This is a genomic window from Psychroserpens sp. NJDZ02, from assembly GCF_004843725.1.
In the GTDB taxonomy this organism is placed as follows: domain Bacteria; phylum Bacteroidota; class Bacteroidia; order Flavobacteriales; family Flavobacteriaceae; genus Olleya.
Genome location: NZ_CP039451.1, coordinates 1,275,932 through 1,333,602, shown reverse-complemented (window position 1 = coordinate 1,333,602; position 57,671 = coordinate 1,275,932). Strand labels below are relative to the sequence as shown.

General features: G+C 32.3%; 48 protein-coding genes (1 of these 48 cut by a window edge). 17 read left to right on the top strand and 31 right to left on the bottom strand.

Annotated features, from left to right (window positions below):
* Window positions 1-426 precede the first annotated feature (426 nt).
* Window positions 427-1,245 carry a hypothetical protein gene (locus E9099_RS05890; RefSeq protein ID WP_136582766.1) on the top strand — a complete coding sequence of 273 codons (819 nt, stop codon included), beginning with the start codon at window positions 427-429 and terminating at the stop codon, window positions 1,243-1,245.
* Window positions 1,246-1,922: 677 nt separating this feature from the next.
* On the opposite strand, the gene E9099_RS05885 is transcribed toward E9099_RS05890, so the two are convergent.
* The 25 genes from E9099_RS05885 to E9099_RS05770 all read right to left on the bottom strand — a co-directional run bounded on the left by E9099_RS05885 (window position 1,923) and on the right by E9099_RS05770 (window position 28,136).
* Entirely contained in the window at window positions 1,923-3,707 is a 1,785-nt protein-coding gene (locus E9099_RS05885; RefSeq protein WP_136582765.1) for a T6SS phospholipase effector Tle1-like catalytic domain-containing protein, read from the bottom strand.
* A gap of 3 nt (window positions 3,708-3,710) precedes the next feature.
* Window positions 3,711-4,742, bottom strand: a complete 1,032-nt coding sequence (locus tag E9099_RS05880) for a DUF2931 family protein (RefSeq protein WP_136582764.1) — start codon at window positions 4,740-4,742, stop codon at window positions 3,711-3,713.
* Window positions 4,743-5,233: 491 nt separating this feature from the next.
* On the bottom strand, window positions 5,234-6,076 hold the full coding sequence (locus tag E9099_RS05875) for an SH3 domain-containing protein (RefSeq protein WP_136582763.1): 843 nt from the start codon (window positions 6,074-6,076) through the stop codon (window positions 5,234-5,236).
* A gap of 123 nt (window positions 6,077-6,199) precedes the next feature.
* Window positions 6,200-7,282, bottom strand: coding sequence for a DUF2931 family protein (locus E9099_RS05870; protein ID WP_136582762.1), 1,083 nt, complete (start codon window positions 7,280-7,282; stop codon window positions 6,200-6,202).
* 360 nt (window positions 7,283-7,642) lie between these two features.
* The gene (locus E9099_RS05865; RefSeq protein ID WP_136582761.1) at window positions 7,643-9,145 is read right to left on the bottom strand and encodes a serine hydrolase; all 1,503 of its coding nucleotides are present in this window, start codon (window positions 9,143-9,145) and stop codon (window positions 7,643-7,645) included.
* A gap of 235 nt (window positions 9,146-9,380) precedes the next feature.
* Window positions 9,381-9,617 (bottom strand): tetratricopeptide repeat protein, encoded by a 237-nt coding sequence (locus tag E9099_RS19365; protein WP_205961024.1) that lies wholly within the window; start codon window positions 9,615-9,617, stop codon window positions 9,381-9,383.
* Window positions 9,581-10,567, bottom strand: coding sequence for a hypothetical protein (locus E9099_RS05860; protein WP_205961023.1), 987 nt, complete (start codon window positions 10,565-10,567; stop codon window positions 9,581-9,583). The genes E9099_RS19365 and E9099_RS05860 overlap by 37 nt, the downstream gene beginning before the upstream one ends.
* A 533-nt stretch (window positions 10,568-11,100) precedes the next feature.
* Window positions 11,101-11,784 (bottom strand): hypothetical protein, encoded by a 684-nt coding sequence (locus tag E9099_RS05855; protein ID WP_136582760.1) that lies wholly within the window; start codon window positions 11,782-11,784, stop codon window positions 11,101-11,103.
* Entirely contained in the window at window positions 11,759-13,216 is a 1,458-nt protein-coding gene (locus E9099_RS05850) for a hypothetical protein (protein WP_136582759.1), read from the bottom strand. Before E9099_RS05850 ends, E9099_RS05855 begins: the two co-directional genes overlap by 26 nt.
* A 2-nt stretch (window positions 13,217-13,218) precedes the next feature.
* Entirely contained in the window at window positions 13,219-13,902 is a 684-nt protein-coding gene (tssD, locus tag E9099_RS05845; RefSeq protein WP_136582758.1) for a type VI secretion system tube protein TssD, read from the bottom strand.
* 518 nt (window positions 13,903-14,420) lie between these two features.
* Entirely contained in the window at window positions 14,421-15,059 is a 639-nt protein-coding gene (locus E9099_RS05840) for a DUF6705 family protein (RefSeq protein ID WP_136582757.1), read from the bottom strand.
* 380 nt (window positions 15,060-15,439) lie between these two features.
* Window positions 15,440-16,303: a hypothetical protein gene (locus E9099_RS05835; protein ID WP_136582756.1), complete on the bottom strand. Its 864-nt coding sequence runs from the start codon at window positions 16,301-16,303 to the stop codon at window positions 15,440-15,442.
* 279 nt (window positions 16,304-16,582) lie between these two features.
* Window positions 16,583-16,846, bottom strand: a complete 264-nt coding sequence (locus E9099_RS05830; protein ID WP_136582755.1) for a DUF1871 family protein — start codon at window positions 16,844-16,846, stop codon at window positions 16,583-16,585.
* The gene (locus tag E9099_RS05825; RefSeq protein WP_136582754.1) at window positions 16,843-17,100 is read right to left on the bottom strand and encodes a hypothetical protein; all 258 of its coding nucleotides are present in this window, start codon (window positions 17,098-17,100) and stop codon (window positions 16,843-16,845) included. The genes E9099_RS05830 and E9099_RS05825 overlap by 4 nt, the downstream gene beginning before the upstream one ends.
* A 359-nt stretch (window positions 17,101-17,459) precedes the next feature.
* Complete coding sequence (locus E9099_RS05820; RefSeq protein ID WP_240788960.1) at window positions 17,460-18,992, bottom strand: serine hydrolase domain-containing protein; 1,533 nt, start codon at window positions 18,990-18,992, stop codon at window positions 17,460-17,462.
* A gap of 154 nt (window positions 18,993-19,146) precedes the next feature.
* Window positions 19,147-19,947 carry a helix-turn-helix domain-containing protein gene (locus E9099_RS05815; RefSeq protein WP_136582752.1) on the bottom strand — a complete coding sequence of 267 codons (801 nt, stop codon included), beginning with the start codon at window positions 19,945-19,947 and terminating at the stop codon, window positions 19,147-19,149.
* 121 nt (window positions 19,948-20,068) lie between these two features.
* Window positions 20,069-20,524 (bottom strand): hypothetical protein, encoded by a 456-nt coding sequence (locus E9099_RS05810; protein WP_136582751.1) that lies wholly within the window; start codon window positions 20,522-20,524, stop codon window positions 20,069-20,071.
* A gap of 134 nt (window positions 20,525-20,658) precedes the next feature.
* A complete protein-coding gene (locus tag E9099_RS05805; protein WP_136582750.1) occupies window positions 20,659-21,468 on the bottom strand; it encodes a hypothetical protein in 810 nt (269 codons plus the stop codon).
* Window positions 21,468-21,959 (bottom strand): glycine-rich domain-containing protein, encoded by a 492-nt coding sequence (locus tag E9099_RS05800; RefSeq protein WP_136582749.1) that lies wholly within the window; start codon window positions 21,957-21,959, stop codon window positions 21,468-21,470. The genes E9099_RS05805 and E9099_RS05800 overlap by 1 nt, the downstream gene beginning before the upstream one ends.
* Before the next feature lie 423 nt (window positions 21,960-22,382).
* Window positions 22,383-23,837, bottom strand: coding sequence for a P-loop NTPase fold protein (locus E9099_RS05795; protein ID WP_136582748.1), 1,455 nt, complete (start codon window positions 23,835-23,837; stop codon window positions 22,383-22,385).
* Window positions 23,838-24,004: 167 nt separating this feature from the next.
* Entirely contained in the window at window positions 24,005-24,427 is a 423-nt protein-coding gene (locus E9099_RS05790; RefSeq protein ID WP_136582747.1) for a hypothetical protein, read from the bottom strand.
* Window positions 24,428-24,445: 18 nt separating this feature from the next.
* On the bottom strand, window positions 24,446-25,387 hold the full coding sequence (locus E9099_RS05785; RefSeq protein WP_136582746.1) for a 5'-nucleotidase: 942 nt from the start codon (window positions 25,385-25,387) through the stop codon (window positions 24,446-24,448).
* A gap of 176 nt (window positions 25,388-25,563) precedes the next feature.
* Window positions 25,564-26,028: a hypothetical protein gene (locus E9099_RS05780; RefSeq protein ID WP_136582745.1), complete on the bottom strand. Its 465-nt coding sequence runs from the start codon at window positions 26,026-26,028 to the stop codon at window positions 25,564-25,566.
* A 295-nt stretch (window positions 26,029-26,323) separates the two neighbouring features.
* On the bottom strand, window positions 26,324-27,238 hold the full coding sequence (locus E9099_RS05775) for a hypothetical protein (RefSeq protein WP_136582744.1): 915 nt from the start codon (window positions 27,236-27,238) through the stop codon (window positions 26,324-26,326).
* A 91-nt stretch (window positions 27,239-27,329) separates the two neighbouring features.
* Entirely contained in the window at window positions 27,330-28,136 is an 807-nt protein-coding gene (locus E9099_RS05770) for an AraC family transcriptional regulator (protein ID WP_136582743.1), read from the bottom strand.
* 178 nt (window positions 28,137-28,314) lie between these two features.
* Between E9099_RS05770 and E9099_RS05765 the strand changes: the two genes are divergently transcribed.
* On the top strand, window positions 28,315-29,823 hold the full coding sequence (locus tag E9099_RS05765) for a succinate CoA transferase (RefSeq protein WP_136582742.1): 1,509 nt from the start codon (window positions 28,315-28,317) through the stop codon (window positions 29,821-29,823).
* 92 nt (window positions 29,824-29,915) lie between these two features.
* On the opposite strand, the gene E9099_RS05760 is transcribed toward E9099_RS05765, so the two are convergent.
* The 4 genes from E9099_RS05760 to E9099_RS05745 form a co-directional block, all read right to left on the bottom strand.
* Window positions 29,916-30,665, bottom strand: coding sequence for a hypothetical protein (locus E9099_RS05760; protein ID WP_136582741.1), 750 nt, complete (start codon window positions 30,663-30,665; stop codon window positions 29,916-29,918).
* 105 nt (window positions 30,666-30,770) lie between these two features.
* Complete coding sequence (locus E9099_RS05755; protein ID WP_240788959.1) at window positions 30,771-30,995, bottom strand: hypothetical protein; 225 nt, start codon at window positions 30,993-30,995, stop codon at window positions 30,771-30,773.
* A 130-nt stretch (window positions 30,996-31,125) separates the two neighbouring features.
* A complete protein-coding gene (locus E9099_RS05750; RefSeq protein WP_136582740.1) occupies window positions 31,126-32,328 on the bottom strand; it encodes a retropepsin-like aspartic protease in 1,203 nt (400 codons plus the stop codon).
* A gap of 179 nt (window positions 32,329-32,507) precedes the next feature.
* Window positions 32,508-33,800, bottom strand: a complete 1,293-nt coding sequence (locus tag E9099_RS05745) for an aminopeptidase P family protein (RefSeq protein WP_136582739.1) — start codon at window positions 33,798-33,800, stop codon at window positions 32,508-32,510.
* A 197-nt stretch (window positions 33,801-33,997) separates the two neighbouring features.
* Here E9099_RS05745 and E9099_RS05740 point away from each other — a divergent pair, with 197 nt between their 5' ends.
* The 12 genes from E9099_RS05740 (at window position 33,998) to E9099_RS05685 (ending at window position 53,375) form a co-directional block, all read left to right on the top strand.
* Window positions 33,998-36,817 (top strand): glycosyl hydrolase, encoded by a 2,820-nt coding sequence (locus E9099_RS05740; RefSeq protein ID WP_410523972.1) that lies wholly within the window; start codon window positions 33,998-34,000, stop codon window positions 36,815-36,817.
* Window positions 36,818-36,872: 55 nt separating this feature from the next.
* Complete coding sequence (locus E9099_RS05735; protein ID WP_136582737.1) at window positions 36,873-38,567, top strand: alpha/beta hydrolase-fold protein; 1,695 nt, start codon at window positions 36,873-36,875, stop codon at window positions 38,565-38,567.
* A gap of 107 nt (window positions 38,568-38,674) precedes the next feature.
* Entirely contained in the window at window positions 38,675-39,361 is a 687-nt protein-coding gene (locus E9099_RS05730) for a succinate dehydrogenase cytochrome b subunit (protein WP_101016260.1), read from the top strand.
* A gap of 14 nt (window positions 39,362-39,375) precedes the next feature.
* Complete coding sequence (locus E9099_RS05725; RefSeq protein ID WP_136582736.1) at window positions 39,376-41,388, top strand: fumarate reductase/succinate dehydrogenase flavoprotein subunit; 2,013 nt, start codon at window positions 39,376-39,378, stop codon at window positions 41,386-41,388.
* Between the two features lie 11 nt (window positions 41,389-41,399).
* Entirely contained in the window at window positions 41,400-42,146 is a 747-nt protein-coding gene (locus tag E9099_RS05720) for a succinate dehydrogenase/fumarate reductase iron-sulfur subunit (protein ID WP_101016265.1), read from the top strand.
* A gap of 264 nt (window positions 42,147-42,410) precedes the next feature.
* Window positions 42,411-43,190, top strand: a complete 780-nt coding sequence (locus E9099_RS05715) for a hypothetical protein (RefSeq protein WP_136582735.1) — start codon at window positions 42,411-42,413, stop codon at window positions 43,188-43,190.
* 58 nt (window positions 43,191-43,248) lie between these two features.
* Window positions 43,249-46,620, top strand: coding sequence for a WGR domain-containing protein (locus E9099_RS05710; RefSeq protein WP_136582734.1), 3,372 nt, complete (start codon window positions 43,249-43,251; stop codon window positions 46,618-46,620).
* 2 nt (window positions 46,621-46,622) lie between these two features.
* Window positions 46,623-48,182, top strand: coding sequence for a hypothetical protein (locus E9099_RS05705; protein ID WP_136582733.1), 1,560 nt, complete (start codon window positions 46,623-46,625; stop codon window positions 48,180-48,182).
* A 6-nt stretch (window positions 48,183-48,188) separates the two neighbouring features.
* Window positions 48,189-49,292 (top strand): AAA family ATPase, encoded by a 1,104-nt coding sequence (locus tag E9099_RS05700; RefSeq protein ID WP_205961022.1) that lies wholly within the window; start codon window positions 48,189-48,191, stop codon window positions 49,290-49,292.
* Window positions 49,293-50,477: a VWA-like domain-containing protein gene (locus tag E9099_RS05695; protein WP_136582731.1), complete on the top strand. Its 1,185-nt coding sequence runs from the start codon at window positions 49,293-49,295 to the stop codon at window positions 50,475-50,477. It abuts the gene before it with no gap.
* Window positions 50,478-50,655: 178 nt separating this feature from the next.
* A complete protein-coding gene (locus E9099_RS05690) occupies window positions 50,656-51,600 on the top strand; it encodes a M28 family peptidase (RefSeq protein WP_136582730.1) in 945 nt (314 codons plus the stop codon).
* A gap of 5 nt (window positions 51,601-51,605) precedes the next feature.
* Window positions 51,606-53,375 (top strand): MutS-related protein, encoded by a 1,770-nt coding sequence (locus E9099_RS05685; RefSeq protein WP_136582729.1) that lies wholly within the window; start codon window positions 51,606-51,608, stop codon window positions 53,373-53,375.
* Between the two features lie 114 nt (window positions 53,376-53,489).
* On the opposite strand, the gene E9099_RS05680 is transcribed toward E9099_RS05685, so the two are convergent.
* Together E9099_RS05680 and E9099_RS05675 are read right to left on the bottom strand one after the other, a co-directional pair.
* Window positions 53,490-54,254 carry a hypothetical protein gene (locus E9099_RS05680; protein WP_136582728.1) on the bottom strand — a complete coding sequence of 255 codons (765 nt, stop codon included), beginning with the start codon at window positions 54,252-54,254 and terminating at the stop codon, window positions 53,490-53,492.
* Between the two features lie 205 nt (window positions 54,255-54,459).
* Window positions 54,460-55,356: a thioredoxin family protein gene (locus tag E9099_RS05675; RefSeq protein WP_136582727.1), complete on the bottom strand. Its 897-nt coding sequence runs from the start codon at window positions 55,354-55,356 to the stop codon at window positions 54,460-54,462.
* 183 nt (window positions 55,357-55,539) lie between these two features.
* Between E9099_RS05675 and E9099_RS05670 the strand changes: the two genes are divergently transcribed.
* The 3 genes in view from E9099_RS05670 to E9099_RS05660 are tightly spaced (at most 58 nt apart) and all read left to right on the top strand, a layout consistent with a single transcriptional unit that may run on beyond the window.
* Window positions 55,540-56,511 (top strand): sensor histidine kinase, encoded by a 972-nt coding sequence (locus E9099_RS05670; RefSeq protein WP_240788958.1) that lies wholly within the window; start codon window positions 55,540-55,542, stop codon window positions 56,509-56,511.
* Entirely contained in the window at window positions 56,508-57,203 is a 696-nt protein-coding gene (locus E9099_RS05665) for a LytR/AlgR family response regulator transcription factor (protein ID WP_136582726.1), read from the top strand. The genes E9099_RS05670 and E9099_RS05665 overlap by 4 nt, the downstream gene beginning before the upstream one ends.
* Window positions 57,204-57,261: 58 nt before the next feature.
* Window positions 57,262-57,671: the 5' portion of a hypothetical protein gene (locus E9099_RS05660; protein WP_136582725.1), read on the top strand. Its footprint extends 316 nt past the window's final position; the window shows 410 of its 726 coding nt (coding positions 1-410); its start codon is at window positions 57,262-57,264; its stop codon lies off the right edge, out of view.

Here is a 57,671-nt window from a genome sequence, read left to right as displayed (position 1 = left end):
GATTTAGCAATATCAAAAAAAACTAGCCATAATAACTTATTACATTAGGATATAAACTTTAACTCCTATTACCACACACTCAACACGTAATTAAGTTGCTTTTAAAAAATCTTAGACGACTAAAATTACAACTATTTTCCATCGCCGTGCTTAAAAGAGAAGACTAACACATTTTTAAAAACCTACTCATAAATTAAACACCAATAGACGCCAATCAAAGCGACATTAGATAATACAACTAAATCAAAGGACACATGACAGCAACTCAGTCGTCAAATTTAAATCGTTGGACTAAAACACAAAGTAATATGGAGCAATGGGCACTAAAGAACAACTGCAATCAGCACCTTTTTTCACTGAATATAGCCTATTAAAAACAAGTTTACTGTATTATTTTTGTGCCATCCTTTAATCTAAATAATAATAATGCACACTATTAAAATAAGCATCACAATAAATGGCACTGATGCCCCATCAAAAGAGACCATATTAAATAAAAGCTCAAACACTGCTTTTTTAGAAGCACCAGATACACAGTCTATCCTCTCCACGCTTATCAATACTGTTACAGCTGTCAAAAAGGAACAAAAAGTCTACGAGTTTAATTATACCATAACACATCTAGATGCCGATCAAAATATTATAAATACAATTGAGTGTTACGATTTTTTTGACGAAGTAATCAAACACGACGGATTAGCACCACAAATAATAGCATACACCAAAGCTACAGATCACGGAGAATATGATAGCAGAATTTGGTTGGATGATGAGACTCCTGCAGGCACATGCGCTATTTTAGCATTGGTTACTAACGATATTAAATGGATCCCAGAATACATTACTTTTTTAAGAACCTGTGATCTGGACCATGAGGTCGATCAGTCAGGAGATATTAGTACTATTGTCGAACAATATGGTTGGTGCGAAGCGACATTAAGCTTAGCAATTTCTAGACTGTTTAGTTGTCATGGGCAACATGGTACAGAAGATATTGAACAAATGCTTAGCAACGGATTATCCGATTTTGTCCAAGAAAACAATCCACTATTCGCACAAAAACTAAAAGAAGAACTACACTATACCTCAAAATCTTTATCGGCAACAAACCAATCTAAACAAAGTTACATCGATGAGATATTTAAGGACGACATCGTACTTTTCTTAGACTATCTTCAAGACAAAACCATTACTAACATTACAAACGACTTGACCTACATCTGGGAGACCATCAATAATAAATAAACACTATTTATGGCGAGTAAAAAAAACACAAACTTAGGTTTGTGTTTTTTTTTGCATTATTTCTACTAAACGGAGTTTCCGTTATATAAGCAATACCCGCAAACGTTACCCTTCCATCACTAGTCTTATCTAAAACAAACCGTTTTACATAGTATCAATACTAGCGTGCCCATCGTTCCGAATTACGCAACCTTAACATTGCCTTTCCATAATAGCAAAAATAGATCTGTAGACATTAATCTAAAAGGGATGCCAAATGCCAATAGCTCTAAAATTACGGCAGACACAATCACTGGACGTAACCACATAACACACACAACATATTAAATCGTATATTACTATAAAACAACAAGTAAAATCTTTTTTTTAAATATTCAGTCAATCCAATGAAAATTAAATTAAGCAGAGGCGTTATATTCCATATTAGGTGTTTTATAATCTAAAGATAAATGTAATCTAACGTCGTTGTATAAGTTAATTACAGTTTTTTAGCACTATTAAGACGGTTTGCGCTATTGTTTTTGGTATGACTGGAAGATGCTAAAACGTAAGCGTAAAAATAGGTTGTTATCTTTGTTTTTATGAAAAATCATTGATTTATCTAGAATCTTGGACTTGTAAAATAGTAACCAGTGTTGCAAATAGTATTTTCGCATCAATTATATTATTATCGATTTTTATCCTTTTCGGTATTTTCGATTGTAATCAAAACAGGGAGCAAGAGGTTCAAATACTAATCCGCTGTTTTCATAAGTATGAGAAATATGGAGATACTTATTTCTAAGTTTTTTAATTTTATCAATATCTTTTTTATAGGCAATGACTATAACTTCATTTAGTATAACATTTCCTATTGGAGTATCAGATATATTAAATCCTTGATTTTCTTTTTCAATCTCAACTTCTTCATGGACGAGAGTGTACTCTTCGAATGTGTTTTTTAAAGATTTCATGCTTTCCCAATTTTTATTGATTAACTCTTTTAATTCTTTAGGGCTATCAATAAAAATAGTACATTCTTCAAGAAGATAGTTTTTATCTCTTCTAAAATTCCTATAATGACTTCTAAACTCTTTTTTTGTAATTTTTCTAGCTTGATATTTATGACCTATTTCATGATATTCTTGTACCATTTTATCCCATAAATTCTTTATGTTTTCAGAACGATCAAAAGGTAATAACTCTACATAATTACTTTGTTCTTTTTTTGTTTCTAATTGTTGCTCTAACTTCTTTTGTATGTTTTTTAAAAAGATGTCATCATTAGTATTGAAATCATCAACTAAATCTTCTTTTTTAATTAACGCTTTATTATCATCAGATAATTTTCCCATAATTTGTAATGGGATAACACTGTAAGTATTTGTTAAGTTTTTACGTTCTCCATAAACTTCATTTCTTAAAAGCCAAGTAAACCTTTTATCTATAGTTTCTTTATCAAACCAGCCTTCTAAAAGGAAATGGTACATCACATTGTTTGTGTTTAAAAAGTCAACAGTATTACGAGTTCTACTTCCATCCCAAAGTAGTACTTTTTCTTGTTTTATATTTTCTTCATAACCACCACCAATATCTGAATGTACGCCAGGCATTGTAATAGTTAATCCTTTTTGGTATGCGCTTGTTATATCAATTAAGCTAAAGTTTTCTCTAATTTCGTCTTGAGCGGTTATATGCACTACTTTTTCAGCATGATTTAGTTTGTCTAGTTTTAATTGAAGCACATCATTCCAGTGAATGACACCATAAGAAGCCACGGTTTCATATAGCCCAACAAAACGAATTTTTACTTTATAGACACTTACTTTATTGTGCAAATACTGTCCCAAATAGCCGCGTTTTGGATGTTTGTCTATTGTAAATCCTGTAATAATATCTTGCTCTAGTGTAAATGTATCTGTACGCATTACTTGATAGATAAAGTGGCGTGCTGCTGCTGCACCTCTACTAAAACCATACACATCAAATTGTAAGGTGTCTATACTTTTATCTTCGAAATCATATTCTAATTTTTCTAATTTATCGACAATAGTTTTACAGGCTTTATTTACTTTGTCGCCAATACCTCTGCTAAAAGCACCCATAGTTTTACTTAAAAAGGCATCTCCTTCAAAATTATCGGTACCAATACCTTCTACATATACTTTTAGCGCTTCGGTGTCGTCTGTTTTGTAAAACCTTTCTAAACGAGACACATTAGATTCATCATTAAGATAACTTACATCTTCTTCTTTATTAAAAGCTGTAATACCTTGTTCTCTTTCACTAATGCCTTCATTATTTATAGATGATGCATTTAAGGTTGGATTATTAGCTGTTTCTTGGCCTTTTGCAGCTTTACGAGCACGGGTGTTTTTACGGTTATTCAATGTGCCATCAAAAAAAACACCTACGGTTACTGTTTTACCTTTTTCTGTTTTTTCTCTATTAGGCTCATAGGTACCAAAAGCAATGTTTCCCATTCTCTATTTTTTTATTAGTTTACGTTTTACCTCATATGGCAATACTTCTATTTCTATTTTTTCGGTATCACTTTTTAAAAATAGACGGATTTCTCTCACATTTACAGGTATATAGGGCTCTATGTAAAATGCTGCTTTATTACTATTATTTTTAAAAAAGGTAGACATTTTAGTATATTCACTTTCTTTTAATTTTAAAACAACACCATATATATACTCATCATTATCTTCTTCAAGCCAATTAAGTGTAATTTTTTTAGGAATTGGCAAACTGTTATAAGTTTCGTTTATATGATAGGCTCTATTTTCTCCATAAAAACGCTCGCCATTAAAACAGTTATAAGCTAAATAGGCTACTTTATAGTCTACGGGCATAATTGTTTTAAAATTAAAATATTCTCTATAGTTTCCCCAACGTTTAAAAGGGATGCCGTTTGTTTTATAATAGGCTAGAGAGTCTTTGTTCATATTTCTTTCAAGTCTTCCTTTTACATATTTCTCTCTATCTTGAAGTCCCATTGGTACAAAGTCTTTCCATTTTATATCTGTTTTTTCGGCTTTAAAAAAACCTACTTCTAGTTGAAAGTTACCTAATCCTTTCATAAACAAAGCTACTGTACCGCCAGGAGCTACATTGATAACAAAACTAAAATCGTGATAGGTAACAATGTCTTCTCCATAATTGTCTTTGAAACCTTCATCAAAAATGGCTTTTATTTTTTCTTGGTCTAGTTCAAAATTACCTTTATAAAATTGATTTTCTATATACGATAACCATATTATATCTAAAGTTTTTGGGAGTGTTTTTACCCCATCGCTAGAAGAACCAGATGTTCCCCATCCACTATTTATTGTGCCATCTCGTCTAACGTCTACACCGCCTAAAGCGGCGTAATATATAGTGGCAGGAAAGTTTTTTGGCGCATTGACGGAAACTCTCCATTCGTATTCGTTATCCATAGTATTAGATTTTGTGTTGTTACAACTAAAGAATAAAGTTAATAATAAGCCGAATATGATTGTTTTATTCTTCATTTTTTACATGTCTTATCCTAAAATATGGCTGCAGGTTAAAATTGAATTAAGCGGAGACTTTATTTGCCATATTTGGTATTTAATAGTCTAAAGATAAATATAATCTTACTTCGTTGTATAGATTAATTACATTTTTTGCAGCGCTCTTAGGATGGTTTTCCCTGTTGTTTTTGGTATGACTGGAAGATGCTAAAACGTAAGCGTAAAAACAGGATTCCATTAGGGGTAGAGAATGGGCACGTTCATGCTTGGAGTAAAACCAGAATGGGAGGCAAGGTAGTTGCTTAAGGTTCTATTTTAAAGACTGCTATTGCAGTTTCTAGGCTAAACGAAAAAGGTATAAACGGTTGTTGTATTATAGTAATATTCGAAAATTTCAATTTGGTGAACCAGCATATACGTTTCTGAGTTCTACTGTTAGTCACAATAAAAACGAAAGGATTAATGTCGTTACGCAGGTGTGCTGATGTGAGAGGTGTATTCTGACTATTTTAGTTGGAACGGTCTGCTTGATTAATAAACGTTTTTGGTTCAGGTTTAAGTTCATTATTGTTCCATTCTAATTCTATCTTAATTTTTGAGGATTTTTCCCAAGTAGTTTTGTTTTCTTTTGATTCGCTTTCGGAGTCTTCTCCTTTTTCTTTTATATAAATAATTTTATTTTTCACTCCTAACGAATCTTTGGGGAAGTGTAAGTTTTCAGACTCCCAAAATCCTATATCTCCTCTTGAAACTACATCTATTACTTTGTGAAGTTTTTTATTATCGAAAAAAAGATAATAACCACCTGAGTTTGCTCCACACGATTCAGGAAGATAATTTATAAAAACAATATTATTAATTCCTTCTAGTCCTTTATTATCGAATACTTTCAAACAAAAACCATTATTATCTCCAAATGATTCAGATTTGTTTTCATAATATGGCATTTTCGAATCCGAAATTACTCTTGTTAAAATATATAATTTTGATTCAATTCTTTCAAGACTCACATAACATCTAATATTGTTATTTTTAACTTCAGTCAGGGAAATCAATCCACCAAGTATATAACCAGTTTTTGCTCCATATTTTATTTTGTACCAAGGGAATTCAATTCCGTTGTAATTGTTTTTTATATTAGTTTTTTCAACAATATCAACCTGTTGTCCAATTTTTAATAAACTAATTGTTTCTGAATCAGAAGTCGGTTCAGTTCTTAATCTTACATTGTCTCCAAACATATATGCTAAATCACCAGTCTCAAATTCTTTGTCGATTCCAAGGTATTCACATTCTTGAGCAAATAAAAAATTTGAAAATAAAATTAGTAATAAGAATAGGTTTTTCTTCATAATGTTTTTTAACGTGATTGTGTATGCTTAGTGGTGTGATTTAATCAACTAAGTTACCAAATAAATCATAGATAGAATATTAAGCAGGAGTGTTTGTAAATAGGCTAAAAGTAGCAGTTGTTTTTACACGGTGTAACTGTTGCTCAACTCAAAAAGAGGGTTAAAATAGGTTGTTATCTTTTTCTTTATTAGTTTACGTTTTACCTCGTATGGTAATACTTCTATTTCTATTTTTTCAGTATCACTTTTTAAAAGTAGACGGATTTCTCTAATATTTATAGGTACATAGGGCTCTATATAAAATGCTGCTTTATTGCTATTATTTTTGAAAAAGGTAGATATTCTACTATATTCACTTTCCTTTATGTTTAAAATAGCAATGTATTTGTACTGATTATCTTCTTCAATCCAATTAATCGTAATTTCTTTGGGTATAGGTAACTTATTGTAATTTTCATTTATATGATATGCATTGTTTTCTCCATAAAAGCGTTCGCCATTAAAACAATCATAACCTAAACCTACTATGTTATAGTTTACGGGCATAATAGTTTTAAAATTAAAATATTCTCTGTAGTTTTTCCACCGATTAAAGGGGATGCCGTTTGTTTTGTAATAGGTTAGAGAGTCTTTATCTACATCTTCTTCTAAAGTTAGTTGGACATATTTATTTCTATCTTGCATACCCATTGGTACAAAGTCTTTCCATTTTATATCTGTTTTTTCGGCTTTAAAAAAACCTACTTCTATTTGAAAGTTGCCTAATCCTTTCATAAACAAAGCTACTGTGCCACCAGGGGCTACATTGATAACAAAACTAAAATCGTGATAGGTAACAATGTCTTCTCCATAATTGTCTTTAAAACCTTCATCAAAAATGGCTTTTATTTTTTCTTGGTCTAGTTCAAAATTACCTTTATAAAATTGATTTTCTATATACGATAACCATATTATATCTAAAGTTTTTGGGAGTGTTTTTACCCCATCGCTAGAAGAACCAGATGTTCCCCAGCCACTATTTATTGTGCCATCACGTCTAACGTCTACACCGCCTAAAGCGGCGTAGTATATAGTAGCAGGAAAGTTTTTTGGCGCATTGACGGAAACTCTCCATTCGTATTCGTTATATATAGTATTAGATTTTTTGTTGTTACAACTAAAGAGTAAAGTTAATACTAAGCCGAATATGAATGTTTTACTCTTCATTTTTTACATGTCTTATCCTAAAATATGGCTGCAGGTTAAAATTAAATTTAACAGAGGCGTTATATCCCATATTAGGTGTTTAATAGTCTAAAGATACATGTAATCTTACTGGGTTGTATAGATTATTTTCATTTTTTTAGCGCTCTTAGGATGGTTTATGCTATTGTATTTAGGAAGACTGGAAGACACTAAAACGTAAGCGTAAAAACGAGATTCAATTTGGTAAACCGCCGTCTACATTCCTGAGTTGTATTGCTAGTAGTAATACAGACGAAAGGATTAACGTAGTTACTTACGTGCAGTATTGTGAGAAGCTCACGCTCTTCAATTAAGAGTTGTCTGCTCGATTATCTGCTGTTTTTATTTTGATGTTTCAATTGTTATCACTTCTTTTCCTTTGCTTCCCAGGTAATGAATTAATAATTTTTCATAGACCTTATATCCGTCATCTACATTGGTAAATATGATTAAACCGTTTTTGGTTTTGGGAAATATAAAGATGATTGTTTGTGCTCCTTTATCTGCTCCGCCGTGTGATAATGCATATTGACCATCTTTAAAATCGTAAATCTCAAAACCAAGACCAAAATGTTTTCCTTTCGAGCTTTCAACTTGATGTGTTGTCATGTCATTAAATACTTTTTCCGAAATGCCATAGCCATTCATTACGCTAACCAAGAATTTGCCATAATCCTCAATTGTAGTTAATAAATCGTCTGCTCCGTTTGGTGTTTTGTTTTTAATTGTTTTATAGGGATTTCCTTGATTGTCAAACCCTTTGCTAAATCTCGTTTCATCAACATTCGAATTCCAAATATATTGGGTGTCCTTCATAGATAACGGTTCAAAAATCAATTCGGTTGCTAATTCGTTCAACGACTTCTTAAATTTACTTTCCAAAGCTCTTCTCAAATATTCGAATCCTTCTCCTGAATATTGATATTTAGTTCCTGGCGAAAACTGAAAGGTTAATTTATTTGATTTGTTTAAATATCTCCAATTTGGAAAACCGCTTTGTTGACTCAAAATATGGCGTGTAGTTAGCGCTTTACTTCTTTGGTCGTTAGCAACATCAGGGTCGGTCCAATATTTAAATATTGGCTCGTCCAAATCCCATTTGCCTGAACTAATTAGTTTTAATGCTACCATTGCTGTAACCGGCTTTGCTAAAGAGGCGACATTAAAAATTGTATTGTAAGGAGCGGCTTTTCCCTTGTCAAGTTCTCCAAATACTTTTACTTGTTGCAGTTGTCCATTATTAATAACGCCTATTCCTAAAGCCGGTATATTGATAGATTTTAACCATTTTTCAATCTCTTTGTCATTATCAAAAATCGAAGTCGCATTGGAAATATCAAAACGTGTTTGATGGTCAAAACTTAAACTTTTGTTCAGTTTCCATTGTCCGTTTTTTAAAAGCCAAATATTTGAGAATTTAGCTGAACTTGCAAAATGTTCTTCTTTGCCTACTTTTGTTTCATAAAATCGATGCGCACCGTTTTGTATTGCTCCGTAAATGGTGTCATTTTTGTAAAGTGGATAAATTTCTGTACTATTCTTTATTAATTCCCTTCTTGATTGGTATTTGTTTGGTGAACTGCATAGACCGTTCTTAATATTGTATAAAAATTCATTTTTGTCCGAAATACCGTCTTTATCGTGTAAAAACTCTAGATTGTTGCTCAATAAGTTCTCAAATTGGCTAATATCACAAGTATTAAAACCTATATTAAAAAGCAAACTATCCTTTGATATTATGGTTTTGTATACTTCCGATTTTTCTTGAACCTGTCCAAATAAGAAAGTAGAGGTGAAGCATAAAAAAGCAATTACTATTTTTTGAATATTTTTATAGTTTGTCATTTTTTATGCAGTTTTTAGTTTTTTAATGTTCTGTCTTAAATTGTAGCGAGCGATGAAAATTAAATTTAACAGAGACGTTATATCCCATATTAGGTGCTTAATAGTCTAAAGATATATGTGATCTTACTGCGTTGTATAGATTAGTTTTATTTTTTTAGCGCTCTCAGGATGGTTTGTACTCCGACCCTTTTAGTCGGAGTTATTTACTTGATTAGCAATAGTGTTTTGGCGTGCATCAATTTTCAGATAGCTCTTTACCTTCTTTACATTTCAGTAATTTTTTTATGGCATTTTTATTTTCGGGATTCAAGGTTAAAGATTTGGCATAGTTTTTTATTGAATTGTTCCAATCTTTTTTTTCGAGATAGGCCTCTCCTAAACTATCATAAAGGTCATAATCATTTGGCATTAAGCTAATCCCATATTGAAAAACTTTTATGCTATCTCTGTATTCTTTTTTTGCTCTAACCATTCATACCCAAGGACGTTAATAGTTTCATTAAATTCCATTTTTATTAACTCTGTTTCAGAATACACCTCTGGGTTTAATTGTTCTTGTAGGAATAAGACAGGGTTATTGATGTCATTGTATTTATTGTAAAATTTATTCCCCATCGATTCTTTAGGGAATAAATCGACCATCATAGTTTTATGATCGCCTTTTTTTAATTCCTCTATTAAATCTAATTCAATATATTCTGTAAAATCACCATAAAGGTATACTCTTATTTTTAATGATGTTAAATCATATATTGTAGAAAATTGAGTAGAAAACAGGTCTGAACTTATTTGCTTATAATTCTCCATAACATTACTGCAATAACCTAAAGAAGCATTGCCATCGGTAGCTTTTATAAATTTCTGACCTTCTTGGAACCAAGGAAGAGTAACATCTTCAAGAGTTTCTATTTGTGAATAATAAAAGTTAGAAAATGACTTCTCTGATTCTTCTCCGATAACCAATATATCGCCCTCAACAATTAAATATGTTCCTGATTTATCAACAAATACAATCATACTACTTGAAAGAGAACTTAAATTAATTGTTTCCAAATAAACTTTAACTTCTTCTACAGTGGACATCGTTTGCATAATATTACTAATAGCGTTACCAATAAATACATTAGTTTTTCCTTCTGTATTTTCTATAGGTAATTCTGGTTCGCTAAAACCATCGAATACTAAACCTGCTTCATTTATTGCGCCTTGGGCAAAGTTATTTAACTGCCCCATATACATCACACCATATTTTTTATCTCCAGCAACTTCAAACCAAAATTGATTATTTGGACTTAAATAATCTTCATTATTTCCAACAAAGGTTCTTCCATCTTTTGTGATTTTATACATGCTACAAGCACTTGATATTAATGGATTTAGTAATAGAGTTACTAATAAAAAGCTTATTAATTTATATTTCATCTGTCTATTTTATTGGTAATGATTTATAATAAAGATTGCCTGTTTTTATTATTGTTACAGTTTTTCTTCAATAATTATTGCCAATGGTAGTAAAACCAGAATGGGAGTTTGGGCAATAGCTCAAAGTTTTATTTTAAAGACTACTATCTCTAGGCTTAGAAAAGGGTGTAAATCGTTGTTAGATTATAGTACTATACACAAACTTCAATTTGGTAAACCGCCGTATACGTTCCTGAGTTGTATTGCTAGTAGCAATACAGACGAAAGGATCAACGCAGTTGCATACTTACGGTGTTGTGAGAGGCGTATTCAGGCTATTTTAGTCGGAGTCGTCTACTCGATTGGCAACAGACTATAGTTGCTATTCTATATGTTTTGTTTTTATTAGTAAAGCAAATCAAAGGTTTTTTTAAACCACTAATAATTAGTGATTTATGATTTTAATAAACAAAAAATAGCGAAAACAAAAAGCATGACATGTTAAAAATTACTATAAATTTTCAAGTTTTGATTCTTGTTAGTAATACCTGTTTTTAATAACAAGGCTCGTTTTTATTGAAAAAACAATAAGGGTAACGGACGTCTACAGCATCTTTTAATGTATAGGTCTTAGTGCTGTCAATATCTCCTGACAGACTATAATACTTCCAAAGACCTTCTTTATAATTGTTTTTTACATTGCCTTCTTCTCGTAATTTACTCTCTTTATAATAGTAATCTTTCCAATAGCCAGTACCTTTTTTAAAAGTAGTTTGATATAAAAGACTATCTTTAAAATTGATTATTTTTAATTCACCAGAGATATTTGATTTTATATAATCTACCTTTTTTAAAGTAAAAAATAACGTATCTCTTAAAACTCTAACAGTATATGTTCCTTTAGGGTAGCCATTTTCTATTTCTACAGATTCTGAACCTATTCTTATATTTTTAGAGAAGGAATGATTAAATAAAGGCTTCATATTTATAGCTTCTGTATAAGTTGACACTATATTTTCATAGCTTTCATCATATTTATTTTTAATTTCTACAATCTGACTTCTTTTATTAACTTTTCTTGTTGAGACAAAATCATCAATAGATTCAATATTTAACTCTGATGAGCTAATGTTGGCTATGTAATAAGGTATTGCGTGAAGTTTCTTTCTACTTGAAACACTTTTACAGCCAATCAATAGGAATAATAATATGTTAATGATAATATTCTGTAGTTTCATTTTGTATAGTTTGAATTTGATGTTTATAAAAAAAGATTCTTTTTGCTGAAGAGTAATCCATTATGTTTTTAGTGCTACCTTTTTTAAAAGCATAAAAATCGCGTTGAAGAAGAACCTCGTAGCCTTTTGCTTTTTCTTCCCAATATTTAATTCTTTTTCTTACAAAAGATAAAGTATTAGCATCAGAAGTATTTACATTATTTCTAATAAATTCTTTATCTACTACTACCTGTCTATTAGCACTTCCTAATCTTTCCTCTAAAGAATTATCAATTTCTGGAAAAACATGCATTAATCCTAAAGTGTGTGCTATTTCATGTGCATAAGAAGATAGAGTTGCTAAATTACTTTTAAAAATTATACAATGTTTATTATTTAAAGGAGATACAAAAGAAGATCCTCCTGCCTCATCTGCTTGTAAAGAGGTTAAGTATATTATGATGTTTTTCAGTGACACAATACGTTCTCCTTTTAATTTAAATTGATGATGAAAAAAGTTTAAAATTTTACCACTATCAGTCAGCATAGTATCTTCATTCTTAATCATACCTTTAAATTTCATATAATCATAATCTTCTTCATCATTTTTAGGATTAATACCTTTATTAGCTTGTGATAAACTTCTTTTACTAAAGCCCCAATCGTAAGCTTCTTTTTCCTCCTTATATTGAAACTTAACCTGTATTAAAGCTTGGTTTAAACTTTTGGTATTTAAATATGTTTCAATAGCTTCTAAGCCTCCTGCTTTTGTTATTTCAGTGTCTATAACATCTTTGTTAAAAGTAGAATCATCTGTTATATATGCTTTTACTATAGGTATATTAATTGTTAAATCTTTATAGTTATCATTTTTTAGGACATTTAACTTACCGACTAAAGCATTGTTTGTAGATGATCGTAATTCAATTACTGCATTTTCAGTTAAAATATCATCGCAATAGATAGTTATAGTTGCACTATTAGCAAGATCGTCTATTTTTATAGAGTTCGGTTCTACTCTTAAATTAGTATTACTAGTGGTAAGTTTAACCTCCTCTTCAAAAGGCACATCTAATGCCATATACTCAAAAGGTGTATTAATATATAGTTTAACATCTTTTCCAATTTTTTCTTTATGGTTAGGAAACATTGTAAGCCAAGGAGCATAATAATCGCCATAAGGTTTATTGGTGTCAATATTAATAATATCCATATTAAAAGGGGTGTAAGTTTGTTTCAATTTCTCCAAACCTTTTACACAGGTGCTTTCTTCTTTTAGCCAATCATCGCGCATCCAATCAAAACCAAACTCTCCATCGTATATAGTGGTATTTAAACTAATATCAACTACATATTGAGGTTTAGGATGTGCTACAGTAGGGAAAATAATCCCCATAGTATTACCTTTTCCTGAATCAAACCTTGCAACGCCTTTACCTGTTTTAGTAGCCATAATTACTCTTGTTCTAAAATGGTTATTAAATTTACTCTTGTTTCTTCTCCTGTTATGCTTACGCCTGTTAAGGTGTCGTTTTCTATTACTTTATTATTGTATTTAAAATCTAACCGATCATCATTTAAATTTATCGAAATAGTTTCTCCTTCTGCATTTTCTGTTTGAATAACTAAGGTTATTTTTTGTTCAGCTTGTATTTTTTCTCCTTGTTTATTTTCAAAATGATATCCAAGAAACTTAGGTTCATCGCTTTCAATAATGGTGGGCTCAACTTCTTGTTGAGGAAAAGTAGTTCTCCACGATGCAGAATACTCCACGGTCGAATTAGAACCTTTTACACCAGCAGCAGTAATATTTAGAGTTTCACTAATTGGTTGATTGCCAGTAGATGAAAAGTTGTTTGTCCAGTTCACAAGATGGCAATCATAGAAATAAAGTTTACGAGTTTTGCCTCCTAAAATTGCAGGGTAAATGCGTAATTCTAGTTGTTTGGTTTGGTTAGCAGCAAAAGCCCAATCAGCTAAGTCTAGATCTTTTCGAGTTTCAATGACTAATTTAAGTCCCTGAAATATTGGCTTTATAGTAGGTTTACCATTAATATCTGCAATTTGATTGAATCTAAAACTAAAGGAGAGTATATTTATTTCCTTATCGTCAATTATTAACTTTCCTGTTACGCTCATTTTTTTTTCGTTTGAGTGAGTTGACTTGTTGTTAACGTTTAGTATAATAAACGTAAGGCAGAAGACAAGCGCTTTCGTTTCGGTTTGATACTTAGCTAAATATAAATATTTTGTTTTAATTTTCGTTTAAACATCAAATTTTATATTTGGCGGACTTTATAAATAGACACAGAACTTTGGAGTTAGCCTAAACGCCTATGTTTTTTACACATTGTGTGTGCCCAGCATGGGCCTCTTTTTATTTACAGAAGGGTAAATAATTAATCTAGGGTGCAAGTCCTTTATGCGCAGGAGTAACCCTTCGGTTACGCCCAGGGCAGGATTAGTGAAGCATTAGTAAGTTGCAAGGGTGAAAAGCCCTTTGGTGTGATGATTTATGAACCGCCGTATACGTTTCTGAGTGCTATTATTAATAACAATAGTGACGAAAGGGCCAACGTGGTTACTTACCTACGATGGTGTGAGAGGCGCACTCCGACTATTTTAGTTGGAGCCGTCTACTCGATTGTGGTTAGTTTTTATTGTTTGGTTAAAGTGTACTCTCCATATGGTAAACTAAATCCAGTTTCGTCTGATAACTCACCTGTATTTTCATCTAGTACAATACCATTGCCACTTAGTATGAACCAGACTTTTAATTTTTCAATTTCATTATCAAAATAGCGCCTGATCACAAACTGATCACTTAAACCTGTTAGGTGTCTTTTAGATTGCTCGTTTATAGCCATAACCATTCTTTTTTCATCTACTGCACATTCATCACATTGAGGGTAAGTGTTTGGCCACATTAATGAGTAAGCATATAAATTATAGTCAGAATCTCCAATCAATTTTTGATCAATATTTTCAAGAGTATTAACTTTTTTAATTCCATTTTCGATATATTGATACTCTCCAATTAGTTCGTCAATAAAATAATTAGCTAAATAACCTTCAATATTGATCATTGTTCTTTTTCTAAATACTATTTTTAAAGAGTCATTTCCATTTGTAAATAACCAAGTACCAACATATTGATTATGTAAACTATCTACATCTTTGTAATAAGCATTTTCTACATTTTTAGTATTACCTTGATAAAGAGGAATAATCGGATTTTGAGCTTTAACTAATGTTGTTAGTAATAGTAGAGTTAATGTTATATAAATTGTTTTCATTGTTGTATTTTTTTTAAATTATTATTCGCAAGGTTGCCCAATTGGAGAGCCTAAAGTTGGACTTACAGGATTTAAGTCGTCAACTAATTCTGACCAACTAGATAAATCCTAATTAGCTTTATATAGCCCAATTACCATATTAAAAGATTTAAAAGTATCTAGTAGGTCTTTTTTCATTTACTGCTCATAACAACAGAAAAGCTGTCCAATTTTTAATTTTTATAGCATATGTACCTTGTGGAACAGTAAGTTCAATTTGGTGAACCGCCGTTTATGTTCCTGAGTTGTATTGCTAGTAGTAATGGAGATGAGAGGATCAACGTAGTTGCGCACTCAGCCTATTTTAGTCGGAGCAGTCTACTTGATTGTACTTTCGTTTTTTATTCAACTAAATTTCCTTTTTCATCCCATTCTTTATATTCTTTGGTATCATTATTTTTAGTCGATTGTATTTTCCCATTTAAAAAATATCTTTTGTGTATTCCGATTTCATTTCCATTTTCAAATTCTATTTCATATTCCATGTTCCTATTGCCGTACTTACTAAAGGATTTACCATCTGGCATTCCATCTATATACTTTTGATTAAATGAAATTTGACCATCTAAAAACTTACAAGTTATTTCTCCATTAAACAATGAATCGTTTTGATATAAAGCAAATTTAGAATCAGTTGTACCAGTGAAAACTGCATCTCCATTTTCATTAAAGTATTGGACTTTGGTTAAACTATCATTTTTCTTTACAAAATTAACTTTGGTTTGTCCGTTTATGTAATAGTCAACATACAATTTGTCAGACCTTTTAAATATAGGTTTGCCATTCTCATAAAACTCTGTGAAACTGACATCTGTGAAGTCGTCTATTTTTGTCTTATTTCCATTTTCACTGTAATTCGTGCTTTGTTTAATAGAATTTCCAGCATCATAAAAACGTTTCCATTTGATTTGCCCATTTTCATACCAATCTGTACATTCTCCGTGAACTTGAGAATCTTTTGTTGGAATAATTGATTTCTTTTTTCCGCTCTTGTAAAATGAAAGTCTAATATTTTCTTTGTCAGACTTAATGAATTTTAGTGTCTCAATTGATTGATTTTCGTAGAAAGTGGTGTCAATTTTCACGAAATCAGCTCGATTAATATTTAAACTTTCTATTTCATTTTGAATGGTTGACTTTTCTTGACAAGCGTTTAGAAAAAGTAGAGAGACTAAAATTGTTGTTATTTTGTAGGTTCTGTTCATATGTCTAATCTTAAAATATAGCTACAAGTAAAAATTGAATTAAGCTGCTGTTTAATAATCTAAAGATAAATGTAATCTTACGTCGTTGTATAAACCGTTGTTAGATTATAGTACTATAAGCAAACTTCAGTTTGGTGATCTGCCGTACACGTTCTTGAGGGCTATTGTGTAATAGTAATAGATCAGAAAGGACCAGCATAGTTACGCACGCACGGTGGTGTGAGAGCGCACTCCAGCTATTTTAGCCGGAGCCGTTTAGTCGCTTGTACTTAAGTACTTTTATTTTTCGTTTAAAATTGAATGTATTTGTTCCGCAATAATTTTAGATTTAAAGGGTTCCAAATGGATTCCGAAAGCTTCACTCATAACAGTATTTATTATTTTATTTATCCGCTCAACTGTATTTGTCTTTTTTATATGCCGCAGTATATCAGTCGCTTCAGTATCATAGTTATTTAAGTCGGTTATCTGAACGGATTGTTTTCCTAACGGATTCCATTCAGTTAATAAAATTTTCACTTTGCTTATGTGTTCTTTATTCATTTTATGTTGGTTACGAATTGCGATCGAGCTTTTCCGTCAATTTTTAAATTTCTATTGGAACAGTATATTTTTAATTTATCCAAATCGACTATAAAATCGTTTACAATAAAACCTTTGGAAATCAAACTGTGCTTTGTTTTTAAAAATGATTTGTGCCAATCATTCCAAGAGTCATGCATTGCATCTTTATCGTCAATCATTTTTAAGAATTTTTTCCAATCTTTTCTGCGATAATATGCCAAATTTAATTCCATAATAAATTTTTATCTCGTTTTCAGGCATGAAGCACAACGTTGATGTATAAGAATAGTGCGGTTTTGTGTGCGAGGATTTTCCGCAGGAAAATCAGACGTTACAAAAAAGACCAGACCTTTTGGTTAAGCACTAAAGTAAGCATTTTCTATATACATTGTGTATGCCCAGCATGGGCCTCTTTTAATTTATCGAAAGGTAAATAATTAATCTAGAGAGTGCAAGTGCCTTCTACGCAGGAGTAACTCTTCGGCCGCGCTCGGGACAGGCTTATTAAAGGATTAGTAAGTCGTAATAGAAACGAAAGGCGTACTCCGACTCTTTTAGTCGGAGCCGTCTACTTGATTGGCAACTGGCTTTATTATTTTTCTATTATTGCAGGTAATATATACTCAATCATCATTTTGTCAGTATTAGCGTGGGCACTTGGATTGTTATAAGCAGAAGAAGTAATAACGACAACAAAAGGAATGTCTTTAAATATGAAAATTTTATTTCCTCCATTCCCACTACAAAAAGAGACTTGGTATTCTTTATTATTATTATATTTATAGGTTTTGTTCCAAAACAAATACCCATAAGCATCTCCATCAACTGATTGTTTTATTTGTTTATCTAAGCTTTTTTCGACCCAATGTTTGTTTAAAATTTGTTTTGCTTTCCAGAGCCCTTTGTTTTTATATAATTGACCATATTTGGCAAAATCAATAGCTCTCAATCTAATTCCGCCAGCGGTATTACCAACTTTTTGTGGTGTATACTCCCATTGATAATTTGTAATGCCTAGAGGTTTAAATAATTTTTCATCAGCATAAGAAACTAACCCTTTAGGTACAGATTTATGAATTATATCACCTAAAACTACAACACCTGCTGTGAAATAGGCAAAATCCTCTCCAATTACCTTGTTGTTTTGCATCGGTAAATCAAGCGTAAATTTTACCCAATTTTTTGTTGGGTACATATTTTCTTCATTTCCGGGACTGTTATAATCACTATCATCTCCAAGAAATCCAGAATTCATTGTTAAAAGAGATTTTAACATTACAGAATCTTTTTCCTTACTATAATTTTTATATGATTTTAAATCGTAAAAATCTTTTAATAAAGCATTTTCGTTTTTTATAAATTTTTCGTCAATTGCAATTCCTAACATTGTAGAAGCTATTGATTTTCCAACAGATCTAGGGTCATGCAAACTATCTCTAGTTTCGCCATTAAAATATTCCTCAATCAAAAGTTTATCCTCTTTTATTACTACAATTCCATTAATGTTCTCAAAACGACCTTCTGCTATTTTTTTATTCAGAGCTTCAATTTTGCTACTATCAAAATTATCTTTAGATATCTCCCATCCACTATTGGGTTGTATTTTTTGAATAGGTATTAGATTTTTATCTATTGGTATTTCTGGAACTTCAATAGAAATATTTCCTTTAGCTAAAAGAGCACCTACTTTTAATGTGTCTAGTTTTATGTAAGGTCTTACTTCTATACTTAGAGAATGATTGCCTTCACTAAATGCATCTTGTCCACCACCTAATTTCATAAATTTAAGCCACATATACCAGCCCCAATAATCTATTTGTTTTGGTGCTACTAGGCGTATTATATGATTAAGCTGTTTTGTTTTAAATGCTTTTAATCCAGCTCCTTTATTTAAATTTTCTACATAAACGGTTTCTCCATCTACTAAAAACGAAAATTGAAAACTCCCTTTTTCTAATAGTTCATCTTCTGTTAGTTTTGGTGCTAGCAATTGAAGACTCTGAATAATTGGTTCTTCTAATGTAAAATGAATATTTAGAAATTCATCTTTGTTTAGTGTGAAGTTGTCTAAATAATCTTTTGATGTAGGGTGATTTTTTGAAACATCAATTTTTGAAAAACTCAAAATCTCTATTTCTTCCGACTGTGAGTTTTTGGATTTGTTATTGCACGATATTGTTAAACAAGTAATAAGTATTAAAATATAATTTGATTTCATATCTGTAATTTGAAGCAAAAATATATTTTTAAAATAGACTATAATTGTATATAATTAACATTTAAGATATTTGTTTCAATATATTAGAAGGTGTTGTTTTATAAACAGATTTAAAATTAGTAATAAAATGACTTTGGTCGTAAAAACCACACTTATAGCAGATTTCTGTCATTGAAAACTTATTTGAAGCTAGTAAGCAGAAAGCTTTATTAAGTTTTATAAATCTAATGTAATTGCCAAGCGTTGTTCCAAAATATCTGCTAAATTCTCTAGACAAGTGTATTGGATGTATTTCTAAAATGGCACTTAAATTTTTTAGCGAATAGTCAATATTTTCCTCAAAGAGAAGTTCTTGAAGATTATTCACCCAAATAGGCCTTTTTAAAATTTTCTCTTCTGTTTTTTTTATAGATCCAAAAATGTCAATTAAAGATGTTTCAATACTTAAATTAGAATATTGGTCGTTTATTTTAGACTCAATAAAGACTCTGTTCATTAAGTTTTTAATTAAAGGATTCTTTAAGTTGATACTCCCTTCAAAATCTGTTATTTGAATATTGTAATTTGAAAACCATTTTTCATTTAGTTCAATATGAAATCCTCTAGTGTATTCAGGTGGTTTAATATTGTAATGTGCATCTTGCCAATTATGAAATAAAAGACTTCCTGGTTCTAAATAGTAAGATTTTTTTTTATTTGATTCAAATAATTTTCCTTGAAGCAGATAAGTAAAATATGGGTTTTCGTGATGATGCCAATCTACTTTATTATGTGTGTACTCAGTATCTGTAATGATAATGTTTTCAAAAGCTGATTTTTGGTAATGTGTTCCATAGAATTCTCCTGTTTTTAGTTTATTCATTTCTTCAGCTTGTTGCCAACATTTAGTATATCAAAACTAGGGCATTTAATAAGTACTATGTTGCGCGTTTATTACTTAGCTAAAATTAACGCTTTTTTAGATACTGTGTTGTAAGTAATATTTAATCGGAAAACCCAATTATTTTCATATCGTTTCCAGAAATTTCTACGCTCACTAAACTTCCTTCTCCTTTTGAATCTCCTTCTAATGGAGTTATCTTAATTATTAAAACATTAATTGGAATACATTTTTCTATAATTTCATATTTGGAATAAACTATCTCTGAAGATATTTTAGGCATAATGCGCTTATGTTTATTTTCAATTACTTTATTATAAAATGCCTTCAATTCCTCTTTTGAATTCAAAATCTTTATTCTATCAAGCGCAAAGGGGATTTTTGATATGGCAATCAACGAATCAATATTTTCTCCTTTGATCAAAAGCGTAGCCCATTTTTCAGCTATATTCTTAGCGGTTTTTTGTTGTTCAATTGTCTGAGGAATAGAATCATTCTGAGCACTTAACTTACAAATAAAAGTGATTAAGAGAATAGAAGTTAAAATTATTTTATTCATATTTTTTTATTGTTTACAACGGTTTTTGGTGTGTTTTGTAGCGTATTTTAAGCAACTAATTAGGTACATGGTTGTCGATTATTAAAGTCTGCGAGAAGCAAACAATAGATTATATACGGATTACCATTAGTTTTTTAATCACACCCTCCGCAACTACTACATCCGCTATCGCAAGAAGAACAGCTAGAAGAGTCAAATTCAGAGTTAAAAGAATTTAAAGTAGCATCAAAATCATCAAAATAGGAGTCAAACATATACTGATCTTCGAAAAAACCAATGTATAACCACCAATCACTATCTGTATTATAAGTGTCATTGTATAATACTTTTTGTTGATTTAATAATTCCTTATCAATTGTTTTTAAAAGTTGAAAATCTAAATTCTCAAGTAAGAATATATTTCCACCAATGCTTAATAATAGTTCTAACCCTTTTTTCTTATCTTCATGGAGCAGGTGGTTGATATTGTTGTCAATAGTATTTAAATAGTTTGTTATTCCTTTTTTTAATTTCACTCCTTTAGCTGTTAGTTTATTTATCCTAAATAAATTTAACAGAGATGTTTGTTTAAAATAAGGATTTATTTCAATGTTGCTTCTTGTCAGTTTTTTATAAGACCAACTCCCGTTTGAATTATCGTAAGCCATTTTTATAAAATTCTTAAATAGTATTTGCAGTGATCTATTTTTATTGAATGGACTTAAATAAATTAATTCGTGATTTTTAGGTTTGTATTTTTTGAAGTTTTTACCTGAAGTAACATAGGTGTAAGTCCTAATGTGTTTATCTCTAGGATGTGGTTTTTGATGGACTTCTTTAATTTTAATTATTTTTTTTAAAAGTAAATCTATAAAAGTAAATTTCATCAAATCTTTAAACTCAACAAAAAAACCATCTTGAATTAACAGTGTTTCTGCGGGTGTTATTTTGGATAGTATTTTCATTATTTTTTTAAACGTAGTTTAGGTATTATCCAATTTCTCTTTCTGTTAACTCGTGTAAAATGAATCTCTTTAAATCTAGTTTCAGCATCTATCCAAATGTCTTTGGGAGGTTTCTCACTAAATAGCGATGTATAAAACTCAAGTGTTCTTAAATATTGTTCTTTAAATAACGTTTTTTCCTCTGAACCTTTTGTAGGTCCGTGATGAATATTTTTATTTATGGTGTATTTACAAAGTTGAATCCAATATGACTCTGTGTAAAGTAAATGGAGATGCCAAACTTGGTCGATTTGGTCTGACGGTGTTTGAGGGAAATCGGAAATAGCAATTAGAAAAATAAATTTTTTGTACTCCAATATAGTTCTCAGTGAATATTCCATTGACCAACCATTTTCTCTTGCTAATCTATCAGTAAAAGTAAAAGAAGAATCTATGTCGTCAATTTCGAAGTTTTGAATTTTATTCCATATTATGTTTTGTTCATCAGTCATTTTTGGTCATTGGTTGTAACGATTAGTCTAAGATACGTAATGTAGAGCATAAGCGTCACATTACGAGTTATTGCTTCGTCAAATTTACATATATAGCTTTAAATTTTTCTAAATGGCCAATTGAAAACTTGGCGACCTTTATAACGAAATCAAAACTTTTAAATTATACCTAAACTGGTTATGTTATTTACACGGTGTGTATGCCCAGTATGGGCTCTTTTGATTTACCGAAAGGTAAATAATTAATCTAGAGAGTACAAGTCCCTTGTGTGCAGGAGTAACCCTTCGGCTATGCTCAGGACAGACTTCTTGAAACATTAGTAAGTCGTAATAGAAGCGAAAGAACTAACGAAGTTGCGCACGTACGGTGCTGTGAAAGGCGCACTCCGAGCATTTTAGTCGGAACCGTCTACTTGATTGCGCCTAGTTTTTTACTTTCGTTAAATTTAAATATTCCTCAAATGCAATTTTTAAAAGTAATGAAAAAGGAAGATCCATTCTTTTAATGTCAGGTTTGTCCAAATATGTTACTTCCTTAATGTTTGCAGTCGTCTCATCTTTCCAATGTCCATATTTCATTGCTGAATATTTTATGGAAATATTTAAATCAGAGTTAATGTATTCAAAATCGCCTTCTGATGTTTTATGATTTTTATAGTCAATTAAGGCAATTAAATCCCCATATCTCCTGAGTTGTCTATCATCTATCAGTTTTGTCGGATTTCGTTCAGCCAATTTCTCTAATGCTGTTCTTAAACTTGTTATTGAACCATAAAATGAAATCAAAAAATCAAACATTAATATTTTTTGAAAATGCCAACTAGATGCTCTTCCATAGTTTTGGCCAATCTTAAAATCAAAGAACTTTAATGAGTATTCCTTGTCATATAATTTTAGTAAAGTTCTCAGGTTTAATAAATCATTATTAATTAAGTCTTCTAGAATCTCTTGAAAATTTACAGTTGTTGTTCTGTTGCTATCTTTTAAGTTAATTATGTGGTCGTGTGAACCTTTAATTTTTATGGATGATAGTATTTTGTTTACAGATTTACTAACAATTTCTTTATTGTCAAAATAATGTATTTCTCTGCTATAAAATTTATCAATATAGCCAGAGAAATCAACTTTTGTTCCATACTTTGAATGGAATAAATTCCTAATATTTTCTATATCACATACGAGAATAATTTTATGGAAACCAAATTTATTTTCCGTGAAATTTCCAATGTCGAAATGACAAGCAAAAACGTTTAGTATTCTAAAAATATGTTCAGGGTCAAGTCTGTCTAAATCATCAATTACAAGAACTATTTCTTTTTCATTTTCTTTAAGTTTTTCGACTAGCCCAGAAATCAATTCCGTTATTCTATTTTCTTCATAAATTGAATTGTCTCTTGCTGTAAGTTCTTTTAAAAAGTCAATAAGTTCTTTCTTTTCGTCAATTTGTGATTCAGAGTTATGCTCTTTTATATTGTTTACAAGTTTTTTTAAATTTTCATAGATTTCACTAAATGCTTTTCCAATCTTGCCACCGCTTTTTGCTAAAAGAGACATAGTGTCTAAAAAATTGTCTTTTAAATAAAATTGAGCTGTCAGTAACTTTGAAAAATCTGATTTTTCATAATCTACATTTTTACCGAGAAGTTCAAAGGCAATATCATATTTTATGTAATCAATAATATCATCGTTATTTGATATTGAATAATTAACTGGTGAGAGTAAAAATAATTCGTAGTCTTCAGAGTTTTGTTCAAAGTACTCCTTTAAAAAATAAGTCTTTCCAATTCCAAATATTCCAGAAAAAATCATCTGGTTATTGTCTTCTAGATTCAGATGGTTTTTAAACCTTTCAATTTCTGATGTAATTTCAATTTTCAATTTTATATGATGATTTTAAATTAGGCGCAACGTTTATGTATAAGAATAGCTGCGGGTTTGTATGCGAGGATTTTCCGAAGGAAAATCAGACGTTACAAACACGCAACGACCTTTTTATTAAGCACTAAACCACAATTATTTTTATACGTTGGTGTGTGTGCGTTTTTTTATTCTATAAAATTATTTATTAGTTCTAAATCATTGTCATTGAAATTAATCCATTCAAAAGAATTATAATCTTTAGAATAAAATTCATTTTCTATTAAATCTTGATATTCTATTTCCATTTTTTCAATGAGTTCTTCAATCGTTTTGACTTTTTCTAATTCATTATCATTTAGAATTAAAGAATCAATTTTGTTTAATGAATTAATGAAAGGGTATTCAGTTTTGTAAGTTCCTATTACATATTCATTTATATCACCACAACCACTAATTAAAAAAGCTGAATCTGATTCTTTAATTTCTCTTAATAGAGATTCAATCGTCATTTCTCTCTTTATTCTTTCAGCTCCAACTAAAAAAGGAATGGTCAGACCGTATCTTCCTTTTTCATCACACCAATAGTTTATTAGTTTTTTCCAAATCATTGAAATATTGTTTTCTTACTATTTTTCCTTTTTCTTTTTTTCGTACTTTTTAAGCGGTGAATTGGTCTTATATAATACTTTTCCTGATGGAACGACTTTACTTGAATCATCTAGATGAGTTTCTTGGTCATCAAAGAAAATATGTGCTCCAAATGCTTTTAAAACTTTATCTTTTGATAAACCTCCCATAAAATAAGCTTCGTCAACGTAAACTCCCCAATGACGTAGAGTTTTGACAACTCGCATATGACTAGGTGCGTTTCTTGCTGTAACAATCGCTAATCTTAAAGGTGTTAACTCTATAGTAGTTGGTAAAAATTCTTGAATTTTAGATAGTTTCCTTAATAATTCAGCGAAAGGTCCATCATTTAATGGTACATCTTCATTTTCTAATTCGTGTTTATGAAATGCCTCGATTCCTTGCTCTTTATAAATCTGTTCTGACTCTTCGGAAAAAACAACAGCGTCTGCATCAAATGCGAATTTTACTCTATCAATTTCGGGAATGTAGTCTGTTGGTGGTTCATAAATTAAAGCAGTGGCGCAGTTGGACGTGTCGCTTATTTTTTGTACTTCTTTTTCGTCTTTTGATAAAAATAAATCAATATCAAATGCATCTATAAAAGGCTCGAGTGGTTCGCCTCTTGAAAAAGCCCATCTTGTAATCGGTAGTTTAAAGTGTTTGATGGACTTTAGAACTCGAACACCAGTTTCCGGACTGTTTCTTGACATAACAACAACTTCTACAATTTGTTTAGAAGCAATATCATTTAGTTTTAATAGACTTTTGATTAAAGGAAAAGCAGTTCCTTCTGTTAATAATTCATTTTCGTGTTCCAATTGATATTTTCTGAAACCTTCAATATTTTCCTTTTCAAAGATTTTATTTTCTTTTTCTAAGTTGAAAAGTGCTCTAGAAGAAACTCCAACAACTAATATTTCTGAAAAGTCTAATGCCATAATGTTTTTTTTAATGTTTAGGTGTTTCTTAAATGACGCACAACGTTTATGTATAAGAATAGTTTCGGGTTTGTATGCGAGGATTTTCCGAAGGAAAATCAGACGTAGCAAATAGGCAACTACCTTTTTTTTAGCACTAAACTGCAATTATTTTTATACGGTGTGGCCAGTAGTTTTTATAATTTAATAACATTAGATGAAGCAAAACACAAATCATCAGTCAGAATTAAGATCCCATCATAAAACTCCACTTCGTATCGGTTTCCACCTAATTCACGATATTTAATATTTTCAGTTTTCAAATCTTTTTTCAGATTTTCAAGTTGCTGTCGTGCAAAATCTCCCTCTTCATTAATCCAATCTTTGATAGTCAAAATCATTTCAGAGTTCAATTCAACATCTTGGTTTTTTTGTCTTCGTAACAGTTCAATTAAGACATCATAAGTCCTGTCAATTTTCACTTTCAGATGTCTGTGTTTATCTAACAAGTTAAATGAAACATTTATGTCATATTTGTCTTCCTGCCATATCCTAATATCATTCATTTGATTTTTAAGAACAAGAATGTCTTTATCATATTCGATTAAATGATTAAACTTCTCTGCAAGAATTCTAATATGTTTCTTAATGTCTTTGTTCATAGTTTTTCAAATGCCCTACAACTCGTTATACAGCAACTAAACTACTCCATATCCCCTAAATATTACGGGATAGCCGCACTTTTGTTTCTAGCTTCAGTTTTGAGAAGCTAAGCTACAACTAGCAATACAATCTCACAATACGTAGAACTACGTATTTTTTTAGACGATGACTAGCGGCTTCAAGTTAAGACTTTTAATTTAAGAGGTATTACGGGATTCCGCATTGTGGTAAATAAAAGGCATAAAAAAACACAAACGGCGGCTTGTGTTTTTTTATAATCTATGGTAGGTCGTGTTAGTATTCCTCTAGGTTAGGGGAGACGTTATGGTCAAGTTCCTTTAATAATTGATATACGATGTCTTGGTTACCTTCGGTTTGTCTTCTAGCCCAAAACGAATACACGAAAAAAATTCTGTGTTCGAGATGAGAATTACTTCCTGAGTAAATATTATAATTTTTATCGGAGAGGACTTCTTTGATATGCGAGGTTGTCAGATCCTCATCTACTATGCGTCGTGCTTCATAATAACTGTTGTCGCTACTATCGTAGAGCTGTGGTTTTAAATTATTAAAGTAGTGTTTAGATTCTTCTATATTTTCAATTTCGTCATGAGCAGTTATTAACCCTTTTACTAGGGCTTCTATTCCCGAATCTTTATATAGTGTGTTTGATTTAAATAGCGCATACAGGCTACGTTTGTCTGTGTCGGTTAATAGTGTGTTTATACTTTCTGGACTGCGGTCTACGATGTTCCATATGTAGTTTATCAAATCTAGTTTATCGCTAAAATCGATGTCGTATTTAGAGGTGTCCTTAGCGGTGTATGGGAAGCCTGTTTCATACGCTTGAGACAATACATTGTTTTGGTTTAGTTCTAGTGCTGTTATAATGGTTTTAACAAGGTCGCTTTTGTCTAGTAAAAAAGGGGTTTCTTTAAATAAAAAAGACACGTAGTCTACATTTATATAGTTGTTTAGGTTGAAATTTTTAATACTATCCGTCTTTTTTGTCTGGTCTAACAATTGTTTTGATAGGGTATTTATAACGGAGTCTTTAGCTGTTAAAATAGTGATTAACGAATCTTTAGCGGCTAATTGTTTTTTGTAAGCGGTGTCATTGGCCTGTTGGTTATTGGTACTTTGTTGGCAAGAACACGTCAGTATAAAAAGGGCGCCTACTACTGCGTTTTGTAATTTTTTTAAAAGCATCGTTTGGTTTTTGATTATTGTAGTTGGTTTATTATTGGCGGTAAAACTACTAATTTTATATAATAGTAGGTATCGTGTTATTGATAATTAGTTAGTGTTCTAGATAAATCTCGTTAGACTTTCTGTATTCGGATGGGCGCTTGCCCATAACCTTACTAAACGTGTTGCTAAATGTTGGTAGACTGCTATAGCCAACCATATTGGCAATCTGAGAAATGTTATAATCAGAATTTGCTAAATACTCTAAAGACTTAAAGATTCTTAATTGCGTGTAGTATTTAATAAAGGAAAGGCCTAAATCTTTTTTAAATAGGCGATATAACGATTTGTCTGTCATACTAAAATTGGACGCCAGTTTTGGTAGCAAATGCTCTTGATCAATAGTGTCGGACAGGTAATTGGTTATGCTTATTAGTCTGCTGTCTGTTGGGTGTGGTAACTCTAAGGCTAGGGATTGTGATACGCTTTGTTCCAAAAGTGTTTTAAAGGCATGTACAATAGGGTATTTTGTTTTTTGGGATTTAGTTATATCGCCATTCCAGTTTTTGGTAAATAATAACAGTTCCATGACTAGTTTATTAATATGGTAGATGCCTTCGGTTTTATAAAACTCGGTAGCCTTAGCTTTTATCGGAAAATACAGGTTACGCATGATTACTTTGGGAGAGCTTGGGTAAATGGCATGTCGCACACCTGCTGGAATCCACATGTAATGTCTAGCGGGTAAATAGTACATCCTGGTATTGGTCTTGACATGGACGACGCCACCTTCCGTATATAAAAATTGACCTTTGTCATGGCTATGAGGTTCTATAAAGGAAGATCCCATAGCATTATGGTAGCAAAAGATGCTTTTAGGGATTTTGTCAACCTCGGTTAAATAATACTTAGAATTCATAATTAAAGTGGTGATGTTCTTAAATGCACTAAATTAATAAAACATTGTCTTTTTTTAATAAAAAGACATTAAATATCTTGCATAAATTGCCAAGGTATTTTATTAAAAAGGCAATTTGAAGGCTGTTTTTAATTAAATGCTAAATTTTTTAACCCTAAAATTATAAAATAGTCATATTATGGAAAGAGTAGGTTATGCCCCTTATATAGAAAAGATACAAAGCGCTGATAACGCTGCATTACTAATTAAAAACAATGACATTTTAGGCGTTAGTGGGTTTACTAAAGCCGGAGACAGTAAGGCTGTATTACCTATGGTGGCAGAGCGTGCACTTTATGAAGATTTAAAAGTGACCGTGTTAAGTGGCGCATCTTTAGGGTATGATACGGATGCTAATCTAGCAAAAAATGGAGCTTTACATAAACGGATGCCTTTTCAGGCGGATGCTACTTTAAGAAAACATATTAATAACCATGATGTGTTATATGTGGATCAGCATTTGGGGCAGACGGCGGATATGCTTCAAAATATAGATACGTTTAAAATTGATGTGGCTATTATTGAGGCAGTGTCTATTACTAAAGAGGGGTATATTGTGCCAACAACCTCTGTAGGGAATTCGCCTATATTTACAGATAAAGCAGACAAGATTATTATTGAAATTAATACCAGTTTTCCGGAAAGTTTTTTAGGATTACACGATATTAAAATATTAAAAAAACAACCTAACCGCGATATTATTCCTGTGCTTAAATCGGATACTAGAATTGGTGCTCCATTTATAACAATAGATCCTAATAAGGTTGTCGCTATTGTTTATACACATAAACCAGATGCGCCTGCGGTTATTTCTGATCCTGATGAAAAAACGACTGCCATATCTAATCATATTCTTGAATTTTTAGGCAAAGAAGTCGATGAGGGACGTTTAACAGAATCTTTATTACCCTTACAAGCTGGTATTGGTAAAACAGCAAATGCTATTTTGGCTGGTTTTGCGACTAGCCGATTTAAAGATTTGACGATGTACTCTGAAGTGCTTCAGGATAGTACGTTTGATCTTTTTGATTCGGGGAAATTGTTGTTTGCTTCGGCGTCGTCAATTACTGTTACTCAAGCGTGTTCTGATAAAATATTTAAGGATTTTGAAACGTATAAAAGTAAATTGGTGTTACGTCCACAAAACATTAGTAATGCAGCAGAGGTTATTAGTCGTTTAGGGATTATTGGAATTAATACGGCAATCGAATTTGATATTTATGGTAACGTTAATTCGACACATATTACAGGAACAAAAATGATGAATGGGATTGGTGGTTCTGGTGATTTTGCTAGAAATGGGTATTTGAGCATTTTTGCATGTCCTTCCATGTCTAAAGGCGGTAGTATTTCACATATTGTACCTATGGTGTCTCATACCGATCATACGGAACATGATGTGGATGTTTTAGTAACCGAGCAAGGTTTAGCGGATGTTAGGGGGTTAGCGCCTATCGAGCGTGCTAGGCTGATTATTAATAATTGTGTGCATCCCGATTACAGAGCACAATTATCAAGTTATTTTGAGGAGGCTTATCGTTTAGGTGGTCAAACACCACATATTCTTAAAGAGGCTTTTAGTTGGCACACCCAACTAAAAACAAAAGGGACAATGCATATTAATAAGTATGCTAATTGTGATGTTTAGTTAGTGTTTAGAGCGAAAAAAGCGAGCTGTTTAGCTCGCTTTTTTTGTTTAAAATAGATCGTTGTGATACAGTAATTGTAGTTTTTAGTTAATTACTGACATGTAATGTCGCTAAACGTATCAAGTGCAGTGGCTTCGTTTTGAGTATATACTGTAGGTTGAAACAATAAAAATTTGTCAATAGCATGCCCTTTTGAGCGTCCAGATAGCTCCATGGTGTAAGTGCCTGGCGTATCAAATTGAACATAAATATCGTGAGAATCGCTATCTGAAGTCTTAGCTTGCCATTTAAAATCTAAATCAGTACCACTTCTGTAGACTTTAAACCAACCATCAATGGATGAACCATTTGGATTTGGTGTTTTGCCAACACCTTTAGGGTAAACAATATGGTCTGTGCTTGATTGTAGTCCATAAAAGTCGCTGGCATCAGCAAATCGTAACCAAGTGTCATTAGCTTCTGTCGAGTTGGTGCCTTCTTTTACAGCAGAACGCCAGATAAATTGGTAAGTTCCTACGGTGTTAATTTGTAATTTATAAGTCGATAAATTACTACCAGGTGTGTTGTTTTGTGCTTCGTTAATTAGGTAACCTGTTCCTGTTGCGTTAGAGGTGTCATTAATTAACGCCCAAGTAGACGCAAAAACAGTATTTTCACACTCGACTAGAATTAAAGCATTTTGTTCGTTAAATATATAATTAGCCACATCCGGGCAGTTTGTGTTACTAGCTGGTTCGTTAGGAGGTATTGGGCTATCATCGGAATCTTTGGAGCAAGCTACCGAAGTAATGACTATAAAACAATACAGAAAGTAGTGTTGTATTTTTGAGGGTGTAAACATAATAATTTTGGTTTAATTTTGGTTTGAAAGTAATATTTGTAAAAATAGGATTAAAAAATGTTATTTTTTGATGCAATTAGAAGGGTATAATCTAATTGTTATTGTTTAGAATGTTAAAACAGAGGCCCAGTTTAAAACAAACAGCGTAATACAGGTTAATCCCGCACTGTATAATACAGCAGCTTCCCAATACGCTAATCTTGTGGCACCATGTTTCCATAGTTTTTTGCCATATTCTTTTTTGGCGTAGGCACTAGTTAGTGTCCAGAAAAGATATGTAAATACAAAGAAAATAAGAATGGCTATGATTACTATAGTTGATTTTTCCATGGGTCTAATTTTTAGTGTCGTCCTTAAATTTAAACTGAAGTGTTACGCTAATATATGCATTTTTTTATGTTTATTTATTACGGTTTATTACAGTGTTGAGGTGTAGATTAGTTTTGGCGATTACTTTTTTTTAAAGCAATGTCGTTTTTACTAATTCAAACGTTAATTCTTTTTTAGCTCTTAAAACGGTAATAGATAAGGTGTCTTCGTCAGTAGTTAAACCGTCACGATAGAAAGCGCAATAGTCTGCTTCTGTAATATTAGTATAATTTGAAGTATTGATACTGAGTATTTGATCGTCTTGCTTTAAAAATTGAGAAGCACTGGATGTTTCTATAATTGTGTTAACGTAAATAGCTTGATTGTCATAAAGTGTAGAAAAGCCATAGGTTTTATAAGTATCATGCCCTGCTTTGGTAATTTCTATCATCCGTATTCTTTTCTTGTTCCAGTTTAAGATCACTCTATAGTTTTTGAAGAAGGCTAAGCCTAAATTATTACCAGAGCCACTTTTTACATTGGCGTGTATATTATTAACAATGTGATTACCAATTTTTAATTCATCAATATTTACTTGATAAAATGGTTTACTCTCGGTACGACCAAAGCCACCAAATGCTTTTGTAGTTCCTTTTATATGCTTTGTTATTAGGTTGGCGTCTTTTTGTTTTTGAAAATAGTCGCCTCGCAATAGGTTATTGCCTGAATTTCCGAAATCGACCGTGTTATTCAGTACCTTTTGTCCGTTTATTTTTAAAGTAATAGAGGGAATTCCTGCGGTACCGATATATAATTTAGAATCTATAGTGTCTTCAGGGAGCTCTAATTGGCTTTCGTCAGTAACTATGGTTATTAGTTGTTTTTCAAAATCAAAATCCCAAACGGCTTTTCTCATTAAATTGGAACCGATTAGACCATCAATTTTGGTGCAACTTATTTCTGTTATTTTATTAAGGTCAACGATGCCTGCAATGGTGTTTTGAAAATCGACAGCGCCTATCTTTATATTTGCAATTCTTGTATATTCGGTGGCGTTTGCTGTGTCGTTTACATCCTTTATTTCTTCGGCACCAAGTACTTTGACAGCTAGTTTTTTAGCAAGTTCTTTGGTTATTATATTTGATGAGCCTGTGTCTAAAATAAAATGATAAGGAGTACCGTCCATTTGTACTTCTAAAACAATCCAACCATTAACGTAGGTAAACGGAATAGTTGTTTTGTAATTTTCTTGAAGCACATGGCCTTGTTTTAAAACTTTGTCTATGTTGGATCCTGCACAACCTGTTAGTAATACTAGTATTAAAATCGAATGGAATAGTTTGTTTAATGTCATGATTAGCGTGTCTTTTTAAATTTGTAGTGCGTAAACAGTCGTTACGCTCTGTTTTATAATAGACGCTAATTGTTTAGTAATGGTTGCCTGAGGTGTCGTTTATTTTAAGCTTATGATTTAAATTAGAACAAAAAAAGCGAGCTATTACGCTCGCTTTTCTGTTTGTATAATAGATAGTATTACTTATTCATTAAGCTCTCAATCTCTTCTACTTCAATAGGGATATTGCGCATTAAATTAAATGGTGCTCCAGATTTTTGGATTACCACATCGTCTTCTAGTCTAATACCAAAGCCTTCTGCAGGAATATAAATCCCTGGTTCTACTGTAAACACGTTATTGGCTTGCATTGGCTCGGTTAAAATACCGTAATCGTGCGTATCTAATCCCATATGGTGAGAGGTACCGTGCATAAAATATTTTTTATAAGCTGGCCAATCTGGATTTTCGTTAGCAACGTCTGCTTTGTCTAGTAAACCAAGACCTAGTAATTCGCTAGTCATTAATTTACCAACTTCAATATGGTAGTCTGCCCAAATGGTTCCAGGGACTAGTAGTTTGGTCGCTTCATTTTTCACTCTTAAAACCGCATTGTAAACGGCTTTTTGTCGGTCGTTAAATTTACCGGACACAGGAATAGTACGGGTCATGTCGCTGGCGTAATTAGCATATTCCGCTCCAGCGTCAATTAAAATTAAATCACCAGCCTTACAGTCTTGGTTATTCTCTATATAATGTAATACGTTGGCATTATTTCCAGAACCTACAATTGGTGTATACGCAAAACCTTTAGAACGGTTATTTAAAAACTCGTGCATAAATTCGGCTTCAATGTTATATTCCATAACACCAGGTTTTGTAAAACCTAAAACACGTCTAAAACCTTTTTCGGTAATATCACATGCTTTTTGGATTAGATCTAATTCTATTTGGTCTTTTACAGAGCGTAAACGTTGTAATATTGGATTACTTTTGGCAACACTATGCGCAGGATATTTGTCTTTTATCCATTTTGTAAAACGGTCTTCTCTGGTTTCCGTTTCTACATTAGCTCGGTAATGCTCGTTGGTATTGATGTAAACGGTTTCTGCTTGTGTCATCATTTCAAAAACGACTTTTTCTAAATCTTGTAACCAGTATACGGTTTTAATTCCGCTAGTCGCAAAAGCAGCGTCTTTGGTAAGTTTTTCACCTTCCCAAACGGCAATATGTGCGTTTGTTTCTTTTAAAAATAAGACTTCACGGTTTTTAGGATTTGGACAATCTGGAAAAAGCACTAAAATGCTTTCTTCTTGATCAACGCCACTTAAATAAAAGATATCTCTGTGTTGTTGGAAAGGTAGTGTGCTATCAGCGCTAATTGGGTAAATGTCATTTGAGTTAAAAAAGGCAATGCTTTTTGGTTTCATTTGAGCCGCAAAATTTTTACGATTTTTAACAAAAAGTGCTGCGTCTATTTGGTGGTATTTCATAAGAAAAATATGTTTTTTTATTGCCACAAATGGTACTGAAGTTTTTTCAGAAAAGTGGGCGTCTTATTAGGATTGAAATTCTACTTCAAAAATAAGAACTTTAAAATACATAACTTATAAAAGCGTCTTAAAATGTAGCGCCTTTTACTAATTAACTTTGTCCTTTTTACTTTTATCAGTATCTTCAAAACTTATAAATGACAACTATGAATTTTAGATTTATTTTATCTCTTTTTATTGTGTGTTCCGTTAGTGCGCAACAATCGTTATTAACAGAAAAAGCACAGTTACAAGCTAGCTCGATAGTCAAAAATATACCCTTTACAAACATAGGGCCAACCGTTATGAGTGGTCGTGTGGTGGATTTGGCGGTTAATCCTGATAATCCAACCGAGTTTTATGTGGGTTACGCATCAGGAGGGGTTTGGCATACCACAAATAACGGGACAACATTTGTGCCTATTTTAGATGGTGCTCAAACTCAAAATGTGGGAACGCTTGCTGTCGATTGGAATACTAGAACACTATGGGTTGGTACAGGAGAAAATAATGCTTCGCGATCGTCTTATGCTGGTGTTGGGATGCTTAAATCTAATGATAATGGTGATAATTGGGAGTTTGTTGGGTTGCCTAATTCGCAACATATTGGTCGTATTTTGATTAATCCTAATAATGTTAATGAGGTGATTGTTGGTGTAACTGGTGCGTTATATTCTAAATCGGAAGATCGTGGGGTTTACAAAACTAAAGATGGTGGAAAAACTTGGGTTAAAACATTATACATTGATGATTCAAGCGGAATAATAGATATGCAACAAGCGTCAAACGATTTTAATACCCTATTTGCAACGTCTTGGACTAAGGATAGAAAAGCGTGGAATTTTGATGGTAGCGGTAATAATTCTGCGATTTATAAAAGTACGGATGCAGGCGATACATGGGTAAAAGTGTCTACAGAAGCTAGTGGATTTCCTACAGGTAATGGTGTGGGGCGTATTGGATTGGCAGTTTACGATAATAATATTGTTTATGCAATACACGATAGTCAATTTAGGCGTCCGTCAAGCGGAAATAAAACCACGACAAGAGGATTGCAAAAAGATGATTTTAAAACCATGAGTGCTGCCGATTTTTTAAACCTTGAAGATAAAAAGCTAAATGGGTTTTTAAGAATGAATGGGTTTCAGGAAAAATATAGAGCGGCTAATGTCAAGCAAATGGTGCGTGGTGGTCATGTTAAACCAGCCGATTTGGCGCATTATTTAGAAGATGCCAATTCTATGTTGTTTGATACACCAGTGATTGGTGCTGAGGTTTATAAAAGTACAAACGGTGGACAAACTTGGGTAAAGACGCACGACGATTACCTAGATGATTTATATTATAGTTATGGGTATTATTTTGGGCACATACACGTGTCTCCAGTCGATCAAAATGCTATTTATGTGTATGGCGTGCCTATTTTAAAGTCTAAAGATGGTGGTAAAACATTTACCTCTATTAGTGCAGAAAATGTACATGCGGATCACCACGCCCTTTGGATTAATCCAAAAAATCCTGCGCATTTAGTGAATGGAAATGATGGTGGTGTTAATATTACTTATGATGATGGTGCTAATTGGATAAAAAATAACTCGCCGTCAGTAGGTCAGTTTTATGCCATTAATGTAGATAATCAAAAACCATATCAGGTCTATGGTGGTTTGCAAGATAATGGTGTTTGGGTTGGTCCGCATGACGCTAAAGAAGACAAAAGCTGGGAACAGAGTGGCGCGTATCCATGGAAAAGTATAATGGGTGGCGATGGCATGCAAATCGAGATTGATAATCGAAATACCGATATCGTGTATACGGGTTATCAGTTTGGGAATTATTTTAGATTGAATAGAGACACTGACGAGCAAACTTACATTCAACCAAAACATGAATTAGGTGAAAAGCCATACCGTTTTAATTGGCAAACCCCAATCCATTTGTCGCGTCATAATCAGGATATTTTATATTTAGGAGGTAACAAATTAATGCGTTCTTTAGATCAGGGTAATACTTGGACAGCCATAAGTGACGACTTAACACAAGGCGGAAAAGAAGGAAACGTGGCTTATGGTACCATAGCGACGATTAGCGAATCGCCGTTGGAGTTTGGATTGTTGTATGTGGGTAGTGATGATGGTTTAATCCATGTGAGTAAAAATCAAGGGGCTACTTGGGAGGTTATATCTTCTAATTTACCTAACGATTTATGGGTGACACGTGTGGTGGCTTCAAAACATAAAAAGGAACGTGTGTATGCGACTTTAAATGGGTGTCGATTTGATGACTTTGGGACTTATGTGTATAAGAGTGATGATTATGGTCAAACGTGGACGTCTATTAGTTCAAATATTCCAAAATCTCCAGTAAATGTTATTATTGAAGATCAGGTCAAAGAAAACATCTTGTATTTAGGAACGGATAATGGAGCATATGTTAGTTTTGATAATGGTGCCGCATGGAGTGCTTTTTCAAAGAACTTACCGGCAGTGGCTGTGCATGATATAAAAATGCAAGCGGATACTAACGATTTGTTGTTGGGGACGCACGGTAGAGGGATTTATAAAACCAATGTTTTACCTTTTCAACAATTTGACTCTGAAAAGGTTGTAAGTAGTCCAATGACTATTTTTGATTTGGATGCGATTAGGTATTATAAGCGTTGGGGAAATTCATGGAGTAAATGGATGGCGCCACTTGAGCCAAGTACGACTATTACATTGTTTAGTGCTACTTCTGGTGAAAAAGAGGTTAAAATATTGTCCGAGAATAATAAGGAGGTACAGCATTTTTCAGTAGCTATAGATAAAGGGTTTAATTTTATTGCTTACGATTTAACTATAAATGAAAACGGAAGAAAGGCTTTGATGAAAGAGAATACGGCTATCGATATCAATAAAGCTAAGAATGATAAATATTATATTCCTAAAGGGAAATACCTGGTTAAAATTGATGGTGATGTAAAGGAGTTTGAAGTAGAGTAATAACTAAAGTGTAACAATGGAAGATATTGTTGCTCTTTTATAGTAAACCTCTATTATGAAACCATTAGCTATTGTTATACTAGTTTTTTTTATAACTACAACAAGTTGTAAGAAACAGGTCGTTATTTCTGGAGAATCCTATACGGCAATGGTTGAAGCTGCTTATCAGTTGTCAGTTGATAAGGATTCATTACAACAGGTAGACGCTTTAGAAATGTATGAAAAGGCCTTTGCTAAGTTTCCTGATAGTATTACAGATTACTCTATTTATGAGGCAAGTGTTGTTGCGAGTGAGATTAAAGCGTTTGATAAGGCTTTTAGTTATCTTGAGCGCACCGCTAAATTGGTGGAAGATGAGATGGGATTTCCGGGTTGGGATTATATTTTAGGTGAGTATGCTGACGAGGATTACAAAAATCTAATGGAAGATAGTCGATGGATCGCGTTATATGAGACAGCCTTAAATGATAAGGAACAGTTTTTTGAAAGGTTGAAGGCAGAAGAGAAAGAGTTTTTTAACACCAGTAAAAATGAAGATTTAGCTGTTTTTGAGGGTGACGAGCTTTATCAGCATCTTAAAACGTCTAATAATTACTTGCCAAAGAAACAACAAGACTATTCTATTGCGCTAAAAATAAATGATACCGCTAGCACGTCTTATTTTGTGCATTTACCAAAATCATATACACCGAGTAAGAAATATGCAGTCTTGTTTTATTTACATGGCGCCTTACGGTATAACGAGTTGTCTGCGTTTGAAACAAAGCTTAATTTAATGTATGATAATAGTCGATATACTAAAAGAGCGGATGCTAACAATGTTATTTTGGTATTCCCTAAAGGCAATAAAGACTTTAATTGGATGCTTAAGGATGAGGGTTTTTTTATGGTGCCCGAAATTGTGAAGCAATTGAAATCGGCATTAAATATCGACGATAATAAAGTGTTTGTTTCGGGGCATTCTAATGGGGCGACGGGGTCTTTTTCTTACCTGATGAAACAGCCGACTGCTTTTGCTGGATTTTATGGGTTTAATACGTATCCCAAAGTATTTACAGGTGGTACTTTTATTAAAAATGTCCTATCGCGGTCTTTTATAAATTTTTCTACGGATCAAGATTACTATTATCCACCCAATGCAAATGATAGTCTCAATGTGCTAATGGCCGATTTAAAAGCCGATTATAAAGATTATCGTTATAATGGTTTTCCGCATTGGTTTCCCGCATTTGAAGACTCAGAGCCAGCCTACGATATTCTATTTGAAGATCTGTTGCAACGAAAAAGACAACCGTTTCCAAAAACTATTCAATGGGAGTTTGATGATAATGCTTATGGTAATCTCGATTGGATTAGCGATGCTAAATTAGACACGGCTACTGTTGAGAAAGCATGGCATAAAACAGCTAATTTTGATATTGTAAAGTGGTTAAAATTAGATAAAAACGATAGTGTGGTAACAGTGGATGTCCATCAGAAAGCCTTTGATTTTCCAAGAGCATCAGGTAAGATCGTGGCCAGTTTTGAAGATAATCAGTTTACTGTAAAAGTGTCCCGAATTGGTGCGTTTTCAATAAATATTTCGCCAGAAATGGTTGATTTAAATAGGTCTGTTAAGGTTGTTTTGAATGGGGAGTTGGTTTTTGATGAGGTGTTAACTTATGATAAGCAATTTATGTTGGAACAATGGCATGCTAACCTGGATCGAGCGCAGTTGTGGGTCAATCATATTCGTGTTAATGTCGAGTAAACACTAGTTACTTAAACCCATTCTAAATAGTATAAATAGGTTTTAAAATTTGTTAATATATCGCTTGTGGCTTATCTTTGTGAGACAAATAATTAACTTCAACTATAATGAGCGGAATTTTAAATTCTTCAATAGGAAGAAAGTTTGCGATGGCACTTTCGGCATTCTTTCTAATGTTTTTTTTACTTCAACATTTTTCAATAAACATACTTTCGGTATTTAGTCCAGAGACTTTTAACGAGGTGTCTCACTTTATGGGGACCTTTCCGTTAGTGCAATATGCATTACAACCCGTTTTGATTTTCGGAGTTGTGTTTCACTTTGTAATGGGATTTGTTTTAGAAATTAAAAACAACAAAGCAAGACAAATCAGTTATGCCAAAAACAATGGTGGTGCAAATTCTTCTTGGATGAGCAGAAACATGATTTGGAGCGGATTAGCTATTTTAGCATTCGTTTGTCTTCACTTTTACGATTTCTGGTTTCCAGAATTAAATACCAAATTTATTGTTGGTGATATGTCAGGTCTTGTAGATCCGAACAACGCAGATAGCGGGTTTAGATACTATGAAGAGCTACAACACAAATTTGTGGATCTATGGAGAGTCGTGCTTTACGTCGTTGCATTTGTCTTCTTAGCACTACACTTATTACACGGTTTTGATTCGGCTTTTCAGTCGGTGGGAGCAAATAACAAATACACAAAAGGATTAAAAAGATTTAGTAAAATTTATGCAATCGGGATTCCATTAGGATTCATTTTTATTGCAGTGTTTCACTTTTTAAACCACTAAAAAATATAGTTACTATGAGTTTAGATTCAAAAGTACCTCAAGGTCCAATTAAAGATAAGTGGACGGATTATAAAAATCATATCGACTTAGTAAACCCTGCTAACAAACGTAACATTGATGTTATTGTGGTTGGTACTGGATTAGCGGGTGGATCGGCTGCTGCAACTTTAGCAGAGCTAGGATATAATGTAAAAGCATTTTGCTTTCAAGATTCTCCAAGACGTGCGCATTCAATTGCAGCACAAGGAGGAATTAACGCAGCAAAAAATTACCAAGGTGATGGTGACTCAACTTACAGATTGTTTTATGATACTGTAAAAGGAGGAGATTACCGTTCTCGTGAAGCAAACGTGTATCGTTTGGCTGAGGTATCTGCAAATATAATTGACCAATGTGTTGCTCAAGGGGTTCCTTTTGCACGTGAGTATGGTGGATTATTGGATAACCGTTCGTTTGGTGGTGTATTAGTATCACGTACTTTTTACGCAGCTGGACAAACAGGACAACAATTATTATTAGGAGCGTATTCTGCTATGAACCGTCAAATTGGTCGTGGTAAAATCAAAATGTACAACCGTCACGAAATGTTAGACGTTGTTAAGGTTGATGGAAAAGCGCGTGGTATTATAACACGTAACTTAATTACTGGAGAAATTGAAAGACATTCAGCTCACGCTGTGGTTCTTGGAACTGGTGGTTATGGTAACGTTTTCTTCTTATCTACTAACGCGATGGGAAGTAATGTAACAGCAGCATGGAAAGCACACAAACGTGGGGCTTACTTTGCAAACCCTTGTTATACACAAATTCACCCAACATGTATTCCAGTTTCTGGAGATCATCAGTCTAAACTAACGTTAATGTCTGAGTCTTTACGTAATGATGGACGTATTTGGGTACCAAAACACATGAAAGATGTTGAGGCTATTAAAACTGGGACATTAAAACCTAGAGAATTAGCTGAAGAAGATAGAGATTACTACCTAGAGCGTCGTTATCCTGCATTCGGAAACTTAGTGCCTCGTGATGTTGCCTCTCGTGCAGCAAAAGAGCGTTGTGATGCTGGTTTTGGAGTGAATGCAACTGGAGAAGCTGTATTCTTAGATTTTGCTTCTGCAATTCAACGTTACGGTAAAGAAACTGCTCACGTTAAAGGTTTAGACGAAAATGATGCTGTTCTTGTTAAAAAGTTAGGACAAGAAGTTATCAAAAATAAATACGGAAACTTATTTCAAATGTATGAGAAGATCGTAGATCAAGATCCATACAACACACCAATGATGATTTATCCAGCGGTACACTACACAATGGGTGGTGTTTGGGTAGATTATAACTTAATGACAACCGTTCCTGGTTTATACTGTATTGGAGAGGCTAATTTCTCTGACCATGGTGCTAATAGACTTGGGGCTTCTGCTTTAATGCAAGGGTTAGCAGATGGTTATTTTGTATTACCATATACTATTGGTGACTACTTATCTAACGATATCCGTACGGGAGCAATTTCTACGGACACAAAAGAGTTTGAAGAGGCTGAAAAAGAAGTACGTGAGAAACTAGAGTTCTTCGTAACTAATAAAGGGTCTCATTCTGTAGATTATTTCCATAAGAAATTAGGGAAAATCATGTGGAACAAAGTAGGGATGTCTAGAAATGTAAAAGGATTAACAGAAGCTATTGCTGAAATCAAAGCATTAAGAGATCAATTCTGGAAAGAAGTTAAAGTGCCTGGAACTAATGAAGAGTTTAACGAAGAGCTTGCAAAAGCTGGTCGTGTAGCTGATTTCTTAGAGTTAGGAGAGTTATTTGCTAAAGATGCATTAAACAGAGAAGAATCTTGTGGAGGTCACTTTAGAGAGGATTCTGTGGAGTTAGACGGAGAGCAAAAAGGAGAAGCATTACGTAATGATAAAGATTTTGCATACGTGTCTGCTTGGGAGTACAAAGGAGAACCTAGTGATGCTGTTTTACATAAAGAGGAACTAGAGTTTAAGGATATCGAATTAAAACAAAGAAGTTATAAATAAGGAGAGCTATGATGAATTTAACACTTAAGATTTGGCGTCAAAAAAACGCAAGTGATAAAGGGAAAATGGTAGACTATAAAGTTACCGATATCTCACCAGATATGTCTTTCCTTGAAATGTTAGATGTTTTAAACGAACAACTAATTAATAACGATGAAGAACCCGTAGCCTTTGATCACGATTGTCGTGAGGGTATTTGCGGAATGTGTTCTTTATATATTAACGGAGAAGCTCATGGACCTGATCGTGGTGTAACAACCTGTCAGTTACACATGCGTATGTTTAAAGATGGCGATACAATTACTATCGAGCCATTTAGAGCAACAGCGTTTCCTGTAGTAAAAGATTTAGTAGTTGATAGAGGTGCTTTTGATCGTATCCAACATGCTGGAGGATTTATATCTGTAAACACATCTGGAAACACAATCGATGCTAATGCAATACCAGTAAACAAACATGATGCAGATGATGCTTTTTCAGCAGCAACGTGTATTGGTTGTGGGGCTTGTGTCGCCTCTTGTAAAAACTCGTCAGCAATGTTATTTGTTGGTGCTAAAGTTTCTCAATTTGCCTTATTACCACAAGGTAAAATTGAAGCTACAGATCGTGTGTTAAACATGGTTAAGCAAATGGATGAAGAAGGTTTTGGTAACTGTACCAATACTGGCGCTTGTGAAGTGGAATGTCCTAAAGGAATTTCTTTAGAGAATATTGCACGTATGAATCGTGAGTATTTATCTGCAAGTTTAAAAGGATAAAATAATCTTTTAAAATTATATTATAAATCCGAAGCTACTTAAGCTTCGGATTTTTTTTGTTTAAAAAACGGTGCTTCTTTTTCTTTCAAAATTTCCATTTTTAAACTACTTATATATTGGATTCTGTACTAATTAAAATCAATGTAATTCATTACTAGCAACAATAAATAATTTTTCACGGAAAACAGGGAGAAATAAATTATTGTAAAATTTTAATTTAGCAGAGGAAATAAATTTATAACTGGTTTAAAATATTTTAAAATTATGAGTGAAGATCTCAGAATAACCATTGTTGCATTGATAATTTTAACACTATTAACTTCTGGTATTCAGTGGTTGTTAATACGGTTTACACATTGGTCTATAGCATTAATAATTAGTGCTCTTTTAGCCTTTTTTATTTCGTTCTTATATGTGTCTATTAGTCACGCAACTCCAAATGGCGCGGGTTATAACATACGTTTTTCAGAATATATTCCCCCTACAATTATAGTATTTGCTGCATTTACTGTTAGTTTTTGTTTGGTAAGTTATTTGAGTAAGATCAATATTCATAAAATAGGTTATATAGTATCCATAAGTCTACTGTTTTTAATGATTATTACTTTTTTTATATCCGTTAATAATGCTAATAAACTTGGTGAGGGTTATGCATCGGAGCTCTGTGTAATAGAAGTCATCAATGAAACCGGTAACCCACCTGTAATGCATCATATTAATTTTAGAAACAACGAGAATAACTATGATTTAGGAATTGATATGAAAAAAAACAACGATGTAAATGCATTACGGAATGAAAATGACATCAGATATTTTCCAATTTTCACAAACGAAATAGAATTTGTTTTTATTTCTAATACATCAGCTCTTTTTTTTAGTCAAAAATTTCCGTTTGATTATCGTATATATCGCGAAGATAAGATTGACTTACAAGACAGACGCACACACCTAAAAATAATATTAAAAAGCAATAGTAAAGTCGCTATATACCTTAATGAAAATTTAGTGATAGAATACCAATTAGAAGAATTAGAAAATAATTAAATAGGATAACTTAAAGCTTAATTATTTATCAACATCAAAAAATTATAAAAATAAACCCATGAAATACGCGCTTATATATAAGGACGATAAGTCTAATAAATTTTGGAACATTGAAGTATTAGGTAATGCATATACTGTAACTTATGGAAAAACGGGAACCAAAGGGACTTCTAAAACTAAAACACATGACGATGCAGAAACCTGTATTAAAGAAGCGGATAAAGTAACCTTGCAAAAGCGAAAAAAAGGGTATGTTGATGCTGATGTTACACTGTCAACGACTCCAATAGTTGTAGATGATAAAGCAGAAGCGCATAAAGAGGAAAAGACGCTAGTAGAAAATAGTAATACTCAAATTGAAGATTTTGAAAATGGGGTTAAAATTATAGAAGAGCTTATTGAAAGAAATGAGCTAATGGCTGCTATGGAGTATTCAAAGCAGTTACATGCTTTAAATTTATCAGACGAAGAAGTGATGATGGCTAATCACTTGTCAGGTAAAATAGCGTTTAAGAAGCATGATTTAATAGCAGCGGAACAGTACTTTTTAAAAGGAGGAGCGCAGTCTTATTATGTATTAGCTAAACTATATACCCAAAATAGGGAGTATGCGAATGCTTTTTTGTATTACGAAAAAAAGGGGACTTACAAAGCCCTTTTTAAAGCCGGGAGTATTGCAAAGGTTCAAGGCTTAAGGGACGCGGCTTATAAATATTTAAAAGAAGCTATTACAATTGGAGAAGCAAATGTAAAGAGCACGCTTTGGAAAGCATATTTGAAACTAGGTGCCTTGTATCATACTGAAGATATAAAACTTGCTGAAGACTTTTATTTGAAGGCTATTGCTTTTGAAAATTCAGGAACAAAGGCGTTTAATAATTTAGGGGTATTATATATCAATAATAATAGGTTTGAAGAGGCTTTAAAAGTATTAAATAAAGCGATTGTAAGGTTTCCTGAGCATAGTACAGCCTATTTCAACACATGTTGTTTATATGCGTTACAAAACCAATTAGACGAGGCTAATGTCTGGTTGGAAAAAGCCTTGTATTATGGTTTTGATAGATATAAAGTAAAAGTAGATAGTGATTTAAAGGAGCTGATAAAAACACCAGTTTATAAAGAACTGATGGCAAGGTATAGTTTTGAAAATCGCTATTTACATCATTATAAAAGTAAAATACTACAAGAACATCCTGAGGTGATTGAGGATATTTCATTTTATAAAATGCCAATAGAAAAGGGCTTTGAAGAGGTTTTAAAGAAAGCAATTAATGTTACCCAGTTCAGTTTTGATGGTGCATTAAAAACGTTTCCAACAGTCATTACTAAATTTAAAAAATTAGAAAAGGTAAAACTTACTAATAATTCAATTCAAGATTTTCCTGAGGAATTTTTAAAGATGGATATAGATTGTGTGAGTTTAGAATTGAAATTTTTAAAAGAGTTTCCTGTAGCATTAGGTAGGTTGAAAAATTTAGAATACTTTCAATTGGGTAGTTTTAAATTTCAAGAAATACCTAAAGACATTGCGCGTTTTTCAGATCTAATAACACTTACTATAAAACATGCTAAAGTACTTACCAGCATTCATCGCGAAATAGGGAGTTTGTCTAACTTATGTGTTTTAGAAATTAGAGACACTACTTTAACTCATTTACCTGTTGAAATAGCAGAACTAAAAAAACTAAGTGAGTTAACACTTTCTGAAAACCCAAATATAAAATACTTGCCAGAAGAAATTTTTACGATGCCTAGTTTAGATAGGATTATTTTGCATAAAAATGGGTTCGCTAGTACAGAAGCAACAAAATTATTTGAAGAAGGGAAACAACGTAGGATGGAAAAAAGAATCATGGGCGTTTTTCTTGCTATTTTACAAGATAATGATGCTTATGTTGAAAAAAACGCAACGTTTAAAGACTTTTTATTAGCACTTAATTCGTCGGTAAGTATGCTTCGAAATAAAGTTTTATTACGACTTAATAAACAAGACCTAACGGTTGATTTGGATGCTAATTCTGAGGTTTTGGTTTTAGGGAAGTTTGATAAAAGTATTACCGCTGTAAAAAATGAAGTTAAAGACATGGGGTATGCTGTAGCTAAAAAATGGAGCGCAAAAACAACCCACATTTTAATTGGTGAAAAACCAGGAGACAAACTTATTCCTTTATTAGATAAAACGGTCTGTTGGGTTACAGAAAAACAGATAAGACCTGAAGATACTAAAAAAAGCACGCCTGCTGTAGCGCTTAATGAGATGATGACGCAGCAAATAAAAACCTTATTAGATAGTACAGATGACACCAACTTAACCATGGCAATTGAAATGATTGAAGCGACGCAATCTGCCAATGTGTTTGCAATGTGTTTATTTTTAAATTATCAGTATTCTTCAGATAAAGACAATAAGAAAAATATACTTTCTCTTATAAAGGGGTTAGAGGATGAAATACTAGTAACTCTATTTGCTAAAAAATATGGATTTAAAACTGCTTCAGAGAAAAAAGTAAAAGAGTATATACAAAAGATTCCAAAACTTGCAGGTTTTAATGAAGTAGAATTTGCAAATACTATTTTTGTTTTGAGTGGTAAAGGGGTTGATTATCTTCTGGAAAATGGAACATCAGAACAAAAAAGTAAGGTTTTAAATACTTTGGTAGCGGATGGGGTTTTAGATTTTGGTTACGATTGTGATATAAGAACCTTGCCTGAGGAAATAGGTGAATTAGAGGCGCTTACTAAGTTAGATTTATCGCACCTTAAATTAAAAGAATTCCCTGTGTTTTTGACAAAACTTGTAAGTTTAGAAAACATTTGCTTAGTTAAAACGCGTCTTAAAACATTGCCTAAGGAAATAGCAAACCTTAAAAATCTTACTAAAATAGACTTAAATTCTTGCTCCTTTAAAAAATTCCCGAAAGAAGTGTATCAATTAGAGAACATAGAATATTTATCGTTTGATAAAGGTCATTCAGATTCTAGCCAAGCCATATCAGTGATACCAGAAGGTATTTCTAATTTAAAAAAACTACGAATATTAAAATTTGATAGAAACCCTATTACTTTACTGCCTAATGATATTGGTGAGTTAGATGCTTTAGAATACTTGGGGTTAATGTCCAATGACATTAGCAATCTGCCTGAAAGCTTTGGGGATTTAAAATCCTTAAAAAAATTAGATATTACATGTTTTAATGAAGAAAACCCATATGATTGTTCGGGTATTTTAGCAAAAATAAAGACGTTAGAAGAGTTAACGATATCTACAAGTCAATTTAATGTGTATGCAAATTTATCCAAAATGACGTCCCTGAAAAAATTAGTGATTTCTGGTAGTCGTGATTTAAAAGCTAAAGATTGGGTCGCAGAAGGAAAAAAACAATTACCTAACTGTGAGGTCGGTACTTTGTATAATTATGTTTATTAAATATGAAAGATTTAATTATAAAAAACAGTAAAGCTGTAGATTGCTCTGTTTTTAATACTGTAGACCTTGAAAAATTAACGATACAAGCGTCTACTGTAGCGATACCGTCTGAAATAGGGAGGTTAACCAACTTAAAAGAATTAAGGTTAATAGATAACACCTTAACAAATTTGCCAAAGGAATTATTTGATTTAGATAAAACTTTTATCTTTTTTGAAAATAACAAACCTGACGCTATGCGGGAAATCGGTTTGTTGTTTTTTGATTTTCAATGGAAAAAAATAACAAAAGAACAGGCTATAATTTATCTTTTTATTTTACAAAACGATACGGATAGCATTACCAAAAACGATATTAGTAGGTTATATGACGCTTTAGATTATCGTATTGAATCTGTACGTAAAAATGCACAACAACTACTTAATAAGTGGTTGCCTTTAAAAAGGATTGAAGAAAACGCTGTTATTGCTATCTTAGGGAAGTTTGATGTTTTATCATTAAATGATATTGCACATCGTTTAGATAATGTATCTGTAAACTATGAAACAAAAATAACATCCAAAACAACACATGTTATTTTATGTAATGAACCAAACTTGGATACTGTAAAATTAACGGAATCAAAATCAATAATTAGTACCGAGCAAAATTTTTTAGCATGGTTAAATAAAACAGATGTTCAGTTTTTGTCCAAAAAAAATGAAGAGAATGAAGATGCTTTAGATAATGTATCAGAAATGTTATTGAGTAATAATTCTGAAAATATCGAATTGGCAATACAAATGATGAAGACACATGGGGTATCTAAAAGACTATTGGGGGATCTCTTTATCTTTTTTAATAGAGATAGTAATAACCAAAAGTATTATAGGAAAGCTAAAAACTTGTTCAAGAAAAATGCCCCAAAAGAATTATTAACGTTCTTAGGGGGGGATCATGGAAGTAATTATGAGATTTATCCTTGTAATGAGGCATTTTATGCTTTTTTAAAAGAGACACAAGTTATGGATACAATGCAAATTGCCTTTGCATTGTGTAAAGACCTGTATTATTCAATGTCTAAAGAGTTGAAAAAAGGGGAGGAAGCTTTAACAGCGCTCATAAAAAATGGCATACTAGATATAACTCCGTTGCATAAAATACCTGAAGAACTTAAAGAGCTTAAAGGGTTTTCAACATTAATATGTAGAAACCATTTTAATAAAGGGAGTGCCTTTCCATATTGGTTTTCTCAGTTGCCTATAGCGCGTCTTGATTTATATGATCAAGGCATAGATTTACCAGAAAACTTTCGTGAATTTAAAAACTTAACACATTTATGTTTGCCTACATATTTGGAGGCATTTCCGAGTGTTATAACACAAATACCAACTTTGGAAGTGTTAGAAATGAGTATGACACAATTTGAACGCGTTCCTGAAGAAATAAAAGCGTTAAGTAAGCTTCGTAAAATTATGGTTTTTAGGGAATGGGATGATAAGTTTGAGGAAATTAAAGAACAGAAAAAAGACTTTTTCCCAACAAATTGTAATATTACAAGAGTCGAAAATAAATACAGGTAAACTATTATGACAACCAACCAACATCAATACATATATTACGGCACAAAGGCCAATACTGTTGAAATTGAAAAATTTGTACTTCATACACTCGCTATAAATAAACAAGCTAAGGCTTCTAATCGCAAAAAAACACCCGTATGCATATGGGGGAAACATGGTATAGGAAAAACAGAATTAGTAGAAAGTATTGCCAAAGAACACGGGTATAAATTCACCTATATTGCACCTGCCCAATTTGAAGAAATGGGAGATTTATTAGGGATGCCCAAAATTGTAGATAATGAAACGATTACTGTAGCTCCATCTTGGGTACCTACTGTAGATCAACCAGGTATTCTATTAATTGATGATGTAAATAGAGCAGATGATCGGATTTTAAGAGGCATCATGCAATTGCTTCAAAATCATGAATTAGCGAGTTGGAAGTTGCCAGAACAGTGGCATATTATTTTAACAGCCAATCCTGATGGTGGTGATTATTCTGTGACCCCTATGGATGATGCTATGTTAACACGGATGCTTCATATTACAGCCGAATTTGATTTACAGGCTTGGGCTGAATGGGCTCTTAAAAAAGGTGTTGATCAACGAGGGGTTAATTTTGTGCTGACCTATCCAGAAATTGTAACCGGTCAGCGTACAACTCCACGTTCTTTAGTTCAATTTTTTACTTCAATTGCCGGTATTAAAGATTTAAAAAAAGAACTTCCTTTGGTAAGGATGTTAGCTGATTCTTGTTTAGATGCCAATGCCAGTGCTGCTTTTATTTCTTTTGTACAGCAAAATCAAAGTAAATTAATAAGTCCGGAAGAAATTATAAATACAAAAAAATTCGCTGAAGATGTTGAAGCGCATCTTAACGAATTAGTTATAGCAGAACACCGAATAGATATTCTTGCTACACTTTGTACTCGTTTAACATTATATCTTAAATCATTAGAAAAAAAATGTTCTAAAGCACAATTAGAAAATGTAAAACTGTTTCTTAAAATGGAAATTATACCCAATGATATTCGTTTGTCTATGTTGGGCGATTTAACCAAAACAACCTCAGTAAAATCTATTTTATTAGACCCAGCATTAAGTAAGTTATTATTACAAAAAATGTAAATGGATATAATACAAGACATCTCTAAAACGACTATTAAACTTATCATTCAAGACCCTTTTTATGGGCACTTTTTTACACATATATTAAGAAAAAGTAATCCTAAAATAAAAACGGCAAGTATAACTTTGACAGAGACGGGTAGTATTCTTTTAGAAGTAAATGAAGATTATTGGAAAACCTTGTCTATTGATTTAAAAATTGGTTGCATTAAACATCAAATACTGCACATTGTATTCAAACATATTTATGCAATAAAAAAATATGGGAATGCAAAATTATTTCATATTGCGGCTGACCTTGTGGTTAATCAATATTTAAAAAGCACACAGTTGCATGAGCGTGCGATAGTATTAGATGATTTTCCTTTTTTAAACTTAAAAATAAAAGAGTCTGTTGGTTATTATTATAAGCGTTTACAAGAGGTGTATCCTTTAAATTCAACAACATCTTCTAGTACAGGAGATACATTTGAAAAAACAACACTATTAGAAGAGCATAAGGGCTGGTCTGCTTTTCAACAACAGAGCGGTGCTGAAAAGCAGATAACGGCAGAGAAATTAGATACTTATGCGCAAATGAGTGCAAAAAGATTAAAAACTACAGATTTCGGTAATCTTCCAGGTGAATTAATTTCGTACTTAACTGAGGTTGAAAAAAGATTAAATCCTGTTGTTAACTGGAAAAGAGTACTTCGTCTTTATATGCAAAATAGTAGAAAAACATATTTAAAAACGACGTTAAAAAAGCCGTCTCGAAGATATGGCACATTACCAGGTATAAAAATAAAACAAAAACAAAAAATTTTAATTGCTATTGATACGTCCGGTAGTATTGATGAGAATGATTTGAGTAGTTTTTTTTCAGAAGTATATTCTGTTTGGAAGCAAAGCCCTGATATCCGAATTGTTTTATGTGATACCGAAATACATGAGCAATATCCTTATAAAGGGATACTTCCTGCCATTGTTGGCGGTGGTGGAGGTACCAACTTTAATCCGCCAATTCAATTTTCTAATACCTATCGACCAGATGTATTATTGTATTTTACAGATGGACATGCGCTAGCTCCAAATATAAAAAGTCGTACGCCTATTATTTGGATTATTAGTTCCGACGGACTTTCTAAATCCGATCCAGCATGGGAAGCACTGCCGGGACGAAAAGTTAAGTTGTCTTTAAGTTAATTGGCATGCTTTTAAGATGTGTTTTGTTGAAAAGGGACTATAAACCGACGTGTTAAATAGATCGTTTTATTACAGGTGTTTTGTTAAATTAAAGCAATAGTAGTGCGGTTTAAATAAATAAAAACGCGAGCAATAAGCTTGTTTTTTTTTCTTAATTTTACTTCTTGTTATTTTTAATATGAAAAGATTCTACCCTCTATATTTATTGGTACTAAGTACCACGCTTATTAGTTGTAAAACACAAACTGCTGAAGCACCAAAAAAAGTCGATAAAACAGTTGCTTTAGGACAGTATTCGTTTTCGACAGCGGCGTTACTAGAAGATGTTAAAACCTTGTCTTCTGATGCTTTTGAAGGTCGCAGAACCGGAACTAAAGGGGCGGAATTAGCAAGGGATTATATTATCAAACGTTTTACGGAGTTAGGGGTTAAGCCTCTAGTGCCGGGTTACAATCAACCTTTTTCTTTTGAAACAAGTAAAAAATATGAAGGGGCTAATGTTTTAGGTGTTGTTAAAGGGACTTTACAGAGTGATACATACATTGTGGTATCGGCACATTACGATCATGAAGGTATTAAAAACGGGAAAATTTATAACGGAGCAGATGATGATGCTTCTGGTATTAGTGCGTTGTTCGCTTTCGCGGAATCTTTTGCCGAGAACCCACCAAAACATAATGTGATTTTAGCGGCATTTGATGCTGAAGAATTAGGTTTGAAGGGAGCATATCATTTTGTAGAAGATAATGCTGTGCAAAAACGAAACGTAGTACTTAATTTAAATATGGATATGATTAGTAGAAGTGAGGATAAACAGTTATTTGCTGTTGGGTCACGTTACTATCCCATTTTAAAACCAACACTTCAAAATTTTGAAGCTATAGGTGGTGTCGCATTAGTAATAGACCATGAAGGGATAACCAAAGCAGAAGATTGGACGTTTTCAAGTGATCATGCCGCATTTCATAAAGCTGAAATTCCATTTATCTATTTTGGCGTTGCGGACCATGAAGATTATCATGAGCCTACAGATGATTTTGAAAATATTAATCAACAGTTTTACAAAGATGCAGTAGAAGCTATAATTACTGTATTTAATCAATTTGATAATTTAGATTTATAATATAAATGACAGATTCTAATTCTTATTACAGTGCTAATATCACTAATTATGCAGCCGAAGTTTCAAAACTGTATAAACAATTAACGTCTTTAAGTATTGCAAGACTTTTAGTTTTTATAGCCACAGCAATTGGTGGTTATTTTACTTTTGGATCCTGGCCTTTATTTGCGGGTGTTTTAGTTGCGGGGGCTATTGGTTTTGTTTTTTTATTGTCAAAATATACAACAATCAAGGCGACGTATAATTTGAAAAAAGAACTAGTAACCATTAATAAAGAGGAATTAAAAATTAATTCTGGCGATTTTTTTGATCGTGATGGGGGACTTCAGTTTCAAGATCCAAGCCATAATTATGCGTTAGATATTGATTTGTTTGGACGAGGTAGTTTTTACCAATTTATAAACAGAACAACTATTGATGATGGTTCTCAAGCTTTGGCTAATAGTTTAAAGGCAAATGCTACAGAGGGTATCGTGTTAAGACAAGAGGCGATTAAAGAATTAGCTTCTAAAGCAGATTGGAGACAACAATTTCAAGCAAATGCTGGACTAATTAAAGTGGAGACTAAAGCCACAACCATCCTTGAGTTTTTAAAATCACACCAACCTATTTTACCTCGATTTTTTAAATCTATACCTTCAATTATTTCAGTTTTGACTCTGATTATTTTTGGTTTAGCTATCGCGAAATTAATTCCTATCCCTATGACTGGGTATTGGTTGTTGGTCGGTTTGATTATTTCGGGGCGTTACGTCAAAAAAATAAATGTGTTATCTGCCAATACAGATAAAATGCGTGATACTTTCAGACAATATGCGGTACTATTAAGTGCTATTGAAAATGAAACTTTTACTGCTCCATTATTATTGGAGAAACAAGCTCAAATTCAACTTAAAGACAAAAAAGCCTCTCAAATTTTAAGAGAGTTATCTAAGGCTATGGATGCTTTAGATAACAGGAGCAATTTGATTTCGGCGCTTTTTGGGAATGGGTATTTTTTAACAGATATAAAAAACACTTATGCGATAGAGCAGTGGTTGCAAAACTATAGTGATATAGTAGAGGATTGGTTTGAAGTAGTAGCCTTTTTTGATGCTTATAACAGTTTAGGTAACTATAGTTTTAATCATCAACAGTATGTTTATCCTCGAATAGTGGAAAAAAACAGTGACACAAGCGTAACGGGATTAGGACATCCCTTGTTAAAATCAGAAAAGCGTGTGGATAATGATTTTGAAATAAAAAATCAGCAGTTCTTTATTATTACAGGCGCTAATATGGCTGGTAAAAGTACCTTTTTACGTACTGTCTCTTTACATATTGTTATGGCTAATGTTGGATTGCCTGTATGTGCAAAATCATCGGTTTATAGTCCTGTAAAATTGATTACAAGCATGCGCACAAGCGATTCGCTAACGGATGATAGTAGTTACTTCTTTTCGGAGTTGACACGTTTAAAATATATCGTAGACGCTATTAAGAAAGATAATTACTTTATTATTTTAGATGAAATCTTAAAAGGAACCAATAGTACGGATAAAGCTATTGGGTCACGCAAGTTTGTAGAAAAGTTAGTGGCAAGTCATGCAACTGGTATAATTGCGACACATGATTTAAGTTTATGTGAAATTGAAGACCATTTAAAAGAGGTTAAAAACTACTATTTTGATGCGCAAATCATTGCTGATGAGTTGTATTTTGATTACACCTTTAAAAAAGGAATTTGTCAGAATATGAATGCGAGTTTCTTATTGAAGAAGATGGAGATTGTTTAGGTTTTGAAGCTGTTTTTTACTGTCAAATACTAGTCGTACTCTTTTATTTGTAGGTTTAGCTTCGTTTAAAACCATAAGGTTAATAGTAGTGAAGCAGTAAATGTCATAAGTATGCTATGTTTTAGGAATGACCAATGTTTCACTAAAAATCCACTTTTTAATTAAATTAGCATTCGTAGTAATTTCAGCAAAAACATATAAATTAGATTGAAAACAGGGCGAGGTTTCTGCTAATTCAATGACCACCTTATCATCGCAATAACTAGAATGTAAAAAATAAAGTTCCTTGTCTTTTATTAAAACATATCCCACATGATTGTCTAGTCCAACAAAGTATATCCCGTCGTTATAGACTTGATTAAGTTTGTCTTTTAAAGCGTCAAAAGTAAGGTTAGAGTATGTCTTTAATTGGCTTTTTGGTTGTAACGCAATAGCTTCATGCAGGCCCGCTTGTTGTGCCATTTTATAGCGGTTAACTTTAAAATCTAAATGCTTTAAAGTGGTTGATACAAAATAACCACACGCAATTAAACCATCATTCGGGGTGTTGGTGTAGCCATTAAAATCCCAAGTAGTACCATACCAATGTGGTGTTAAAACATTAATTAATTTGTCATAAAGGTAGTTTGATGCCGAGTCTAGTGCTTTCCTGCTATCCGTAGTGTATAGCGATTTAAAGTAACTTTTATCTTCGCTAATGCGGGACTTTAAAAGCGTATAGTTTCCGTTGGCTTTAAAATTGATACCTAGCTTGATACTGTCTAGAGCGGTTATGACGACCTTAGTGACTAAAGGGTTTTTATCTTGATTTACTATTTTGTTTAGTCCAATTACGTTGTTTTTTTGACGATTACAACTAATAAAACAAGTAATGAACAATAGTAAGAATGTGGTTTTTTTGATGATTGTATAGCTTTGGTTAGGTTAAATATAACAAAAAAAGCACATTTTTATTATTGTCAAAAGTAAAGGTAATGGATTTTTGAAATAGTACGTTGTAGTCTGTTTTTAATTTTATTATTGCAATTAAAAACTTCCTCTACTTGATAAGGAGTGATAAGTCTTTTTTCAGATTTAAATGTTGTTATTGTTTTGTTTCTATATTAATTTTAGAAATCATGTCTAAAGCATTTTTATCTTCAGGTTTTAATTCTAAAACTTTGTTGTAATTTTTCAAAGCGTCAGGATAGTTTTTGGTTGTGAAAAAAGCTTCACCTAAACTGTCAAAAGTGTTTGGATTATTAGGGAATAACTTTGTGTTTAAATCAAAAATATAAAGTGCTTTGTCGTATTGTTGATCTTTTAAATGCCAGTAACCTAAAGTATTTAGTTCTTTACTACCTTCTGAGTATTCTGGTAAAAAAGTCAGGTACTTTGGTTCTAGTTTTTGAAGGTCTGCAATAGGTGTTTTTTCTAAATTATTAAAAATAATATTTGCGACATAATACTTTGGATAGTAAGGCTGGTTAGTGACTATTTTTTCGATGTCGCGTTCAAAAGTTTCAACAGGATGTTCCACTATCCTATTAATTTCTTTTCCGTCTTTATAAAAAATAAAAGTTGGGACACGGTGGATGTTAAATCCTTTTTCTTCGCCGTTAGGTCCTTTTTTGTAGCTGTCTTTGGTATTGTCTAGAGCAAAGACCTCTAAGTTATCCATGTTAAAATCAGCCAATTCTAATACCCTGTAAAAACGCGGTACTTCTTTTTTACTATCACCACACCAAGTTCCTAAAAAGGCTTTAATGGTATAATTGTTTAGCGAGTCTTTAAAGGTGTTTATTAGTTTCTCGTTGGCTATGTAATCATCATAACTTTTATTAAACCAATTTTTATAAGCGTCTTTTAAAAGCCCTTCTTTATTAATTTGTCCTAATAATTTTGTTTGTCCTTTGTCATCCAAAACTTCCGTGTTTAGTGTTTGACCTATGGAAGAATTTAAGGTTATTAGGAAAAGAGCAAATGATACAAATAATTTCATAAATATTGTTTTTGATTGAGATATTCAAATCTAATTTTAATCTTACTCAATTAGTAATTATTTAAACCAACAACAGACTTAAGCTTATCAACAACGTGTTTTATGTAGTTTGCATTACTTTTAATGGCTTTTGTACTTTGTTTTTGATGGTTTTAAGTTTTTGGGTTACTTTCAGCCTATATTATGATAGATTTTAAAAAACATACCTCGCAAATATTAGTGCATATTTTATTTTGGATGCTATTTATGTTTGTGTCCTTATTTATCTTCTCAAGGTATTATTGGGCTGAAAACCCGTTTTTACAGTACTTATCCATTTTGGGTGTTATCGTTTATGTTAACCATTTTGTGCTTTTACCTTTTTTTGTAAAACGAAAATGGTACGTACTTTATGGTTTGTTATTTATTGCAATCTCCTTTTTTGCTACACAAGTGTACTGTGACTTTTTTGCACAATGTGGGTGTTCTATAATGAAATGTTTAAGCGATTATTTATGGCAAACCTTGGTGCCATTAATTTTCTTTTCATTTATATGGATGTTGTTTCGGTTTTTGGATGAACAAAGACTTAAAGAAGATATGATAAAACAACATACAGAAATGGAGTTGAAATTTTTGAAATCTCAAATTAATCCACACGTATTATTTAATAATTTGAATACGATTTATTCCTATTCTATAGAAAAGCCCAACGAAACACCAGAGCTTATTTTAATGTTATCTGATAATTTAAAACATGTTTTGTATGATAGTAATGCAGCATTTGTTGATTTAGAAAAAGAACTTCATTTTCTAGATAATTATATTAAATTCCAAAAGATTAGAACAGAAGGTGTTAAACATATCGAGTATACTGCTAATGTAATGTCAGGTTATAGTAAAATTGGACCATTATTGTTAATTACTATTATTGAAAATGCGTTTAAACATAGTACACTAAATAGTACTATATTCATACAGCTTACGGAAAAAGATAACACATTAGTTTGTACTTGTATTAACGAATTTGAACATAATAATATAGATAATACCGACTCTAAAATTGGATTTAAAAATCTAAAAAAACGATTGGATTTGTTGTACCCAAATAAGCATCGGTTGCATATTGAGAAGACGGACCAATTTAAAGTAATTTTAACCTTAGATCTATCATGACTTGTATCATTATTGAGGATGAACTACCTGCACAGAATTTGCTTAAAAACTATTTAAGTAAGTTGCCTAATATGGAATTGTTGGGCACATTTCAATCGGCTATCCAGGCGCATAACTACTTTAAAACAAGCACTGCGGATGTTGTGTTTTTAGATGTGAATTTACCAGATATATCAGGTATAGATTTTATTAAAAACGTAAAGAATGCACCTGCCATTGTGATGACAACCGCTTATCCCGATTATGCCGTTAGCTGTTTTGAGCTAGATACTATTGTGGATTATTTAGTAAAACCTTTTGGGTTTGATCGCTTTTTAAAAGCAATTAATAAAGTCGAAAGGAGATTAGATACAATTAGTGACACCAAGGATATGGTAGAGGAATCTATCTTTTTGAATGTAGATAAAACGCTTCATAAAATAGTACTCAACGATATTTTGTATTTAGAATCGGACAGGAACTATATTACGTTGGTGACTAAAACACAAAAATTGTCCTACATAGATTCGCTTAAGAATTGGATTGAAAAACTGCCTGCGGATTACTTTATTCAAATTCATAAATCTTATATCATTAATACTAAATATGTGAGTAAAATTTCTGGGAATGAAGTTTACATCGATAGACAACGCTTACCGATTGGACGGAGTTTTAAGTCTTGTTTGTTTAGAAAGCTAAGAATAATTTGTTAAAATGTGTTAATTTATTACAAATTCTAAGTATTTTTAGAGCCTAACTAAATACGTATACATGAAAACATTTCAATTATTTTTTACATTATTTTTTCTGGTTGTAGTTAATAGCCTTACAGCTCAAGAAGTTAGTTTTGATAATCAAGTTTATGTCGTTTATAAAAAAGCGATCATTTTAAATGGAGAAGAAGTTACTAAGGACTTAACAAAAGAACAGCAAACTGGGATTTTTGATTTAGCAAAAGTCAAAAATTTTGAGAATGAAGCTCTTGAAAAAGAAAAGGAAGAAGCTGCTAAAGAAAAAGAAGCTGTATCTGAGAAGAAAGAAAAAGAAGCAGAGAAAGAGATTAAGCAAAAAGAAAAGCAAGCGGAAAAAGAGCGCAAAGAACAAGAGAAGTCAGCTGAGGAAGCCGTTAAGCAAAAGGAAGAACAAGCTAAAGCAGAGGAGAAGGAGATTGAAGAAAAAGA

Excerpts from the sequence above, each read along its gene's own strand:
- E9099_RS05850 (WP_136582759.1), bottom strand. The coding sequence starts at position 13,216 with ATGGCTACTAAAACAGGTAAAGGCGTTGCAAGGTTTGATTCAGGAAAA.
- E9099_RS05800 (WP_136582749.1), bottom strand. The coding sequence starts at position 21,959 with ATGACTGATGAACAAAACATAATATGGAATAAAATTCAAAACTTCGAA.
- E9099_RS05860 (WP_205961023.1), bottom strand. The coding sequence starts at position 10,567 with ATGAAATATAAATTAATAAGCTTTTTATTAGTAACTCTATTACTAAAT.
- E9099_RS05785 (WP_136582746.1), bottom strand. The coding sequence starts at position 25,387 with ATGGCATTAGACTTTTCAGAAATATTAGTTGTTGGAGTTTCTTCTAGA.
- E9099_RS05730 (WP_101016260.1), top strand. The coding sequence starts at position 38,675 with ATGAGCGGAATTTTAAATTCTTCAATAGGAAGAAAGTTTGCGATGGCA.
- E9099_RS05735 (WP_136582737.1), top strand. The coding sequence starts at position 36,873 with ATGAAACCATTAGCTATTGTTATACTAGTTTTTTTTATAACTACAACA.
- E9099_RS05815 (WP_136582752.1), bottom strand. The coding sequence starts at position 19,947 with ATGAATAAACTAAAAACAGGAGAATTCTATGGAACACATTACCAAAAA.
- E9099_RS05725 (WP_136582736.1), top strand. The coding sequence starts at position 39,376 with ATGAGTTTAGATTCAAAAGTACCTCAAGGTCCAATTAAAGATAAGTGG.
- E9099_RS05685 (WP_136582729.1), top strand. The coding sequence starts at position 51,606 with ATGACAGATTCTAATTCTTATTACAGTGCTAATATCACTAATTATGCA.
- E9099_RS05675 (WP_136582727.1), bottom strand. The coding sequence starts at position 55,356 with ATGAAATTATTTGTATCATTTGCTCTTTTCCTAATAACCTTAAATTCT.
- E9099_RS05825 (WP_136582754.1), bottom strand. The coding sequence starts at position 17,100 with ATGGAATTAAATTTGGCATATTATCGCAGAAAAGATTGGAAAAAATTC.
- E9099_RS05665 (WP_136582726.1), top strand. The coding sequence starts at position 56,508 with ATGACTTGTATCATTATTGAGGATGAACTACCTGCACAGAATTTGCTT.
- E9099_RS05770 (WP_136582743.1), bottom strand. The coding sequence starts at position 28,136 with ATGAATTCTAAGTATTATTTAACCGAGGTTGACAAAATCCCTAAAAGC.
- E9099_RS05705 (WP_136582733.1), top strand. The coding sequence starts at position 46,623 with ATGAAAGATTTAATTATAAAAAACAGTAAAGCTGTAGATTGCTCTGTT.
- E9099_RS05745 (WP_136582739.1), bottom strand. The coding sequence starts at position 33,800 with ATGAAATACCACCAAATAGACGCAGCACTTTTTGTTAAAAATCGTAAA.
- E9099_RS05700 (WP_205961022.1), top strand. The coding sequence starts at position 48,189 with ATGACAACCAACCAACATCAATACATATATTACGGCACAAAGGCCAAT.
- E9099_RS05775 (WP_136582744.1), bottom strand. The coding sequence starts at position 27,238 with ATGCTTTTAAAAAAATTACAAAACGCAGTAGTAGGCGCCCTTTTTATA.
- E9099_RS05765 (WP_136582742.1), top strand. The coding sequence starts at position 28,315 with ATGGAAAGAGTAGGTTATGCCCCTTATATAGAAAAGATACAAAGCGCT.
- E9099_RS05720 (WP_101016265.1), top strand. The coding sequence starts at position 41,400 with ATGAATTTAACACTTAAGATTTGGCGTCAAAAAAACGCAAGTGATAAA.
- E9099_RS05885 (WP_136582765.1), bottom strand. The coding sequence starts at position 3,707 with ATGGGAAACATTGCTTTTGGTACCTATGAGCCTAATAGAGAAAAAACA.
- E9099_RS05755 (WP_240788959.1), bottom strand. The coding sequence starts at position 30,995 with ATGGAAAAATCAACTATAGTAATCATAGCCATTCTTATTTTCTTTGTA.
- E9099_RS05830 (WP_136582755.1), bottom strand. The coding sequence starts at position 16,846 with ATGAATAAAGAACACATAAGCAAAGTGAAAATTTTATTAACTGAATGG.
- E9099_RS05855 (WP_136582760.1), bottom strand. The coding sequence starts at position 11,784 with ATGAAACTACAGAATATTATCATTAACATATTATTATTCCTATTGATT.
- E9099_RS05790 (WP_136582747.1), bottom strand. The coding sequence starts at position 24,427 with ATGATTTGGAAAAAACTAATAAACTATTGGTGTGATGAAAAAGGAAGA.
- E9099_RS05875 (WP_136582763.1), bottom strand. The coding sequence starts at position 6,076 with ATGAAGAAAAACCTATTCTTATTACTAATTTTATTTTCAAATTTTTTA.
- E9099_RS05865 (WP_136582761.1), bottom strand. The coding sequence starts at position 9,145 with ATGACAAACTATAAAAATATTCAAAAAATAGTAATTGCTTTTTTATGC.
- E9099_RS05695 (WP_136582731.1), top strand. The coding sequence starts at position 49,293 with ATGGATATAATACAAGACATCTCTAAAACGACTATTAAACTTATCATT.
- E9099_RS05835 (WP_136582756.1), bottom strand. The coding sequence starts at position 16,303 with ATGAACAGAACCTACAAAATAACAACAATTTTAGTCTCTCTACTTTTT.
- E9099_RS05890 (WP_136582766.1), top strand. The coding sequence starts at position 427 with ATGCACACTATTAAAATAAGCATCACAATAAATGGCACTGATGCCCCA.
- E9099_RS05805 (WP_136582750.1), bottom strand. The coding sequence starts at position 21,468 with ATGAAAATACTATCCAAAATAACACCCGCAGAAACACTGTTAATTCAA.
- tssD (WP_136582758.1), bottom strand. The coding sequence starts at position 13,902 with ATGAGCGTAACAGGAAAGTTAATAATTGACGATAAGGAAATAAATATA.
- E9099_RS05840 (WP_136582757.1), bottom strand. The coding sequence starts at position 15,059 with ATGAAAACAATTTATATAACATTAACTCTACTATTACTAACAACATTA.
- E9099_RS19365 (WP_205961024.1), bottom strand. The coding sequence starts at position 9,617 with ATGGTTAGAGCAAAAAAAGAATACAGAGATAGCATAAAAGTTTTTCAA.
- E9099_RS05780 (WP_136582745.1), bottom strand. The coding sequence starts at position 26,028 with ATGAACAAAGACATTAAGAAACATATTAGAATTCTTGCAGAGAAGTTT.
- E9099_RS05690 (WP_136582730.1), top strand. The coding sequence starts at position 50,656 with ATGAAAAGATTCTACCCTCTATATTTATTGGTACTAAGTACCACGCTT.
- E9099_RS05870 (WP_136582762.1), bottom strand. The coding sequence starts at position 7,282 with ATGAAGAGTAAAACATTCATATTCGGCTTAGTATTAACTTTACTCTTT.
- E9099_RS05810 (WP_136582751.1), bottom strand. The coding sequence starts at position 20,524 with ATGAATAAAATAATTTTAACTTCTATTCTCTTAATCACTTTTATTTGT.
- E9099_RS05760 (WP_136582741.1), bottom strand. The coding sequence starts at position 30,665 with ATGTTTACACCCTCAAAAATACAACACTACTTTCTGTATTGTTTTATA.
- E9099_RS05710 (WP_136582734.1), top strand. The coding sequence starts at position 43,249 with ATGAAATACGCGCTTATATATAAGGACGATAAGTCTAATAAATTTTGG.
- E9099_RS05715 (WP_136582735.1), top strand. The coding sequence starts at position 42,411 with ATGAGTGAAGATCTCAGAATAACCATTGTTGCATTGATAATTTTAACA.
- E9099_RS05740 (WP_410523972.1), top strand. The coding sequence starts at position 33,998 with ATGACAACTATGAATTTTAGATTTATTTTATCTCTTTTTATTGTGTGT.
- E9099_RS05670 (WP_240788958.1), top strand. The coding sequence starts at position 55,540 with ATGATAGATTTTAAAAAACATACCTCGCAAATATTAGTGCATATTTTA.
- E9099_RS05880 (WP_136582764.1), bottom strand. The coding sequence starts at position 4,742 with ATGAAGAATAAAACAATCATATTCGGCTTATTATTAACTTTATTCTTT.
- E9099_RS05750 (WP_136582740.1), bottom strand. The coding sequence starts at position 32,328 with ATGACATTAAACAAACTATTCCATTCGATTTTAATACTAGTATTACTA.